A 54,638-nucleotide genomic window follows, 5' to 3' on the forward strand; every position below is an offset into this window, starting at 1 on the left:
GTTGCGGAGGCCTGACCTTATACAAGTCTTTCGTATTTCGATAATACCTGATTATCAAGCTAATACATTTTCTTAATTACCTGTTTTATTGGCTTATTTGTCCGAATTATGTCCGAGGACAAACAAATGTAACATGCTGATTTACTGAATCTGATCTATCGCTTTCTCGATATTTTCCAATTTATTCTTTAATACCGATTCCAGATTCGCGATGGCGGTAGTCTGCATAAAAGCTCCCAGTAATTCGGGATGGTTTTCCGCATAAGACTCCCCTAATTTTTTGTTAATGATATCGATTGCAGATGTCATGTAAAAAGTCGTTTCTTCTACTGATTGCTGCATCAGTTCTGAATACGTTTTCTTTTCTTCCATAAAGCTTTGATGTTATTTGTTCATTAATATTTGAATGGTTCTTTCTTTTTCATTTATCACCCTCTCCTTTTCTTCGATCAGAGCATTGAGATGTGCTATCTCCTTACGACACTCGCTTATCGTTACATCTCCTGACACCTTGTTTCCATTGCCTTTAACTTGATGCCCTATACTTATATTTGGCCAATCAACACTCCTATCAAAAAAATAGTCCATAGGAACATTAAAATAATCCGCTATTATTTCCAAGTTGTCAGCACCGGGAATTGAAGTATTATTTAACCAGACATACAAATTTGATTTTGAAATATTAGTGTCTTTAATAAACTGCGCTTGGCTTATCTTTCTATCCTCAAATAGACGTCTTATTTTATCTGGATTAAACATGTTATATTATTTATAATTAATCAAAATAGCAATCTTTACATTAAAATAATAAGGTTATTATTTTGATAATAGGTTATTATTATATTACTTTGCAGTATAAATATAACACTAATAATTGGAATAAATATGAGAAAAGAGCAAAAACTAAAAGAAATGGTATTTAAAGACCATTATAGTTCGTTGTCAAATGCCCATAAAGAAGAGCTAAGAAGACGTGTAATTGAAGAAAGCGGTATGTCTTATCCTGCTTTCTATCACAAACTTAGAACTAATTCTTTTAAGCCGCTTGAAATGAAGCTAATCACTGAAATTATTAACTCACTAAACAACTGATATGATTATGAAAGAGAAACTTATCACAGCAGCCGAAGCCTTGAAAATCTCTAAAGAAAGCAGTGTAATAAACGAGATAATGGCGGAGATTAAGAAAGCTGCTTCAACAGGAGGAAAGAGTATTGAATTTCAGATCCTGAACGAGAAGGACATTGCTCTATTGCAAGATTTAGGGTACGTAGTCAAGGAGGAGTTTCATAAGATTTACAATTATTACTATTCAGTTTCTTGGAGTGTATCAGGTAACTAACATCGAATTTTATAACACCCCTGAAGGAGATGTTATGATAAAAGAACTTGGTCAACCGGCCATTGTGCTGAAAGAGACCAATAGACCGATAATCGAATACATGCTTAGCGTTATTAGAGATCGATATCCTAAGGCGCACATTAGACTGATGAAAATCTATTCGAGCAGCACGATGAATAGATGGTACTATGAGTTCCGCGTTGTTAATAGATTTATCCGTTGCAACTTCGGTGAGTATGACCAATATAATCTCGATATAAACCGGGATGGGCAGTTTGTCTTCGAGGAAGTAAAATGTCCCCTTCGCGGGGAGTGCGAACATGAGAATGTGATATGCCGTCCGGAACTTGACACGGCATTGACTGAACGTGAGCATGAAGTGTTCCGTCTCATCTCTTCTAATCTTCAAACAGACGATATTGCAGAAGAATTGCACATCTCTCCCTGTACAGTCAACCGGCATAGGGAGAATATAAAAGCAAAAATTGGTGCTAAAAACGTGGGTGAAATGATAGCCTTCTGGCTCAAAAACCAACTAAAATAAAAATTAATCATGAACAAAGAAGTTAGAAACTATACATCAATAGCCTCTCCTGATGGAAAGGAAAAGATATGGATTTCACGTCCAACGCGTGTCGGACAGCTACAATGTACTTGCAGTTTCTCATTAAAAGGAAATCTCACCTTTGTAGATGCTATCGATGCGCTGGAGTACCTCAGCGTGGAAAAGGTCGGACAGATAGATGAAGAGTTCAGTTTCTTCATCGTCCGCCCGAACATTGACCCACGCAAGTGTGCGCTGAGATTAATTGATGACCTTCCGGAACTGATGAATGAACACTTTAACCAATAACGTCATGACACTTAAAGAACAGAATCGTAGATACAAGTTGCATTATAATCTACGGAAAAAGGGCAACAAGGTTGACGCAAGGCACAGAACTGTCATCCGCCGAGCAAACGTTCTACCTGAGAAAGAGGAAAAATGGTGTAAAGAGCTGATCTGTATAGGGTATGCCGTAGGGAATCAACTTTTCGCCCCCCCCTTACATAAAATATAATCGGATTAATCTAATGCCATGAATTACTTTATAGATTACATTACGACGTATGCCAACGTCAATAAAAAAGGAAAAGAATTGCAGATGTATGTGCAGCAATTCAACCACCATCTAATAGCGCATGAGGTTTCGCTTGATGCGCTTAAATGTGACATCGAGCATCAAATTGATGTCTTAAACGAAAAGTATCCGCGTAGCCGGTATATCCACCTTGTGCCATTTAGTGATGCCAAAGGTGGACAATGGACTATCTGCGTAAAAGATAACCCGGACGACGTTGTCTGCATCATTTCCTACCAGAAGGTATTAGGGTATTATGCATTGGCGGATAGAGTGGATGATCTTGTAAAAATAAAATAAATGACATGGTAACTAAAGCAATGTTTAAAAAGAAGTTCCCGGACGTCAAAGTCCAGAAGGCCGAGACCACTGTTGTGCTTAGCAGAGCGGAGGTAGAAGAGATTGTTTTAAAAATGTGCGACTTCCTTAATACCGGATTGCTCTATTACAGCTATTCCAACAGACGGATTACTTGTTATACAAGCGACATGTTCAAAGAGGCGCTGGATGCGATGACTAAGGGATCGGAAGTTTTACATGCCCATTATGGTGTCATTGGAAAGGTAGTAAGTGATAGGCCTTTTATCATCTCCGGCGAATTGTGCGTCAGGGTCGACTTTGGAGACCTAAACAAGTCAGGCACATATAGTTGCATGACTCTAATGTAGAATTAAAAAAGAATATCATGAAGATCTATGTAGCAAGTAGTTGGAGAAATGAATATCAACAGGACGTTGTAGATGTTCTCCGCGGTTTAGGGCATGAAGTCTATGATTTTAAGAATCCCCCACATGGTGATGGTGGTTTCCAGTGGTCTGATATAGATCCTAACTGGCAAAACTGGACAACAGAGCAATATCGTGAAGCTCTTAATCATCCGATCGCACAAAAGGGATTTGATTCAGATTTTAACGGCATGAAATGGGCGGATGTCTGCGTTATGGTTCTTCCTTGTGGTCGGTCAGCTAATACAGAAGCCGGCTGGATGAAAGGTGCAGGTAAAAAGGTAATGGTTTATTCTCCGAAAAAGGAAGAACCGGAACTTATGTATAAGATGTACGATTTTATAAGTGATAACATATATTGTATCAATGATGAGATAATTAGAGTATAACAATATAATAATGAACAAAATAATTGCGTGGTTTAGTTGTGGTATAACATCGGCTGTTGCTTGTAAAATAGCTTTACAGACATACAAAGATGTGGTTCTATACTATACGGACACTGGCTCACAGGACGAAGATAGTCTACGCTTCCTTCATGATTGTGAGCAATGGTTTGGGCAAAAAATAAACATTGTCCGGAGCAAGGAATATACTAACCATTTCGATGTGATTGAAAAGAAAGGGCTAATCAGTAAGCACAATTACTATCCGTGTACCTTCGAACTTAAAAAACGGCTTCGATACCAAATCGAAGATGAATTGAAATATTGGGATGGTCAAGTATGGGGATTTGATATATCGGAAACCAATCGGGCACAACGAATGATTGAGCAATACCCGAACATGAAGCCATTGTTCCCATTAATCGACAATCAACTATCAAAGGCTAATTGTGCCTGCTTACTTGCAAAAGAAGGAATAGAACTACCTCGAATGTATAAGATGGGATATCACAATAACAACTGCATCGGTTGCATCCGTGGCGGAATGGGTTACTGGAATAAGATTCGTATTGATTTCCCGGAAGATTTTGAACGTATGGCTAAATTGGAACGTGTTGTCGGGCATTCTTGCCTGAAAGAAAGAATCGGTAATGAAACAAAGGCTTTATTTCTTGACGAGCTTTCTCCTGACCGTGGCGATTTCCCTACTGAGATAATGCCCGAATGTGGGTTGTTTTGTGAATTAGAATTTATGAATTAGAGTAAAACAATATAGAAATGAACGACGTGCTATTCAAAAAAATAAAAAGAGTAAATTGTAAATACGCTGAATATTTATCAGCTTGCGATGAAGTAGCTAAGGATGCTCAAAAACATATAAATTGGAACGATAACGTAGGTTGTGTCTATATGCCGAGCGACGGTCTTTGTATAGAAATAGAAGCCTATGTTTGTCCGGCTACAAGATTCTTTGAGCTACCTGAGCTTATCGGTGAAGATATGATTGATGAATACACATATAGAACCAATTGTATTTAATTCAGAACAAGAAAGAAATGAAGGGAACAAAATGTATCACGTTCGACAAAAAAGCGCAAAACGCGCTTCCTGAAAAGATCAAAGAGAAAATGAAAGCTGACAGAACTGTTGCTAAAGCGCTACGATTTTGTCAGCGTATCGCCCGGATGGAGAAAGGATGTGCCCCTTCTGCCGGATATATGCAAGAGATAATAGAAGAGGCGGAAAAAGTGTTTAAGTAAATAGTATTTAATAACTAACGAATAAGATATGGAAGAAACAAAGAGCGCCATTGAATTGGCAATGGAACAATTTAAAGCAGAGTTTGGTCAAGACGCCAAGCTGGAGGATGGGGACGAGTTTGCCACGGTATTTAATGATGCAGTTGTGATTATCAGCTTGAATAATAGCAATTTAAGTGTAAGAATATTAGCTGGTAAGCCCTATTTCGTGAATCAGAGTTTGAATTTAACGGAGTGAAATATAATAAAGACATGAATCAAGCAGAAGAGTTATATAATAAGATCCTCTACAATGAGGATTGGGAAATGGAGGACTTGGATCGTCTTCTGGATTTAGCAAAGAAAGAAGGAGCTGCCTCATGTAAGGCCAGTTCCGTGCAGGTAACAACCGTGCAAGATTTGGAACTTAATACGCGGATCACTGCTAAAAAAGCAGTACGAGCCTTATCGGATGTGCTTACATTCCACTCCCCGCCATCGTCCTTAAGCCCCTTGTTGCTAAGAGATTTCCGAAAACGGTTGAGTGAGGTTCTCTCCATTCCGGAAGAGATTCTCGAATGATCAGAATTTAGTCCTTTGTTAGACATATAACATACGCTTCTTTTGCGTTCAAAATATTAGATATGATTAAAGCTACCGATATCTACGATGCAACCCATGACGGGTTAGACATCATCCTGTATTACTATCCACAGGCGGAAAGCTGTGTGGATAACAAGAAAAAATTCAAGCGCCGCCCGGAAGAAGACGATGCTTCGGCTTGCCTTAAAAAATATGAAGAATGTTACAAAGTTACCGACTTCGGAGATTCCGGAACGGCCATGTCTCCCATCGACATCTGTATGTATGAGGAAAACGTACGCTTTCCGGAAGCAATAGCCCTACTCGCTTCCCGGTATAACGTAACAGACGAGCTTCGCCGTTCGGTGAATAAACCGGAAATTCGCAAGCGCCCGGCCTCCGCCGACGAAAAAGAGGGTGAGAAATTCTTCGAACTGGAAGAAAAGTTCACCGATGAGCAGCTAAGGGTACTCGGCCCCCGCGTTAAGCAAGAGCATGTTGATGCGCTACATTGGTATGTGGCGAAGTCCATCTCTTATGTTCGGAACCGGGAAGTCACGACGAAGTTCTCTACTCCTACTTATCCCATCTTTATGCGCGAGTGCTCCGTACCAAAGAAGGATGGCAGTATTGAAAAATTTTACAAGATATACGAGCCATTAAATCCGGATAAGCAATGGCGCTTCAGCTACACTCCCGAAGGAGTGAAGCCGAAACAATATATCAACGGACTGGCAGAGTTGAAAACGGCTTATCGTGACTTCAATGCGGTGGAAGAAAAACTGTTTTTCAATGTTCCGGCCAACAAAGATGTACCGTATAAAGAGCAAAAGTTGAAGGAGGCTTTTATCTGCTCCGGAGAGCGTGACGCTCTTTGCCTCCGTGCCCTTGGGTATAATCCTTTATGGTTCAACAGCGAAACTTACAAGGTCACTCCGGAAGAGATCAAAGAAATCTATAAGTATGTGGAGCGCATATATAACATTCCGGACATCGACGACACCGGTGTTATTAAAGGTACGGAACTTGCACTTCGTTTCCTCGATATATACACCATCTGGTTGCCCGACTGGTTGAGAGGCTATAGGGATCAACGCGGAAAATCCCGCAAAGATTTTCGTGACTTTGTGGAAATGCGACCGAAACAGGAGGACTTCAACAATCTGCTAACGCTGGCTATGCCCGCCCGTTTTTGGGAGGGGGCGTGGAGTGAGCGGAGTAGGAAGATGACCTATGAGATAAATACGGCCTATCTTCATTATTTCCTCACACTGAACGGCTTCTACACCTTGAAAGATGACAATTCCAAAGAGGTGAGGTATATCCATCGCGAAGGCTGTATAGTTAGTGAGATAAATGCCAAAGAAATTGTAGCCTTTCTGAAGAGGTTCGCCATTGAGAGATACCTACCTGTTGATATCCGGAATCTTATCCTCAACTCTCCTCGTACAGGGGAATCCTCTCTGGGGCAACTCGATGAAGTGAGCTTGGATTTTCGGAATTATACACCCACCAGCCAATATATCTTTTTTGAGAAAGAAACTTGGGAGGTGACGAAAGACGGGATTAACTGCTTACATGGTCGAATACCCGGCAACCGAAGCGCATGGAAATCCAATGTAATCACTCATAAGGTGAGCATTCTCCCTCCTATGTTTACATGGACTTACAAGCAGGATGCCGAGGGAAATGATATATTCGACATTGACATCCAAGCACATCAGAGTTGCTTTTTCAACTACCTCATCAATACCAGCCGCTTACACTGGCGCAAAGAACTTGAATATGCGTGGAAAGACAAAGGCGTTGACGAAGCAGACAATTACCGGCTTGCTCATAAATTCGACATTGCCGGACCGCTCCTCACCGAGAATGAAATTCGGGAGCAGAAGCAGAACCTATTGAATAAGATCTATGCAATTGGGTATAACATGCACAGATACAAATCTCCATCGCGTGCATGGGCATTATACGCGATGGATAACAAGATCGGAGAGGACGATGAATGCAACGGACGAAGTGGCAAGAGTTTTCTTTTCAAGGCTTTCCGTTTTTTTATGCGGACGGTTAATTTGTCCGGACGGAATCCCCGCCTGTTGGACAACCCTCACGTCTTCGACCAAGTAGACGTACACACAGACTTCGTTTTGGTGGATGACTGCGACCGCTATCTGCCAATGAGCCAATTCTACGACAATATCACTTCGGGCATGACGGTAAATCCAAAGAATAACAAGTCTTTTTTCATCGAGTTTGAGGAATCGCCGAAATTCGGCTTTACAACAAACTACGTTCCTCGCGAATTCGACCCGTCCACCTCTGCGCGCATGCTTTATATGGTGTTTTCGGATTATTACCACCAGAAGACGGAGGAAAACGATTACTTGGAGAGCAGAAGCATACGTGACGACTTCGACAGGAATCTGATGACGAACACCGATTATAGCGAGAACGACTGGAACTGGGATTTGAATTTCTTTGCCCAATGCCTGCATTTCTATTTATCCATGGCCGACCGCAGCATCAAGATACAGCCGCCTATGGATAACATCATTAAGAGGAAGCAGAAAGCCGATATGGGTTCAGGATTCGAGGACTGGGCATATTGTTATTTCGCCGAGGATGGAGAAAATGTCAATGTGCCCGTGCAACGCGATGCGGCTTACGAGGATTTCATTTCCTACTCTAAGGCGAAAAGGGATTATTGGACCATGCAGCGATTTACCAAGGCCCTGAAGAGCTTCTCACAATTATGTAGTTATATCTCCGAGATGAATCCCGTGGAACTGCTTAACAGTTCCGGCCGTTTCTTGCAGAAACGCGAAGGAAAGACTAAAGAGATGATATACATGCGGACTTGTACGACAGCAGGAGAACCGTCCGATTTTAAACCAATAATCGATTGCAGTGATGGAGACACTCCGTTTTGAGCACATCAAGCATTACGAACGCTATCTTCCGGGGATGATGAGGGAAGAACAAGCCGCAACCTACATCCATCAGGTGTATGACTATCTGGAGCTGATGAAGCCGGATACCATTCTCAATATTCAAGCCGATGAAGTCAAGCTGCCATGGTTTCTGGTGGCCGTCGGTGCTTTTCTTGCGGCGCAGAACCATTGGATGGAGTTTGAATTGAACGATGATTACACGAGGCTCCGAAGGGTTAGAGTTCCCCCTAATTTCCTGAAGGCCATGCGCCGGTTATCGGCTATCGGGTAACAATTGCAAAGCTGTGGGCACATTTGTCCGCAGCTTTTACTTTTTAAAAGAAGAAGCACCCCACCCTGCCATGTCGATTTTCCACACCTTTTCCTATTTTTGCTATAATTTTTCGTAACTCTGTAACCTCTGTTTGAAAAAGAAGATAAATGCGTAATAAATAAGTAGTTACATAGTTACAACTTTGAGTAACAAATAAGGTTACAAATAAAATATAGTTTGTTACCTGTTCTTAAGGCATGCAGATTTATACCTTCGGTAACAATTTAATTTTTAGGTTACAATTACCTTTCAACACCTTTGTTACTTACACACTAACTGATTATCAGTGTTTTATGTTAAAAAAGTAACAGGTTACAGAGTTACGTATTTTTCTAAGCAAAATACTCAGAGCAGTGTATAATGTACGGAAGAATAGATTATCGGCAGATGGTTTTATCGTAATCATGTAAATATGTTTTTAAATGTAGAATAATCTCATAATAATATATTGCCGAATGCGCCTTTTTCATTATATTTGTCTGAATATTAAACGATTAATATATGAAGCCTAAAGTTACAATAGAACTACAACCTTATCTTCACGATTATTTGTACCATGAGTTTGGCCTGAAGCCCGGTTCCGATGACGGTGTACAGGTAACTTCCGCCAATGATATTGGCAAGTTTATCCAAGCTATGGTGACAGTAACGGATCGACCGCCGAGGCAGCCGCTAAAAGAGCATCCTATCACCTTGTATCTTCCCATACAGGAATGGAACCACTTTATTCTTCAGGAAAACTTTATATATGTTCCTGAATGGAAGCAGAGAATGTTGCAGGAGTACATCGAGGCCTCTTTTCGCATACGCATTCGAGAATATTTTGTTGCCGGCTATGAGAAAGGATACAAGCAGGATAAGATTATCCGTGCCTTTCTGACAGCATATAACATCAAGATTAATTCGATTAGTTATGATGCGGTTAAAAAGTACGACTACCGCAACAGGAAAAGAATCATCAAAGAGGTGAATGAAGATATTCAGCTCTCTTTGTTTAGTTAGCGTTTTTAACATGTTAATTGTTAAGTAAAAATCAGATTTTCAACGTTTTAATACTTAAACTTTAATTAAACATGACACAACAGGACAAAAGGTCGCAAGTATGCGGCATGTATTTTATGCCTCTTTCAAAAGCGGAGGTGAAAAACTATCCCGGAAAAGATATAATATCTGTTCGTGGTAGGTGGTTGGATTTGAAAGTTGCTTCCGGGGAATATAAAGAAAAACAAGAAGCCCCCGGTGGGGTCGTCGAGCAGGAACTGAAAGCCGTTGTTACTGACACGGGAGCCGATTACGTGAGGTTTCTCCGGAATATTTCCGGTCAGGAAGGGCTTGTTCTTATTCGCACGACGAATGGGGGTGAATACGTTGTCGGAACGGAACAGTTCCCCGTTACATTTTCTTGGGAATATGGCGGTTCGCCGCTAAAGCAAATAATATCTTTTAAGCGGAATAGTTCTGAGGGAGCAAAAAAAATGAAGTCCTTTTAGACCGCTTTTGTCATCGTACTTTTGTACCGGTAATCAATAGGTATTTATACGATGATATTTTCTAACTTATATAGCGCAATATGTCGGGGCAAATGGTTTATCTCATTCCGTGAGGTCGATTCCAATATAATGCTTGTTCAGAGATTACTTGAACATGGAATTGAAAATAAGGAAGCGGGAACATTGTCTGATAGAAGTCCGATTCCGTTGGTGGCGGTTGATGCTGCCGGCAGTATGGTTAAATCCGGCAACAAGTTTGCCGATGTGCCTAAGGACAGTACGGCAATCATTCCTATTCACGGCACATTGCTTAAGTATGGTAATTATTGCAGCTATGGAACCGTCGAATATGCTGCGCTTATTCGTGAAGCTGTTGACTCCCCTAATATATCATCCGTTTTATTGGATATGGATTCCGGAGGTGGTGCGGTAGACGCCATTGCACCTCTCGTCGATGCAATTAATTATGCGAAGGGTAAGGGAAAAGCGGTGGTAGCTTATTGCGACCTCTGCGCATCTGCCATGTATTACGCAGCTTCTTATTGTGATGAGATTATTGCTTCTAATGACATTTCTTCCGAGTTCGGGAGTATCGGCGTGATGATGAGCTTCCCCGATTACGCCAAGTATTACGAGGCTTCCGGGATCAAAGTGCATACCATTTATTCCAACCTTTCCGATTATAAAAATGCCCCGTTTGAAGCTGCAAAGAAAGGAGATTACGCATCCATACGGGATGAGGAACTCGACCCGTTGGCGCGTGAATTTCAAGCAGCAGTCAAAAACAACAGGGGGAATAAACTGCTGACGGACACGGAAGGTTTGCTTCGCGGCCGTATGTTCTACCACAAAGACGCTATCCGCGTGGGATTGGCAGACTCTGCCGGGACAATGGATTATGCAGTAAATCGATGCAGGGCCATCAATGCGGAATTGACTATTAATCAGTATATAAATTCTAAATCCTGAAGTTATGTTTACAAAAGTAATGAGTGTAGTGCTTGGTTTTTTGGGCATCTCCGCTTTTGCCAAAGATGAGAAGGGTAAGTCTATTCTCCTTGCCGCACAAGAAGAGCAACTGAAAAACAAGTATGGCGATGTCTTTGTCGAAGCCTTCAAAAAAGATCTCGCCGAGTATGAGAAAGAGGGAAAACCTGCTGAATCGGCTATTACCGATGAGGTAAAGGCGCAGTTGGAGGATGAAAACAAAAAGAACGCCCAAGAATTGGCTGATGCGAAAAAACGATTGGCCGACCTTAATGCGAAAATTAAGGAACAAGAGGGGATCATTGCTGCCAAAGAAGCGGCAATAGATAAAATGTCCAAAGAACCGGCCGGTGACGGCGGAACAAAAATCGAAGGAGGAACAGGGATGGAAAACAAGTTCAAACCGGACATGACGCTGAACATGAACAAGTATCTGGAAGCAGCCCACTTCGGACGTCCGGACGCAACTTCTTATACTGGTAATGACACAATAGACACGGAAGACCTGCATAAGGAGTTTGGTCGGTATGTACGTTCGGAAAAAATGGAAATTTTCCGCTCGCTCATGGGAACCACCTCTTCCATCCAATACATGACTACCATGATCACGGATAAATTTGAGGTGCGTGCCACGCATTCGCATATTACATCCGTACTTCAATCGTTCACTCCGCAATGGACGCCTAAAGGCAAGGCTAAGTTTACTCCGTTGAGCATCAAGCAGTATCCGATGAAGATTAATGTCGAGATTATTCCTTCGGATGTGATCGATGAAGTACTGGGCTATCTTTATGACGAAAAACTTGATCCGAAAGATATGCCGATCGTCCGTTATATCATCGAGCAGCTTGTCAAGCCTAAGCTTGACGAAGAGCGTGAGATAGCTCTTGCGCAAGGTAAGTATAAAGAACCTGAAGCGGGTGTTGATGGAAAATTCACGGCAAACGAAGCTAATCAGGTGTGCGATGGGTATCTTACTCAATTGTGCAAGATAAAGAAAGGTGGCAACAAAGAAGGCATCAACCTGATTTTTGACGGGAAAAACTTCGGAGAAGGTGACCAGTTGATTGCGGATGTGGAAAAAGCGGTAGATGAAGTTTCCCCGCTTTACAAGAACCGGAAACTTACCATCCACGCAGACCCGGACTTCATCCTTAAGTATTCTCGTGCTTACAGAGACAAGTATAAGAGTACCAAGAATGAAGATGGTGAGAAAGTGAAAGTGGATTATACTAAATTTACTTTCGCAGGTCTGGAAGGCATGCGTGGTACGGGAGCTTTCTTCATTACACCCAAAGAAAACTTCCGCCATCTGATGTCGCGTAACCCGAACGACCAGAAGCTGCGTATGGCTACTCAGGATTATGCTGCTAAGATTTACGGAGAATGGCGTGAGGGTGTGGGTTTCTGGTTGGCAGAAGCAATCTTTGCATACCTTCCGACTGATCTTGTGAATAAACTCGCCTCGGATGCCGGCGGCGGTGTAGGAGGTATTTAATTTAAATGAAAGGAGATAACTATGTCTGAAGCTTATTCTATGGTTTCGGTGCCTAAGAAGACATCGAATGCCGGACGCCCGAAAGGGAAAAAGTCCTATATTGTTCTTTTTCGATGGGAAGATGTGAAAACATACACCCGCGATGAAAAAGGAGTGAAGGTAACCGCCTTTGCCATGCAGCCGGACAAGAAGCCGGTAGCGGTATATGCTACTGATTCGACAATCAATATTTATCACACCAGCGAAGGTGAGGATGATGCGCGAGGCTTTATACATCATGTCGATTACGAGCATCCGGGTACCGCCATCGAGCATGATGAATTTGTAAACAACAACATTAATGAAAATCTTGGCGCAATCGTATTCGGATGTTCCGGAGACGAAGCCAAGATTGCGGGTACTCCGTGTACACCTTTAAAGATGACAAAGGCCGATTCGCAAGACAACAAGGAAGGTGATAAGAATACTATTAATCTTGCCAGCTCTTTGCGCGGTGGAACCATCGGACACATTGCCAAGAACCTGATTCCTGTAACTGATAATGCGGAGATTAACGCAGTACTGGGGCTTCAGGCATCCGGTGCCGGCGTTGGCGGAGTGTAACTCTATTTTGTTTATTAAGTGGTTCGAAGAGGCGTGTGAGTTATCATACGCCTCTTTTGTGTCCTTTTGGTTTCTTATTGCCTTATTTACATTTGTGATGTATTAATTAAAAATTTACAGTAATGAAAAAAACAGAAGAAGAAATGTTAGATGCCTACGCAGGTGTTGGCGCGGCTATTTACCAATCTTCCGGACAGCATCAATCGGAAGAGCTATCTGATGAAAACAAAGAACAGGAGAAAGGTTCTGCCGACCATGTAACGGTCGTATATCCCTATTCAAAGTATTCCGTTCAGGGAAAAGAACTGATGTACGCATTGCGCTCTTTGAAGAAAAATGTACGCTTTGGAATCAATGTCGTGGTAATCGGCGACCATGAAGATTGGTTCAGTGAAGAAATAACCTTCATACCGCATGAACGTACTTCGGAAAATACACAGGTAGACTTGGTGGAAAAATTGAAACTTGCGATAAAATCGCCGGATGTGACTGATACCTTCATCTTGTCGGCTGCCGATATCTACTTCATGCAACCGGTGTCTATGGCTCATATCGAATTGCCGAAAGTATCGGGCTTAATCGATATAAGCATGTATAAGGGAATTGATGCGGATAACGCATCGCACACCCTTTCCTTATTGGAGAAAGAAAGTCTCCCTTGTTTGAACTACGACACCAATACACCGGTAGTCTTCAACAAGGAGCTGCTGAACGACTTGATTTCCGCTATTCCGGATAAACTGGACGAAGGGTGTTTGCTTGCATCTTTGTATTACAACTCGCAACCCTATCCTACGTTGCCTGTCTTGCTTGATTGGCCTACCGACCAAGTATTGCTGCCGGTTGTATCGCAGCGTCCGGAAGAAAAGAAAGTAGTTGAACTTTTGACGCATAAGCCTTTCCTGCATAATGCGGCGTCCGGTTACTCGGAATGGCTTGTGGACTTTCTGGAACGTTCGTTTCCGGACACGTCCGACTTCGAGGCTTGAAGAGACATAAGGATATTTCCTTCACGGAAAGAACCGGAATCTTTCCGTGAAGAATTTCCTTTCCTGAATGAACCGAATTGCCCGATGGAATTGGAGGCGCTTGCCTCTCGTAAGTTTGGAAAGTATCACTCCTATGTGCGGTTGCACAATCGGTTGAGAGACTGTTCTTCTTTAGAAGAATGCGCGGATATAAGCCATCAGCTGATCGATAACTATCTGGACAACCGCATGATATGGGATGAACTGAATTATTACAAGGAACACCGCACCCTACTTGGCAAGCATCCGGCCTTTGCCGAGTTCCGCCGGAGAAGCGAACTGCTCCGCTTGCCCGTCAAAGAACTTGTTCGCCGTCAGCAGCAGGTGCGTAACAACATCTGGCGGGTGAGGTCGGAAATGGCTAAAGGGGATAAGCCGCATCTGGACGTTATCAGGCAAGAACGATTAGCGGGCTATGAAAAAGAATTGGCGGATATAGACCGCTTATTGGAATGAGCTATTATTTCAGTTTGGATGAGTTGAAGAAGGAGATGGCTGATTCGCGCATGTTTTCTCGACGGTTTGAAACCATGCTGACTTTCAAACTGAATAGTTTGAAAGAACTCTGTGGTCGGTTGCCACGGGAAAATGAGGCATTCTTCATTGAGACTAAGAAAAGTTTTACCGCTTTTACATTTATCGTCTACCTGATGAAGAATGCCGGGCGGGTTAACCATCTTTATATCGCCACCTATTCGACCAATGAACGCATTATCAACGCCTTGTTGCGCTGGCAAGAAAAAGGCCTGATAGGTGGCATACATCTTCACATTTCGGAAACAATAAAATTCCGGATGCCGAAGATTTTTGAACGTTTAAGCAAACTCCATCAGGATGGAGTGTTGGAATTATCTTTTGCTTGGAGCCATAAGAAGATAACTTGCCTTGATACAACGCGGGATTCTTTGTCGTGGAAGGCTCCGGGAATTATGGTGAGAATGCGATGGAAGAGCAATATGTTTTCCTGAAAAATAAAGAAGTATATGAGTTTCGTAGCGGACGAATTGGTAAAATGGCGTGAGAATCCCCCTTGGTATGACCGTATAGACATGGAGGAGCTGGAAAGACTGGCGGGTATAGGATATGAACCGCGCCAGATAGCAATGTATTATCATGTTCCGGAAAATGATTTTCTTTGGTTCTTCAACCTTGTAGGATCGCCGTTGAAGTACCATTACGAGCGTGGGCAACTCATCCAGAGGGCTAAAGAGGGATTGGCGATGGCGGCAGGCGCGGAAACCGGCGATAACGTGACACAAGCCCAACGGTTTGACCGGTTCCGGCAATCTGTCGGCTACCGTAATTCTATTAATAAGATATTTTACGATGACATAGGATGATGTTCGATAAGTCTTACTTTGATACTCTTCAGGATTACATCGCCTCCGGTTGTACAATAGAGTTGACAGCCGAAGAGCTTGATTATTACAACGTATTGTACGCCTTGATAGGCATATATCGAAAATACGGCAAAGATAATGCAATCGCTTTCCTGATGCACGAACCGTTCAATATCGAACGGATGCGTGCGCGACAGATGTTCAGCGAAGCCATCAACCTTTTTTATCTGTGCGACACAATTGAGAATGATGCCTACCGCAATATGATGTATGACAACTTGATGAAAGCGGCGCAAGTGGTGCTGCAAAATGCGGTGACATCGAAAGACATGGAGATATACGGTAATCTCCATGTACAGGCTTTGAAGATAAAGCAGCTGGATAGGCCCGATCCGGTGAAACCGAAAGGCATTGATGAGAAGCCCATAAAGATCTACGACCTTGACCCGGCATCGGTTGGATTGCCGTCGGCAAACCGGAACTTGCTCGCCGCACAGATCGATGGGATGACCGACATATCCAACAGGGAGAAGGTAAGGTTGAAAAGAGATGCGAACATTATAGATATAGATATAGAAGATATGCTCGATGACCAAGAAGAAAAAACTAAAGATATCGGATGATGAAGTCGAGTTGCGCTATTCCAATTGGATGGCCCAGCTTATTGCCGTCATGATGCCGTGGTCGCTCTATTGGATTGCCGGTAGAGCGTCTGCCAAAACCGTGCAGGTACTTGCCGAACGTGTGCAGGAGGTGGCGCAGGATTGCAAGGGTGCTCCATTCGCATGGGTTGCCGATACTTACTCTGATCTTCATAAAAATGTCATCCCTTCGCTCATAGACGGGCTTTCCTTGCTTGGGTGGGAGCCGGGAATACACTATATGATAAATCAAGAACCGCCTCAGGAATGGAAAGACAGGATGTATAACATCTGTACTGACTGGCGAAATACCATGGTATTCTACACCGGATTCAACTTTACATTCATATCTTTGGACCGTCCTGCCATCGGTGCCGGTCGATCCTATGTAGGCGTATTCGGAGATGAAGTTAAATATTTCCCCGAAGAGAAATTCACCAACCTGTTGAAAGCTGTACGCGGCTTTCGTGTTAAGTATGGGAATAGCGTATGGTATCGCAGCCGGACGCTCACCACGGATATGCCAAACCCCAACCACCTCGGCGAATATGATTGGATATTGAAGCTGGCCAAGCAGAATGATAAGCAAAAGATTTTGCTCATGCTGCAAGCCGGCTTTGTATATAATCAGACTAAAAAAGAATATGTGGCTGCCATGCAGCGGTGTAAAGAATTGAAAGAAGCTTCACGTGCAGACCGTTCTTTGCTTCCGAAATTCGAAGCGGCCGAACGATCCATGACGCTTGCCGGCAAGAACATGAAGAGGTGGGAGGAGAGGTGGATTAAAACACGCAGGGGCACTTCATTCTTTTTCATTTCTTCCTCTTACGTCAATGTGGATATATTGGGCGAAGACTGGTTTTCCGATGAATTTTCCGAAGGGCTTGAAGGTGTGCTGTGCAATATACTCTCTGTCATCCCCAAGTTAGAGGCGAGCCAGATGTTTTATTGCAATTTATCCATGGGTAACTTCTATTCCGATGGATATATCAATGAAGTTATAGACCAGCATCCGTTCGGCTGGGAGCAGGATTGTACCGTACTTAGATACCTTGACACGAACCGACCGCTTGAGGCAGGAATGGATTCAGGCAATATGCTCTCCATGGTGTTCGGCCAGAAGGATGGAAAGTATATGAGGATATTGAAGGAGTTGTACACTTTGCCTCCTAACTCCGTGCGTGTGTTGGCGGATAGGTTCTTGTACTACTTTGCCCCGCATAAGAAAAAACTGCTGAAGCTCTATTATGACCGCTCCATGAATAATTATAAAAGTGTCGGTGCGGACATGGCTACGCAGATCAAGAAGAATATAGAGACTGATGCGGAAGGGCGCCGCACCGGTTGGAAAGTACAGTTAATGAGCCTTGGCCAAGGTAATATCGGCAGCAACATGGAATACCGTTTCTTTATGGACTTGCTTAGCGGAAACCTCGAACGGCAGTTATTTATACTGCTGATAGACCAGTATAATTGCCCTAACCTTAAATCGGAGATGGAAGTTACCGAGACAAAGATTGCCAACGGGCCTAACAATTCCAGCCTGATTGTTAAACAAAAAACGGGCGATAAGCTTCCGGTTCATCGTCTGCCTAAAGAATCTACTAATTTGACCGATGCGTTGAAGTACTTCACTATGCGGAAAGAATTCCTCCGGATATGGAAGATAGGCAACAACGTATCGGGTGCTGCTTCGGTGTGACATTTCTTTTTTCAATAGGTTCAGCTCTGTTGTCCGTGAGGATAGCAGGGCTTTTTTCTTGTCCGCCGCCCGAAGCAGGTGGGATTTGGCGCATCAGGCACAGCTTGTTAACATTTTGTCATATTTCCGAACCCAAACGACCGCTTGCAATCGCAATAAGAGGACGGCGCGACTCGGCCTACTTCGTGTCTTCTCTCTGTGATACTCATCACAGAGAGGGGTTTGTCTTTTGATTATCAGATAAATGTATTTATGTTCTTCCATCGGGGAAAAGAAAATATGCCCCGAATGGGACGAAAGTTGCCCCGACAGGGGGCGGCGCGCGAAAAATCCGCACGGCAAGCTTGTGCCCGTGAACTGTACAGGCGTACAGGCTTACCCAAACTTTGCCGTGCGGATTTTTCGCGTTTTCAAGGTAGAAAGCGGAGCTTTCTGTCTGTTATTTTCGCATCCATGCAGGGGTCACCGGATTGTTGCAACCCCGTGACCGTACTTGACGCCCCGCTATCTGTTTCTTTGCGCGACGCAAGTGCGTCGCTTGTTAAACAATAGCCGGGCAGAGCGGTATAGTCTTCGACTATTTCCGTTGCGCTGTTTTCTGTTCCGGTCGTCGCCTTTCGTTTCTGTCTCCTGTCATCACGCAGTTTCGCTTTTTTTGTGCTGCAAAGGTAAATGTTGACGTCGCCGGCTCAAGTTCGGGCGGCTGTTTCCGGAAAAATCTCCACCCTTCGGGTAGTATTCCCGCCTTCCGGTTTCCGGAAAAACTTGCGCTTGCTCCTTACAACACCTTTTGATGCAGCGTAAAAAAGGCGAAACATACCGCGTAGCGACAGGCGACGCAGAAAAAAAAAGCTCCAACCGGGAAAACAGCAAATAAAAAGGCTAACACCCACGAGCTCAAGGTTCATCATAAAAATTACAGCATCATGAAAACATTTACTTACACACAGGCCATCGAGGTTCTTAACAGGCACTTCACCAATTACAGGATATTACGGAAGTTTGACGGTATCAAGGAATTGAGTATTCTTTTTAAGGACGCTAACGGCAAGAAGTGGGAGTTGATTTCTACAGCCGACATATACTTTCAAACAGTAGAGGACTATATAATTTTTGAAGCATAAATTTTAAAATAATTGAATTATGGAAACAAAAGAAAATTTGAACAAAAACGAAATCCGCAGGCAGAAACGTGAAGCGTTGAAATCATTGTCTAAATCATTGGTGGCACGCAGGGACAAGGGCGAATATATGGGTAATGAGGACGATACCGTTAACGGCTTGTTGCGCTTCTACTACGCTTGCAAGGGCTACACCAACTTAAAGACTTTCCACGAGTGGAAGAAAGAGGGATGCAGCGTGCGCAAAGGGGAAAAGGCCTTGTTGATATGGGGCACTCCCGTGGCATCCAAGGCGGAGAAACAACGCATCGAGGAATTGAAGAAGCAAGGTAAAGAGGAAGAAGAAAAAGAAGACTATTTTCCTGTGTGCTACCTCTTTGCGGAATGTCAGGTGCACAAATCGGAGAAAGCAGATTAATAGCTATCATATATTTTATTTATTAACTTTTTAAAAATTACAATTATGGAAAAACAAACAGTGAAAATCGGTACGGAATTGGTCAAGGCAGTAGAGAAAATGAAAGAAGCCGTAAAGGAAACATCCGTGCAGAAAAGCGAAGCAAAAGAAAACAAGGAAACAAAAGAGCCTAAGCCGGGCAAACCGCAAAAGAAGCAGGACAAGGCCGCCGAATTGCAAGCGGACATTGAACGAAAAACAAAGGAGCTGCAAAAGTGCCTTGCCGAACTTGAACGAAAAAAAGAACTGTCTCGCAATCGTACGGCTTTTATTGATGCATTGGAGAAATTGGAAGATGCGTCCGCAAAGATTAAAGAGGAACAGGCTTTTGATTCAAGGGTGTACAAACTTCGTTTTGTTGACGGTGGAGCTTATAATAGCAACGAGATATTTTCTATCTCAAACCGATACATCATTGAGGAATTTGTAGCGTTCATTCAAAACAGGATAGCGAAAAAAATTGAAGAGATTGAATTGCGCCTGATTAGCGAGTAAGCAGTGTGTTTCCGAGTAGTCCGCTTTTAGTGGACTACTCTTGTTTTTCCTCACTGTGAGGTGGGAAACCCCATCCGCTTTGCTCACAAGTTCGCAAAGCGGATGGGGCCCGAAAAAAGGATTTGTTTGTATTTCCGTTCCTTCAACCACGGAGGGGCTTTGGAAAGCCTTTTTTTGTGTTTATTTTGGAAATATTGGATATTATGCTGATATTTGACACGCCAAAGATAAACCAAAAGATTCGTCTCCTCATATCGTGTAACCCGTAGGCAATCGGGTTCCGGGTGGTTCCGGTTGGCGCACGATATGAGGAGATGATGTTTTTAATGATATGGAACTGAAAGATTTCGTCAAAGGAACGATTAAGGACATTTCGGTGGCTATCACTGAATTGAATGAGGAAATGGCTGATTCAGGGTTGATGGTCAACCCTATAGCGGACAACCCGGTAGACAACATTAGATACGCAGCGGATGGGAGAATAGTGCAGGATATAGATTTCAACCTGCAAGTGTCTGCTTCTGAAAAGATGGATACGGGAGGCGGAATTCACATAAATGTACTAAAAGCAGGAGTAAACAATGTGACAGACAACGCAACTGTAAGTACCATCCATTTTCATATTTCGGTGGCTTTACCCACGTGTGTGGGGTAACTCGAAGTACTCGGTTTGTCCGGTGGTAAGATAACGGTAGAGAATTTCTGAGACAACAAGAGGGTGAAGGTTCTTCTTTGGAAAGAAGTTCTTATACCAACCGAGAATTTCAATGGCTTTGTCTAAACAATATTTTCTCAATTCTACTTCGTTCATGACTATTTGTTTTGGTGCAAAAATAGCACATAAATATCTGAAAAGGAAATTATTAACTAAATATCTAAATGTATGGGAACAATTATTGGTATTGTAGTAGCTGTGATAATCATAGCTATGATCGCGTCAAGCAAAAAAGAGAAAAACACTTCTGAATCAGGGAATCAGGTACAGCCTTCATCTTCCCGACAACAAGAACTTCAGGTGAAGATGCAGGAACAACTTCAGGAATTTGTTCGTATTGGAAACGAAACATTGGTTTCATTGGAGATGACTAAAGCAGAAAAAGAGGATTTAATAGGAAATATAATAGATTCCATCCGGGAATATACTCAAGGACCGGAAGAAGAGAAAGAACTGGTATTTCAAATAATGCGTAAATCTTATGCGGCTTTATTGGATAAGTTCAGTTTTGATAAAAAATTCTGTGCTGAATTATTGCAGCGATCCGAAACTTTTGAGAAAGAGATAAAGGATGGTACTATTGAAACTTATGGCTGGGATATACTGATAGAAATGGTGGAAGAGGAAAAGAAGAAGATCCGCAACATGGATGCTTCTGAAGATTTACTCTTTATAAGTTTCGCGGTAAAAGGGTTGCAGTACAGAGATGAAGAAGCCCAAGAAGCGGCTGAAGACTTGGAAGAAGGTGATACTCTTTTGCTTGAAAGGGAGCCGGAGAATGAACATGATTCTTATGCGGTTAAAGTCTTGACGACTGATAATCACCACATTGGTTATGTGGAAGCGACAAAAGCAAAGCGAATATCAAACAATATGGATAAATTGATTGAATGTAAGATAAAGAAGATATCGTCTTACGATGAATTGTATATTTACGGATTAGCAGTCTTTGAAAAATAACGAATACTTTAAAAGCGGAGCAAAAAACTCCGCTTTTGTTTTGCATTGCAAATATTATCCTTATATTTGCAGTGCTATAACACATGATTGATGTATAATTCAATCCCGTTCGGACAAACGGTTTATTGTCCAGATACGAATTTGGGCATTTTTATGCCCATCGATTACAAAGGTAATCATATACGAACCACATACAGAGTAGAAGTGTGCTTATTATAAAACGCATGCGGCTGCCATCCCGAACATTTATTCCAACGCTCCGGCGGGGTTGAATCATGTGTTGTAGCAACGGGTTTGGCAGCCGTTTTTTTTCTGCCATTGCTACAACACATGTTTGTATATGAAAACTCAAACCACCTGCACTCTCAACGTGCCTGCCTCCGGCATTCAATCCGTAGGCGAATCTGTCAGCGCTCTCACCGAGCGAGTGAACGACCTTCAGCATCGCTACTACCGCAGCCTTGCCCCCGATTGCGAGCTTCGCACGTCTTCCGACCGATGGTACTTCGGTGCCATCCTCTCCATCTGCTTAGGCTTCGTTTTCCCACCCCTGTTCGCAGCCACCGCATTGTGCGTTTACAAGGCAAAGAAGTGCCGGAAAGGAGGAGAAGCATGAACACTACCGTAGTGAATGGAATTGTGCTTAATGATGCTATCTGTAAACGATTATCGGACCTGCAGAACGGTCAGGCCGAATCCCTTGCGAATATGCTGGATGACAGCATAGGCTTCCTCCTTGAACACAACGGCTGTTTTTCGGAAAAGACGAAAGGCTTTGTCGATGTATTGGCAATCCTGCATCTTGCACGTACAGAGTTTAGGGGGCTTATTCCTGAAGGAAAGGAGGTGGGGGGATGACCGTAGATAAAACATTTTACTCCGCTTCTTTTTCCATTACAGCTCCTTCGGAAGCCGGAGAATTGACTTCCTTGCTGAAAGTACTGGTAGAATTGAGGTCGGAGTTCGGCATTACCGCCGACACAATATCAGCAGTGAAAGGCTCAATGATTATCGATAAGTACAAGGTGTCTTATCCTGAGGCGAAAGAAGTTATCAAAGGAAACATGTCTGAATCCGCATTCCTTGAGCGGAACAGGCTATAAGAAACATTTTTTTATACATTTTTGAAGCCGGTGGTTCGTGATGGATAGCCGGTTTTTTTATTTTTAATAGAAATTTTTCTGTTATTTCTTTGTCATTAATAGAAATATTTCTATCTTTGTAATGTCAAACAAATAACAACAGATATGAAGTACAGAGAATTTCACAAACAAATCACTAAGGCCGGATGGAAACGCCACCATGTAGAAGGCAGCCATTACTTCTACATAAAAAATGGAAAGTTATCGGAGCCGGTTCCTTATCACGGGGCAAAAGAGATCCCGGAACCATTAAGAAAGAAAATAGCAAAGGCGATGGGGGTTTAATCCCCCACCCTTTCAAAACAGCAATATTAATCCAATAGAATCGTTGAATCATGGAAAGAATTATTATGAATATTTGTGCAAGTTCGGATAGCTTTGCTGCTTATTCTGAAAGTTGCGAAGGCATCTATGCTGCCGGCGATACGGTGGAAGAATGCAAGAAAGACGTGGAAACCGCTATTGACTTGATAAAGAAAAACCTGCCCGAAGAACAATGGCCTGAACAAATAAAGAAAGATTATGTACTGGTATGGCGTTATGACGTACAGAGCTTGTTGTATTATTACGGCAACATGCTGTCTCTCTCAGGTTTGGAACGCTTGACGGGAATTCATCAAAAACAATTGTGGGCCTATATGCACGGACGTTCCAAGCCGCGCGTGCAACAAAAAGAAAGAATCGAAAAGGCGTTGCACGGTTTTGCCGCCGAACTTTCCGAATTATCACTGGTATAGCTTCATTATCGAATTATTTGTTTGACGACATCTTTTGATGTGAGGTAGGGCTTTCCTGAAAAGGGAAGCCCTTTTTTGTGTCCTTTTTCAAGGATGCGCGGACGCATATCTTTGTGTCATAAAAAAGGATGCAGCCATGAGTTCAGGAACTGAAAGTATCGGATGGAGGGAAAACATGTCGTATTTCCGTTCTCGCCACCAATTGGGGCGGAACCGAAACAGCATGAGAAGCAAGAACAACAGCTTCGCCGGTGGCAGGTTTCCTCTTGATGTCATCATCGAGGGGGACACCGGCATAACACAGCAGCATCAACGGGAACAGGATAAAGAGGCGGTAGCCTTGTTCAACGCCAAGATACGGGATTGGGGAGGAAAGGTGAATGCGGTGTTGCGCCTGTCAGTAAAGGAATTGATTGATGCGGATAAGAAGCTGTCCAAGTCGATAAAGCAGAATTACCGGCATTATGGGAAACAGCCTGCGGAGGGGCAGGAAATCACGAGTATAGGTTTCAGTTTCAAGGAGGAGGGCGTCTTCGTCCATCTGGGCGTAGGGCGTGGCTACAACATGGAGGGCGGCACACGCATAATAACGAAAAAAGATAACGATGAGTGGAAGCGTGAGCCAAAACCGTGGTTTAACCCGGTTATAGAGCAGTTGATACCCGAACTTGTAGAGATTGTAAGTGAATATTGCTCCAAACTGACGGTGAACGCAACAAGATTATATATTAACACATAGATATGGGAGACGTTAAGAGAATAGGGAACTTCGGCTTTGTGGAAACGCAAGCCGGGCAATATGCCATCAACATGAATTGGAACCAGAGCATGAGCCGTTTCTTTGATGGTGTGAACGATTGGGATGGAGACCCTGTCAATGTATCGGGCGTCAGAGTGGTTCCGTGGGGGATTGACAACAACATGCCGAATGCCATCCGGGATTTGCTGGAAAAAAACAATCTGGGCCCCGGCATTCTGGAACGCAAGACGGGGTTGTTGTACGGTCAAGGCCCTCAACTGTACAGGGTGAGGATCGAGAACAACGAACGTATGCAGGAGTGGCTTGTGGACGATGAAATACAGGAATGGCTGGATAGTTGGGACTATCGGGAGTATATCCGCAACAACTTGGTGGAATACACTCACATGAACGGGCATTTTACCAAGTATTATATGGGCAAAGGCGTGCGCATCGGTCGTCCATGGGTGCACAGGCTGGAGAGCCTGCATAGCAGGGATTGCCGCCTGTGCTGGCCGGGAAACGACAGCCGCCGCCTTGAGGATGTGAGCGAATACCTTACGGGCGACTTCGATTCATACCGTACATTCCGCAAGTATCCGGCGTTCGACAAATGGAATCCCGCGCGGCACGAGGTTGCCGTAAAATACCACTGCATGCGCAGCTTCGGCCGCAGCATGTATGCCATCTCATGCTTTTACGGCTCCGTGCCGTGGCTGGAAAATGCGAATAACCTGCCGGAGATTATCCGCCACTTGAATGAGAATATGATTGCTGCCGCGTATGTGGTGCATTCGCCTCAGGAATATTGGAACCAGAAGCGCGAACTTATACAGGTGATGCACGAGGACTGGGATGAATCGCAGGTACAGAAAGAGATGGAGCGGTTGAAGGACGAACTTACGGCGACCATTGCCAACGTGATGGCAGGCAAGAAGAATGCCGGAAAGTTCTTCTCTTGCGTGGACTTCGTGGATGACCGGGGAGCAACGCAGAGCTGGAAGATAGAGCCTATCGAGATGAACATCGATAAGTATATTGAGGCGCAAGCCAAGATTTCGCGGATAGCCGACAGTTCGACCACCAGCGGGTTCGGCCTGTCTCCCGCACTCTCAAACATCATCATCGACGGCAAGAGCGATAGTGGCAGCCAGATGCTGTATGCCCTGAAAATATTCTATGGCGCAGACACGCAGATTCCGGAGGAGATTGCACTGGAAGCCATCAATGATGCCATACGCATTAATTTCCCCCACAAAAAGGGGATATTCATGGGGATATACCGGAAGGTAATCAATAAGGAGGAGAATGTTTCTGCGCCGAACAGGACGGCTGCACAAGTGTGACATGAAAGAGAAAGATATACAGATCCCGGAATGCTGGGAAGAGGTGAAACCATTAGAGTGGATGCACCTCTTGAAAATAAGAGAAAGGTTGATGAACCGGAAAGGCATTAGCCTGATGGACGTCAAGCGCGAGTGGTGCGCTTATGTGCTGAAGAATCGTGGGTATCGCTTCCGTTCTAAGGTGGACGACCTGCTGTTGGTCGATGAGTTTGCCAAGACATTAGGCTGGATGTGGCAAGTTTCTGAAGAAGAAGGGGGAAGCGTTGTTGAGCTTACGTATGACAGTACGGTCAACCTTATTCCGCGGTGGCGGTACCTGTATGGTCCGGCAAGCCACGGTGCGGATATGACTTTCGGCGAATTCCGCCATGCGGCGGCCGTGATGAACCGGTATAACGGAAGCCGTGACGATAGGGAGCTGCTGGCTCTTTGCGCTATCCTATACAGAAAAAAAGAGCAGCGAAAAGGAGGCTTCTCGACTAAAGAGCCGTTTAACCCTGAGAATATGGATATGTACATGGGTCGCACGCAATCCATGCCTGTATGGATGCAATGGGGCATTTATGCATGGTTTGCCAATTTCTGCCAATACCTGTACACCGGCACGTTCGTCATCGATGGACTGGAAATCTGCTTCGCTCCGGTGTTCGAGCGGCACAAGAGAGATGATGGAAAAGAAACGGGGGCGGCGCAGAACCTCGGAATGAACGGAGTGCTTTATTCGGTGGCCGAAAGCGGTATCTTCGGCAATGCGGACGCAACGGATAACACCCTGTTGCTGCGTGTCATGCTGAAATTGCTGGACGATAGGCAGAGGGCGGATGAGATAATGAGACGATATAAATAGTTTTGCTATGTTATTCAATAAAAACAGTAAAGGATCGGCGGAACTCAGGGAACTGACAGGCAACTATTACGCCAACAATGAGTTCTCTAAAGTTTCGGGGGAGATAGAATCGGCCACGGAAGAGTTGGCAGCCTGTGTAGGCAGGGCGGTGATTGAGCTGGCGGAAGAGGAATACGGGAAAGCCGATGGAGATATGGCGTTTGTAAGGAAAGTACAACGCCCTGTCGCCATTCTTGCCACCCTGAACATGTACCGGAAGAATGACCTTAGCCATGAGGATGACGGACGGAAGTTTAAAATAGCTTCTGACGGGTCGGAAAAACTCCCGTGGCAATGGCAACTGGATCGAGACGATGCGCTGCACATGGAAGAGTACTACCGTGCCGTGGATAGCCTTATCCGCTATCTCAACGAGAAACGTATCGGGGCGTGGATAGAGAGTGAGCAATACAAGGTGGCCCAATCTCTTATCATCAGTAACGGCGCCTCCTTTGATTCGTACTTTCCCATAGAGAAAAGCGAAAGGATGTATCTGATTCTTGTGCCGTTTATCCGTGAGGCGCAGATGTTGACAGTTAAGCGGGCGTATGGTGCCGGATGGGACGACTTGATTGCGGAAAAGACGCATCCCGAAAGCGACGTGCATTTTGCCGCATGCAAGGCCGTTGCATTGCTTGCCATGGGAATGGCGTTGCGCCGGCTCCCCTTGGGCATTATTCCCGGTGGGGTCGTGAGGCGGTTCTTGGCGGAATCGGGCATGACGAAAAGCGAACCGGCATCGCTGGATGATGTTGAACGTGTTTCCGAATGGTTGATGGCGGACGCTGCCGTATGGGTGGAAGAGATGAAAAGGGCACGGGATGGCGGCGAAGTGCCGGAGTACGACTTGTTGCCGAAGAATAGTTCGAGGAATAAATATTGTAGGTTATGAATGTAATACAGAGACCGAGACCGAGAGAGTTCTGCGGAAGCATGCAGGACTATGTTATAGATACGGATGTGACGATATCCTTTGCCGTCAGATACGGCAACCGCACCATCTTGGATGAGGAATATGTGCCTGACGGGAATAATCAAGTCCGGGTACGCCGTCTCGGGCAATTCTGCGAATTGGCCTTGTGGGGCGTGTGGTGTGCCGGAGAGAATACGCCGCAATCGGATGCGGCGGGCGTGTTTACGTTCCTTATCAACGGGGTGGAGGATGCAAGCAGCTTGGTTATGTTCAGCCGGCTGCGCACGAAAAAAGACGCGATGGCTCCCGGTTGCTTGAGCGAGGTATCTGTCAAAGTGACTCGTCCGGGAGCGAAAGAGTATGTCAGTGGATATCCGTTGCAGAACACTGCCGGCGATAAATTCGGTTTCAAACTGATTGCTTACCGGGAAGACGATTCTTCGGAAGAATCTTTTATTGCCGTGGCGGGTACGGAAGACGATGCGGCAACCGCGTTTACCGTCGATGTCAGTCCGGAAACCGTTGTTTCCGCTTTCCCGGATGTCGATATCGCCCGTTATCAGGTGGCGGTAAACGGCGGCTCCATGATGTTTTACATCGACCGTACCCTCGTGGCGGAACAATGGTGCTTCCGGTTCAAGAATGTATATGACATGCCGGAGACGCTTACCGCGTCCGGAGGAATGAAGATGGCAGGCTCAAATGAGAGCGAAACGTCCGTGATGTACGGGGTGGAGCGTAAATTCGGGCTGAAGGTGACCGATGAATATACCGTGAATAGCGGCACTGTCATGTTGCAGAGCGACTATAAGCTGTGGCATAATCTGCTGAATGCTCAGGAAGCGGAAATCTTTGTCGATGGAGAATGGCTTCCAGTTGTTATAACGAAACAAAAGTTTGAAAGGGAATTCCGGAGGAGCTTGCTGAAAACCGTAGAGTTCAGTTTCCGAATGGCCGATCCGGAAAATAACAACTTAGTTGGTTTATGATTGATATATTGAGATTCCGCGAAATGCTGATAGAACTCACCGAGCGAGTAAACAGCAAAAAGGCCGACGCCATAACAGGCGTATTGATGGCTGTGCGCGAGGCGCACATGGTGAAGAAGCTGAAAGACAAAGAAGGCGTATGGATGTGTGCCAATTATCCGGACGCAAACATGAATGGCGCCACTGATTACCACGAAGATAAGAATCAGATGATTATCTTCCTACTGGAGAAAGTCTCTGCGGGGCAGCATGATGACGAAGAAGAGCTGGTGCATTATGCGAAGATGCAGAATGTCATGCTCTTATTGAGGGATGAACTGCTTGACATGCAGGACTATTGCGGTGATGTGGTAATGGAGGACGGAATGTCTATCGAGTGGGAATATGACGTTTTCGGAGGATGGAATGGCATGAGTATAGGAGTTAAACTAAAAGATTATGACTGAGTTGTTGATTGACGGTCAAGCCGTTGTCTTGCCAAAAGGATTTAATATTACCGTGAAACGTGAGAATCCATTTATTACGAAAAACGGTGAATATACGTATGATGTCACGCTGGACTTGGATAACCCGACGAATGCGCAACTGTACAAGCATCTCAACCGCTTGAACTCCGTTCTGGATATCAAGGAAAAGCGGGCTGCCGTACTGATAGCGGATAACCGTGTCTATTGTAATGGAACGGAAGTCATTACCGGATGGACGCAAGACACGGTTACCATCCAGATCGCGAGCGGCAATTCAGAGCTCAACTATGTTATAGGAAAAGACTTGCAGATATCCTCTTTAAAAATGAGGATAACCGACCAAATTGAGCCGGGTAATGTCAATTATATAAAGAAGACTTACCCGGAAGTGGATTACTGCCTGCCGCCTTTGGTTGATACGACTAATAATCGTATTATCAACAAATGGTCGTTGTCTACTCGGAAGTATCCTGAAGAAGAATTAATTTTAAATCAGGATGGAACGTATTGGTATGCGCAGCCGTATTTATGCGCATACCTCAAAGAGCTTCTTCGCTCTTTGAATTACGAATTGACGTTAAATGAAATAGAAAGTACTCCATTTAAAGATCTGTATATCTGTAACGCAGAGGGTACTAATGACTGGAGTAAGATGCTTCCCGGATGGTCTGTGCTTGATTTCCTTGAACAGATAGAGGCTTTGTTTAATGTGGTGGTGGTAGTTGATAACCGTCAACGCTCTGTTCGTGTTCTTTTTGAAAACAGCTATTATCAAGGAGTGGCATGCTCTCATGTCCGGCAAGTAACAGATGTATATGAGGTGGAACTGGAAAATGAACCGGAAAAAGATATGCATATAATGTCTAACGTTCATTATAAGTTTCCGGATAGTGCTTATTGGCGCTGGCGCTGTTTGCCTGATAATCTTTTGAAAGAAGCAAAGAGAGGCACTATTCCGGCAGATTACGTTCCTCAATCGTATGGACGTATACAGGAATGGTTTATGGATGAAGCCCATAAACTGAATGATACAATCTTTACGGATGAAGGAGATGGAAGAGAATATCTTTATTTAAAGAATTTGGATGGCTGGCAGAATCAACCCGTGTATGTGATGCTCAATGAGTTTGCCCCTTTGAAACGTAAGGAAGAGGCGCATTCAATTGAACTTGAAATAATGCCGGCAGAGATGGGAGTGGCCGGCATGTCCTCCTATTCAAATGGTACACCTTTTGAAGACTTGAACATATTTGTGCCTACACTTGGAAGCAAGACATCTTCAAAAGAAGGGGAAGAAACAGATAGTCTGCCTGACTGGATAGAAAAGAACATTAAAAAGGATAATTCAGAAAGCAAAGAGAATATATATCTGGCTTTTTTCTCCGGCTTGGCAGAAATGAAGACATTGGGAGGCCTTAAACGCTATTTCCCAATTCCTTATACAGATGAATATCGCGCAGATGGATATGGTTCTATTCCTGAATATTATAGAACGAACAATAGTGGCGCATCTCTTCGTTTGATCACGCTTGATAAGTTCTTTTATCAGGGAATTTACGATATAGACTTTTCAAAGGGTGTCAAGATTAACAGTTATGACCCGAACCTCTTTGACCCTCGAAGAATTTTTGAAATCCGCAATAAACGATACATCTGTAAAGAGATGGAATATACACTGGATGCTTCCGGTCGTAAGGGGGCTTGGCAAGGTACATTTTATCCAATCAAGATAAGTGATACAGAAGCGGATGCCCGCTGGATATTGAGCGATGGAAAGTGGCGTGACGGCGGTGTATGGATGGATAACGGCCGTTGGTTGGATTAGATATATCTGTTTTTCATAATCATTCTTGGCCCGGTTGTCCGTGATGGATCGCCGGGCTTTTTGTGTCCTTTTTCGCCGCCGCCCGTCTGAATATCTTTGCTTAAAATAATATTATACACTATGTCTGTCAGTATAAGGGATTTCAGGATGGCTATCCGGATCGATAATTCGGATGCCAAGGCCAAGTTTACCGAAACAAAAGAACAAGCCTCTGCTCTTCGCGAGGAGATGTTGAGATTGGAAAAGGAAGGGAAAAAGAACACGGATGAGTACAAGCATCTCCAAGAGCAATATGATAAACTGAACAAAAGCATTGCCGAACAGCGTAAGGTGGTGGGTTTGTGCGGACTGTCCTATGCGGAACTTAGAAAGGGGGCAAAGGCTCTTAAGCGAGAAATGGATAATGCCACTCCCGGCACGGAGAAGTGGGAAAGGGCCAGAGCGGATTACCTGCTCACCAAGAAGCGGATGAAGGAACTGGAAGTGCAAGCCAGAGAAACACGTTTTTCCCTGTCTAAAATGGCGGATGGATTTAACCGCTATGCCGCCCTTGGAGCCGGTGCAATAGCGTCTCTTACAGGTATAGCCTTGACTGCACGCAAATGTGTGGACGAATTTGCGGAGATGGAAGAAGCGGAAGCGCAGGTCATCAAGTACACCGGCATGACGAAAGAGGAAGTCCGGGAACTGAACGAGGAGTTTAAAAAGATGGACACGCGCACTCCTCGCGAAAAACTGAATGCGCTGGCAGGTGATGCCGGAAGACTGGGTATTACCGGAAAGAAAGAGGTGAAAGAATTCGTCGAGGCAGCAAACATGATTAATGTTGCACTGGGCGAAGATCTCGGCGAGGATGCCGTGAAGAATATTGGCAAGCTGGCGCAGGTGTTCGGCGAAGATGACAAGCTGGGTCTGCGCGGGGCTATGCTGGCAACCGGTTCGGCTATCAACGAGGTTGCCCAGAACTCTTCGGCAGCCGAAGCCTATTTAGTTGCATTCACGGCCCGTGTGGCCGGGGCAGCAAATCAAGCTAATGTGGCGCAGGGTGACATCATCGGTTATGCTTCCGTTCTGGACCAGAACATGCAGCAACAGGAGATGGCGGCTACCGCTTTCCAAAACCTGATGATGAAGATGTATCAGGAACCGGCCAAGTTTGCAAAGATAGCCGGGAAGAATGTAGAGGAGTTCTCCGCATTAATTAAAAAGGATGCGAACGAAGCCATCCTCCAGCTTCTTGATACACTCAACAAGAAAGGCGGATTGGATAAGTTGGCGCCTATGTTCAAGGAGATGGGCTTGGATGGAGTGCGTGCCTCCGGTGTCATCAGCACGATGGCAGGCAAGATAGATGACATCCGCAAGGCGCAGAAATTGGCTAATGATGCTTATCGTGATGGAACCAGCGTCGTTAAAGAATATAACGTGCAGAACAACACGGTCCAAGCTCAATTGGACAAGGCAAAGAAGAGATTTAAAGACGTCCGTATTGAGCTTGGGGAGAAGCTGCAACCGGTTATGAAGTATATGCTTACTACCGGTAGCCTGACGGTAAAGGCACTGAATTCGATAGTGTCCATCTTGTTTGAATATAAAGGAGCAGTAGCGGGAGCGATGGTAGTTACTACGGCTTGGATAGCGATAAAGAAAGTGCATGTGGCGTGGACAAAGCTGGAAGTCTTATGGACAAACCGGGCAATACTGTCCATGAAAAACCTGAAGAAAGTAATGGCTTCCAACATCTACGGTATTATTCTTGTCGGGTTGGGAGCTTTCGTCGGAAAAATGATTGAAGCGCATAACAAGCAGGATGATCTTAGGAAGTCTCTCACTGGAATGAAGAAGATTAACCATGAAGTAGCACAGTCATTCTCCGAACAGGAAGGTAAAATTCGCGCTTTAACGTCTATCATCAAAGACAATGGCGTGTCCATTGATGAACGTAGAAAGGCGTTGGATGAATTAAAGAGTATTATACCGGGATATAATGGCCTGATTTCCGATGAAGGGACTTTGACCGATGACAACACGGAGGCCATCAAGAGATATCTTGTCCAGCTGGAAAAAGAAATCAAGTTAAAGGCTGCCAAACAAGAATTGGAAGAGCTTTATGCAAAGAAAAGAGGTTTGGAAAGTGATGAGCGCAACCAAAGCGACAAGTATTGGGATATCAGGAGCCAAAATACGTTGTCCGGCTATAATCGGAATGGATTTGCGGCAAAGGTTTCCCGCTTTTTTGGTACAGAAGATGAAAACAATGCTCTAAAAGATTTGAGCGAAACACGTGATGCGCTGAAGGATGTTGTTGCCAAGATAGAGGAAATTAATAAGGAAATCGCTCAAACTTCTGTCGAATTAAAAGAAATAAATAACGAAGCCAATGGGGATAATAATGGGAATGGCAACGGTAATGGGAATGGCAACGGTAATGGGAATGGCGGTGGTGGCAACGGTGGCGTTCAAGATGTGAAGGATATCGTTAAAGCCCGTGAAGAACTGTTGAAGCGAGCCATGCAGGAAGAACGGAATCTGTGGAAAGAGGAATATCTGAACAAGCAACATACGGAAGAAGAATATAATCAGGCTTTATATGATAGCGAGATAACATACCTCCTGAAAAAGAAAGCCTTGCTTGAAAAATACAAGCAGGACACGACCGAAATTCAGGGGCAAATATATGACAGGATGATTGCAGAAGCCAATCGACTGGAGTCTGCAAGAAAAAAAGAGGAAAAAGCAGATGACAAGTCATCCGCCAAAGAAAAGAAAGAGGCTTACTCCTTGCTCGATATGGCATATCGAGCCGATCAACAAAGCATCAAGAAAGCTTATCTGGATGGGGATATCCGGACAGAAGAAGAGTATCGGGCTAAGCTATTGGAGGCGGAAAGAGATTATCTGGAGAAGAAACGCGCCATGCAGATGCAATATGGCGATGACACTACCGATGTCGATGGGAAACTGCTTGATGCCCGAATGTCTGAGAAAAAAGAAAGCCGGGAAAAAGCCAAGAAGGAGGGTTTTGACGCAATGGATCGAAGTAAGTATGTGTCAGACAAACTTAATATCTTGGATGCGATGTATAATGCTGACCTCATCAGTTACGAGGAATATCAGAAGAAAAAAACAGAACTGACAGAGGCGCAAGAAAAGGAGCGCGAGCAAAAGACTTTGGCAACCTTTGACGCGATTGGTCAGGCTGCACAAGCTGCCAGTCAGCTTATTTCCGCTTTGCAGGATAGCGAGATTAGCAAGATTACACGCAAATATGACAAAGAGATAGCCGCCGCGAAAAAAGCAGGCAAGGACACAACCAAACTCGAAGAGGAGAAAGAAGAAGCCATTAACGAGGTGAAAAAGAAGTATGCGGACAAACATTTCGCTGCCGCCGTCCTTCAGGTAACGGCCGCAACATCTGTTGCGGCAATGGAAGCGTACAAGGCTATGGCCGGAATACCTGTTGTAGGTCCGGCTTTGGGCGCTGTCGCAGCAGCCGCAGCCATCGCAAGCGGTGCGGCTCAAATAGCGGTGGCTAAACAGCAGAGGGATGAAGCCAAAGGTTTGAAAACCGGAGGATATTCAGCGGAGTATGTAGAAGGATATACCAGAACCGGTAACCCTGATGACGTGGCAGGCGTGATACCTGTACATAAGAATGAATTTGTAACTAACCATGAAGGCGTTGCCAATCCCCATGTGCGCCAGTTTCTCGATGTGTTCGATGTGGCGCAGAAGAATGGCACCATCCGGATGCTTAACACCACTCAAATACTTGAGCAGGTGAAAACTCGTAGCGGCAAGTATTCCGGAGGTTATGCCGATGACTTTGACTCTTCGACGGTCAATCTATCACGGCAGATGGATTCACAGGCCCTGTCTCCGGAAGTACGGAAACAAGTCATCTCATTGCTTCAGGAAAACAACCGTCTTTTAGGCGTTTTGTGCGAAAAAGAACTGATTGTTGACGCTCGAAAAGTGCGCGATGCCATTAAGCGTGTCGAACAACTGGAGAAGAACGTTAGTCGTTGACTTGTCCTTTTTCCCCAACAAACCTAACGATATCTTTGCATCATGGATTTGTATAAAGCAATAGAGGAGATGAGACGTTTATCGTCCGAAGGAAAATCTTTTTCCTTCTCTTTTATGAGTTACTCTTATGAACGACGTAAGAGTGACGGAGTGGTTACTATAAACAAGGCTCGCTTGCGTAAACAAAGCCGAAAAGACACCAATCGTTTTGCCGACTACATGCTGAATTTTATCGACCTCCATACAATGGAGTATGGCATGTGCTGGCAACCATTGTTGCTCTCGTTTAATGGCGAAGAAATAGAGTTGAAGTAATGGATACCCAATTTGAAAATATAATCCCGTGGAACGGCGCCAATGATACTGGGCGTGATGTCCGATTGAAATGGGAGCGGAATTTCCGGAAGATAAAGGCAGCGCTGGAAGAGCTGTCTGCCTCAGATATGCTAATACTCGAAAAGGTACTAAAAGATGCGGAGGGGAAATTTCTTCGCAAAGATCAGCCTGATCGCACCGACTACCTTTTGCAGATTGGCGAATTCATCGACAGTTTGACTGCCGGCAAAGGCATAGGTTTGTTCCCTAACGGCCGTGCCCAGCTAAGCCGGGTAGAGATACGAGACTCTCTAACAGTCTTGCGCCTTATCATCAACGAGATTCAGGCGATGGCCGGAGATTACTCTTTCTCCGACTGCGGCTACATCGAGCGCGTGGATAAGATAGACGACACCACGTATAAGCTGTGGATGGAAAAACGCACGGACACCGACTGGACTAACTTGGATGAACACGATGTGCTGTTGTCCATCGTCAACAGCCTGCTTACAGGCGGCACTGACTACTATTCCTCTTGGTTTCGTTGCGTTGCCAAGAACCGCAACGAGAACTCGCTTACCGTCGTGCTCTACCCTGACAGTGAAGTGCCGGGCGGCAAAAACTATCCTCCGGTTGAGGGTTACAACGTGACACGCAAGGGCAACGCCGTAATGCCCGAAGCCGGGGAGACGAACGAGCGTGCGCAGAGCTGGCTCATCTCATCGAGGGAGGGGCGGATAATGTTTTTGCAAAACGTATTCAAGCCAGTACTGGAGGATTACAACTACGCAATAAGCATCGGCCGCTTCCCGTCCGTGAAGATGATACGCAAGCTGCCAATCTCCACTACTGACGTAGGCATCATGGCGAAAACCATCGTTGCCGAGAACTTCTATCAGGCGGACTGGAACGGTGACATCATCCCCAAGAAGGTTGACCGTGGCGAATGGTCGCTTGCCGCCGCGCAAGGGGAATCACCCTACCGCAACGTGTCGCATGAGGTGACGCTGGAGAACCAATCTGTTGTGACGCAATTGGAGCAACATACCGTCTACCATTACGGCTGCAAGTGGGGCTGTGTTATCGACAAGACAACGGATGAGCCGAAGTGGAACGCCCCCGGATGGATATTGCTGGAGGGGGATAAGAATTACCATCTTGATTTCACTTCCACCAACGGATGGCAGTTCTTCCACCGCTCGGTCGATACCGTCGTTTCGGCGGTAGTCAGCTACGGTAACCGTGACATCACCGAGGTGCTGATGGCTTCCGACGGCGTACAGGTGGAGTGGCTGCGTGATACGGGCAACGTGTCTGCCGACAATGCTTGGCAACCTACCTATGTGGACGGGAAGAAGCACGCCATCCACCTTACAAGGGCTGACATGGGCAGTGAATGGGGCTTATCGGTGCGCAAGGTGCGCTTCGTGTGCCGGGTGTTCATCCCGATAGGCGGCGGAAAATTTGAGACAACAGAAAATTATATAGGATTTAAATTGTAACATTATGAAAACAACAGGTGAATTAGCTTACCCGAAAGTCGTAGAATACCGGTATAAATTATTGGGATTCATCCCGTGTAAAAGAATGACGATTGTCTGGATGCCCGACGGAAAGAGCCTTGAAGAGCTGGTAACCGAGAAGACAGGGCACAAGAATGTAACTATAATAGATTTTTTATAAGCTTGTTGATATGGCTATACAATCCCAACCTAAAGACATTCCCGTATATATCGACCCCTATTCGTTCATGGCCGATATACAGGTTCTCTCCGGCAACCCGGTGCAGAACTACAACAAGGATACCAACACCTACGAGCCGGACAGGGCGTTGATACCCTGTGTATTTATGCCCTACGTGTCGGTATCAGACCCGGAGGGCGTGATGAACGGCATACGTGACATAACGGGTGCGGAGTGGTACGAGGGTGCGCCAAAGGCGGACGGTAGCAACCGTATCGTAAGCGGTACGGACTATCAGGTATCCGCCGCCGGCAAGCCGCAATATTCCTTGACCGTAAAAAAGAATATCGACTACAATTCACCGGTCGAGATACACTGCATCCTCTCGTTTACCGACACGAGGCGGAACAAGCAGGTGAATGTGGAGAGAAGTATCGTCCTTCGCACCACCATCTTTGACGGCAAGAACTATTCTTTGAAGCTGGATAAGCCCGCAAGCTACACCATCAACCCGCTTGCCGTAACCCCCGCTGCGGAGGGCAAGTGGATAGAAGAGATTACGGCGCAGCTCTATTCGGGTTCTACGCCCGTACCGGATGCCAATGCCGCCTATTGGTGGGAGGTACTCGATAAAGGTGTTTGGCGCGAGTTCTACGAGACGGAGCTTGCGTTCTGCGTTGATGGCAAGAACGGAGGAATATGGGGCAAGAAGCTCACCATAGACGCCCGTTTCATGCGGTATGAGTCGTTCCGTTGCCGTGCGGCCTACTACAACGGAGTACGTCCCCCTTCGCCGAGTGACGACTCCTTGCAGTGCGTCACCTCCATCAAGGTGGAGATGCCCAAGACACTGGGCGTTGCCATCGTGCAGTCCAAGGGCTTCAAGGTGTCGGCCACGCTTGCCACCCCGGTAAGCTTTACTTGCTACATACCCTACAACAAGGGCTATGTCGGGGTTGAAAAAGATCACCTGTTTGCCATTACATGGTTTGTCCGCTCCCTTAAGCCGGGTAACCAGCCTATCCAAGCCGGCAGTGGACGCAACTGTGATTTCGTTCCATCATCATTCGGCTTCGACCCCAACTATCCCATGCAGGTATATGCGGAGGTGAAGCTGTATGCGGAGACGGCGGCGGTGATGAGCGGCGACAGCTATGTATATAGCGGAGATAATTTGATAGTGCAACCTTTATACGAATGATTATGGATTTGAACAGAATATATAACGAGGACTGTATGGAGGGGATGAAACGGATTCCTGACGCGAGTGTGGATTGCATCTTAACAGACCCGCCGTATCTGTATCTGAATCATAAGTTAGATCGCCCTTTTGATGAGCGCCGTTTGTTCGGCGAATTTAAAAGGCTTTTAAAGCCTAATGGATTTATTGTTTTGTTTGGTAGAGGGACCTCGTTTTATCGCTGGAATACAATTCTTGCGAATTTAGGTTTTACTTTTAAAGAGGAAATCGTCTGGGATAAAGTCTTTAATTCAAGCCCTGTTACTCCATTGCAGAGAAAACACGAACTAATTTCTATACACACTATCGGCACAGGATCTATAAATAAGGTGAAAATACCGTATTTGGAAATGAATAAATACGACTATGATAAAGTCTTAAGAGACATGAAAAGATTATGCTGCGCAACCCATTCTGAAAAAGGACTTAATGACATAATATCGTATATTGAAACGGGAGACGTGTATACGCGCGCCATAAGACAGAATGGAAGTGTTACAGTTGCTGGTAATTCTACTCGGAAAAGTAACATAAACAAAGCTATGATGAAAATGGTCATAGATGGCAATTCTGAGCAAAGTATAATCAGGCAAGTACGCGATAGATTCAATAGGGTACATCCCACTCAGAAGCCCGTCCGGCTAATAGAACGCCTATTAGCGTTGACTACGATTCCGGGTAATGTCGTGTTAGACCCATTTTCTGGAAGCTGCTCAACTGCTATCGCTTGTGTTAATACTAACCGGAAGTACATTGGTTTTGAAATTGATAAAGAGTACTACGATGCAGGGGTGAGTCGCTTGAATGCTCTTTCTCCTGACTAGAATTGTCAATTTAATGTAATATATTATGAATTACTTATTAGTCAAAGAAGAACAGTTGGCCGGGAAAGATTACGACTACCGCTATGCGGAGCGAATCCCCGACGGGCGGATAATCCTGCCATTGAGTGCCTTGAAAGTGCTTTCCGGCTTCGCCCCGGAAGTCCTGTCGGACGAAGAGTTGAAAGCCTTGATAAAGGAGCAGCAAGAGAGTGGCATCTACGATGCGCAAGCAGACGGCAATCCCGAAGGACAGCCTGCATCGGATGGTGAAGAACATCCAGATTCCGGCACGGAGGAAGTGGATAACGAAGCAGAGGAAGGAGGTACGGTATGAACGTTGACGGTGGATTTGAATTGATAGGGCTGCTTGACGGTACGACCGTCAACGGCATATTACGGGTGGAGGGTACTCCGCTCGTTCAACGGTACAACAAAGGCACGAATGTCTTTATACCGGACTTCGAGGCGATGGCGGAGAATGTCCGCCCTACGGTAGTATTGATATTGGTCGATACGGCATCGGGAGCGGTTCTCGTTCCCCAATCGATAGAGTTCCGGTACAATGGGATGCAGCTCACGTTCGGAGCTAACGGGTTAAGCACGAATTCTGGGCTTGCAGGCTTTTTTAAAAAGATAGACGCCTACAGCGCCAACATCGGCGGCCAGACCTACAACCTGCCTGCCTTGCGTGTGATGAAGAACCTTGTGCCCATTTCCGGGTATGACAATGACCGGATAACGGTGTCAGGCACAATAGAGATTGGCGGTGCTTCCATCGCCTTTCAGGAGCTGTCAAAGGAGGTAGTCATACAGGAGAGTACCGGCAACCAATATGACGTACTTATAAGCAACAACAAGGGTTCTCGGTTGGTAACTGCCGGGGAATCGCTTACGGAGAATGTGAGGGTATTCAAGGACGGTGTGGAGATGACCGATTACTCCGGCCTTACGTTTGAATGGTATAAAATGCTTGGTTCAGGCGATGAAGCGTGGGGTACTGGGAGAACCAAGAATGTAAGCACCGCTGATGTCAACAACGTGCTGAAGCTCCGTTGCGACGTGAAGAGGAGCGGTACATTATTGGCTTCCGGCTACGATGAGGTAACCGACTTCTCCGACCCCTACCTTATGCGGGTGAAGATAAGCGGCATCCTCGGCAACACGGTACGCCGTGGAGAAACGGCCGTACTTACACCTGTTGCCATCAAGCGAAGCACGGGTGAGGAAATGCCATCTCTCATTACCAATTGGAATTTTTCAATCAAAGACAATGCCGGCGCGCCTTTTATCCTGACGGGAAAGAGCGCGGCGAACTTTACGGCAAACAAGGCATCAGTGACTTATGAGGACATGGTACGGGCAAAAATGGGGCTTTCGGGCGTTATTACGGGCGTTTATTAATAGACTGCGTATGTTACTTAGTGAAACCATATATTTGAAAGCGGAAGCGGAAAGGATGTGGATTGAGGCCAATCCGGGCGCCGTGTCGGTGGATGCCAATAACATCCAGTCGACACCCCTTGTCATCCGCCTGTGGATGGGTGAGGGCAGTACCAAAATATCGGTACAAGCCTACCTCACCCTTAAAGTGGAGAGTGTTGTTGGTACGAGCGTAACCACGCTGTACACTTATAACTCGCCAACTAAGGTGAGCGAGTTCAGCTACACCATCCCTGCGGACAAGTATGCCACGGCCAACCGTATCAGTGTGTATGCCTATGAGGACAGCGCACGGACAAAGGAGATAGACGTAAAACTGGTAAATGTCATTGCGGATAATCCGATACCGTTCCCGCGTCCGGAGGCGTGGAGTGTGGAAGCGGTCTACAAGAATGGGGAGATACTGATGCTCGACGGGCAGGTGTACATGTGGATGAGCCGTATTCCCGGCAATACATCCGTTAACCCGAAGACAGACGTGTCGAGCGCAAATCCATCGGGCAAGTGGAAAGCTTACCAGCATTGGCCGTTGCTCTCCACAAGCATCCTGATGGCGCAGTTTGCACTGTTGGGCAAGGTGGTATTCAAGGATGAGTATATGTTCTCTCAATTTGGTGTTGACGCTAATGGCGGGCATACGGAGAACTACCGCGACTTCGGTACGCCCGCCTTTACCCCCAACCTGATGCTTGACTTTTTAAACGGCGCAGGGCATTACGCCAAGGGGAATATCTATTGGGATGAGTACGGGCGTCTTTATCGCCGGTCGAGGGAAATAATTGTATGGCGGCGTTTGTGTGACGAAATCGGGGAAGCAACGACTTACCAACTCAATCTGCACAAAGGGACCTTTATTGATACGAGGTATAGCAACGCAACAGTCTATCTGCCTGATCCGAACGACCATCCGGACTTGGTGATAGATGTTCTCTCTACATTTCCAAGAACAAGAGTACCTATTCCTTTTTGCCGGTTAACCTGCTCCCATAGCCCTATTCTTGTTTGGGACAAAGACACTCAGAAATACGTGGAAGCTGTTATTGGAGATCCGACATCCATATACAACGATGCTTCGATATCATCAAAGATGTATAATGGTGTATATAGATGGTTCGCCGATAGCAATTTTCTTAAATATTGATTGAATAATATTTTACAAAACGAAACTAAAAACAAAATGTTAAACCCGTCCCGATTTTATAGCAAAAAAATGGGACGTATATACTGTCATGCTTGTATATACTGTCATACCGGATGCTGTCACGTGTACGATATTCTACCTTCACGTTCTCCACAGGTACATACTTGATAGGGGCACATCCATGCAGCAGTATCGTCAACAGCATAAGGATAAGAGCAATACAACCTATGCTCATCAGGCGTTTTGCTTCTTGGTATTCTTTTCCCGTCATAACCCTTCCTCCTTTACGATTCGTCTGACCATCTTAAACATTTTATCCATTACCTCGGCATAATCCGGTGCGGTGGCGTACTTACCGCCCACGTTGTCTACCAGCTTGCGAACGTAAAGTTCTGGGTTCTTCCTATACGGCCAAGCGTCCGCAAACTGTGGGCGCTGCAAGAGGGCAAAATGGTCGGCCAAGCAGTCCGCCACGCTGTCATAGTCACGGAAATAACGCTTTACGATGTACTTGTAGCGATGCTCGCTAATCTTAGCCACCTGCAACACTTTCTCCGGCGCTTCGAACGTTACATCTGGGCGCGAGAAGTACTCGGTCGTAGTAACAAGTTGCACCGCCCCCTTCCAACTGCTTCCCTTGGTTATGCCGAACAGGTTGTTACCAATGGCGGACTTTCCCCAGCCTGATTCAAGAGCCGCCTGTGCGGTGACAAACACAGGGTCAATCTCGCCCATCTTCTTTGCTTTCGGGTATATGCACTTGACAAATTCACTTGGTTTCATTGCGTACCTCCTTATTCTCTTGCCTTTCTTTCAATCCCTCTACGAGGTGATTGAATTTACTTGAGACATAGATGCCAATCCCGAAAATACCACCCGCATACATCAAACATTGCGCAAAAAACCACAAAACAGAATCGTGAATCTGCCCAGTTGGCTCCACTATGAAACCCGCAACTGACAACCCAACGCCAGCAATGAGCATTCCAACAGCTGTACATATCTGTACGTCTTCTTTCGTATTCTTTTTCATAACAATAAAATTATATATGCGAAGGTAGGAGATGGTGTTTTTTATAAAAAGGACACTACAAATTCATTCTTCTCAGGCGATCTTTGAGAGTTTTAGGATTACATTTAAGTTTTCGGCATATAGCGGATTTTGAATAACCATATTCAAACATTGTTCGGATAAGAGCTTCTTTGCCTGTCAGCTTGTAGTGGCTGTTCTTACTTCCAACCTCCCTTCCTAACCTCTTCCCGGCAGCCTTGCGCATGGCAAGCGCCTCCTTGGTTCGTTGCGATATAAGGTCACGCTCGATTTGAGCCGACAGCCCAAAGGCAAAAGCAAGTATCTGCGAGTTAATATTATTGCCAAGTTCATACCGCTCCTTGACGGTCAAGACTTTGGTCTCCTTACTCATGCAGAGATTGAGTATTGACATTATCTGCATTAAATTTCTGCCAAGACGGCTTATCTCCGTGAGGATAAGAGTATCCCCTTTCTTCATTCTTTTGAGCAGGCCACCAAGCTTGCGATCGGATGCCGCCTTTGTTCCTGATGCGGTTTCTGAGACCCATCTATCTATTACTATCCCCTTTTCCGTGGCAAACTTCTGCACTTCAAACCGCTGGTTCTCGACGGTTTGTTTATCCGTCGACACCCTGATATATGCGTAAACCATTTTTGCCGCCGAAATTAGTAATATTAGATGGATGCCGAAAACGTAGATGTGATGGATGATAAAAGTAACAGGTATGATTAAGACAAAAGAACTTGGAAGTGCATTGGCAGGATTGCCGACAGGTACACCGGCAAAGGCGGTAGGGATAGGCAATGGCAGTGGAGTATTGGCAGAGCCGTCAGACATGCTTAAGGTTGGCAGAGTCGTAAACAAAGAGGGTATTACTATTGATTGTAATACGATTGTCGAGAGTGTTGATGTATCCTCCTATCAATGGAACAATGCGCCATTTCCATATAAATCAGCCATTTTGGAGACACGCATGTATTCCACCTCGCGGGGCATGCAGCGATATTACTCAATCGAGGGGGCTAACCCGGTCGTTGAGATGTATATAAGAGGCTACGTAAGTGGAGCTTGGGGGGCGTGGAAGAAGATTGGATAAAGGATAGTAGGCGGGAAACCGCCTACTACTATAATTCTTTCCACGCAGACCAACCGGCAGGCACTTTGTAACGGATGTACATCCTATTATACTTCAGGTCTATCGTTGTGGATGGGGCTGGGAATGCCACCTGCTTAATAATAAGTTGATTGATATTGCTCGCATTGAACACTATCACGCAATATGATGTATAATCGGCAGGGATATTGCTTGTCACCCCATAATACATCCCGCTATCTTCTGCCAAATTTGCATCTGTTATACCTGCTCGCAACCTAAAGCCTTTAGACGGCATCAGCCCTTTCGTCGTGTCAGATACCTCACTCATTTGCGCCCTAATCAGTTCCACCACGTCTGCGCTATTTACTTGTATAGTCTTAATCATATCCTTGTAATTTAATCGTCCTTGATAAAGGAGACACCGTATATAAGTATATTAAGCTGATGGAGTATCGATACCTCTTTATCAATAAGACGGACACCGTCCTACAAACAGATAGTGTGCAAGTGCCTTATCCCGTTGAAAAGAAACTAACCAAATGGGAAAGTATTAAGCTTGATATGGGCGGATGGATGTTCGGGGCGTTGATTGTACTTTTACTGTACATTTTGTATAGGCGACATATTAAGTAGATGATACTTTTAGTTCATATTAAAGGCGGTTGCCCGTGATGGGCAGTCGCCTTGTTTGTTAAATAGAGTTAATGGCGTTGTTTTTCTTGTTGGTTTATTTGCCAACACGGAAATAATGCTTATCTTTGCAATACAGAAAAGAATTATTAACGTTTAAACTTAAGATTATGCAAACAACTTACGACATTCATTTCAATGACGCAGAGAACAGCAACAGTAAAGGCTGGACAGAGAATTATGAGTATTGCCTTGACTACATCAAGACTTATAACGGCACTGACGAGAGCTATTTTGCCGATTATAAAGGCGGTACAGTATCAATAGTATGTAACCAAACCGGAGAAGTAATTTACGAAGAAAAAATCAGATAAATCATTAACGCTGCGCTATCGGCATGACGGGCAAACATTATGAAAAACTTTGATTCAAAAGATTTCATCGGCGCAATTGCCATTTTCAACGCCGACCCCTATTTGGTAGAGACAGAAGAACAGGCAGAAGAGCTGTCAGGCTTCGTAAACAGTGCTGACGCCGTAACCGCAATTACCTCTGATGATACCAGCTTTGAAGAGGCTTGTGAAAAGTTAGGGCTCTCGAAAGCGAATAACGTTGCCAAGGTGTATGCTGCTGGTGTGCACAATCAGAGCGGATGCTATTTCTGCCTTGCAGCAGATTGGGATTTCTCTGATTAATATAGAGTTAAGATGACTGATAGAGAAAGAATAGGGGCTGCAATAGCAGCCCTTAGAGCGAAAAAACAAATGACAGTGAGGGATCTTGCCGACAAGACAGGCATCAACCACTCCAATCTTTGTAAGATAGAGGGTGGAAAGATGTCACCAACCATTGATACCCTCTCCAAAATTGCGAATGCTCTTGATGCAAGGATAGTTTTAATAGAGGTAAGTCAAGTAGCTGGCAAGCACTAATATGAGATGGCTTGCCAGTTTTTATATAAACTTTGTACTGTTTTATAGCAATCCGCTAAAATGTTTTGTCGCTTCATGAACAGTCAAAGAGTCTCCTTTGAGATACTTATTTGTAACAGAGATATCAGAGTGGCGCGCTTGATCTCGTGCCACAACAATTCCTTCTGTGTTGGCAAGGTCTCTGATGCCAGAGTCTTTTAGTGAATAAAACTGGTAATTCTTTGGCATCCTAAGGACGGTTCTGAGTTTATTAAAGTAATCTCTGAATATCCTCGAATCAGCCTTTGTCTTTGAAGGTTTAAAGTCCTTACCAAACAAATAATAGTCGGAATTGTAACTAAAAATATTTAGATCAATCATTAATCTTATTATTGTATCGTTAAGTCCTACCATACCATCTTTCCGGTTTTTGGAAATAGCAGATGAAACATATACTTTCTGCTCTTTAATGTGGATATCCCGTAATCGAATACAGGATAATTCGTCAGGTCGGATGAAAGTGTAATACTCCATCTGACACGCCAGCAGATAGTGTAGGTTTGTTTTTTGTAGGTAATCTTTCAACCGAGTCAAATCGCCATGTGAAAATGCAGATCGGAACTTTCCTCCTTCGGTCAAGCTCTTTACATGTTCTACCGGGTTATTATTCATATATTTTTTCTCTTGCAACCATGTGCAGAAAGCCGAAAACCATGTCTTGTAATTATTGCGCGTGCGTGCCGTCACATCGCGGTCTAACAATAGATAGTCCAGAAAGTCGCTGATATACGCTTGGTCTAACTGGTACATATATATAATAGGATTGCTTCTGCTTTGATTGTATTCCATTAACATATTCATGCGTGATTGGTAATCATAGCATGTTTTCCTTTTTAAAGTGTTATTGGCTGTCAACTTCTCAATGTATCTAAGATATAGAGTGGCCACATCATCAAAACGTGCATACATACGCTCTGATGTAGCTTCTGCCCAAGGATTCCATCCTTGCCTTAAGCGTAATGTGGTATTAGCGATAATTTCGGCTGCCCGCTTTTTCTTATCAGAAACCTTGTTTATGGAATCAAGCATATACTTTTTCCTTTTCATTCTGCCATCAACAGGGTCGAGGCATTGAAAATCGACATACCAATTTTTTCCGGTGTGTAGTTTGGGAAGAGTGTAGGTTACAACATTATATATAGATGCACCTTTCCTTGATTTTAATGAAGACATTTTTTTTATACGTTTTTCGAGTGCGAAAACGTATGATTAATAATCTGGTACTTTTTTTGTCCGACTTTTGTCCGACCTTTTTTAAAGAGCAAAGGATAAACCCTTGAAATAAAAAGGTTTATCCTCACTTTAGTTGCGGAGGCCTGACTCGAACAGACGACCTTTGGGTTATGAGCCCAACGAGCTACCACTGCTCCACTCCGCGATGTTGTTGTTTTGTGGGTGCAAAGGTACGGCATTATTTTTAATCTGCAAATAAAACACATATTATTTTTCTATTGCTTGTGAGATATGCGGAAATGTTTTACTTTTGCTCAAATATTAAAGCAATGTGCAATTAATTTATGACCGTATCGAAGACAAAAGCTAAATTGGTGGATGTTGCCCGTCAGTTATTTGCAAAGATGGGTGTCGAGAATACCACGATGAACGATATTGCCCTCGCCTCTAAAAAGGGAAGAAGAACACTTTACACCTATTTTAAAAGTAAGGAAGATATTTACATGGCTGTTGTCGAGACGGAATTGGATATCCTTTCGGATATGATGAAACGTGTGGCAGAGAAAGACATCTCGCCCGATGAAAAGATGATGGAAATGATATACACCCGTCTGGATGCAGTGAAAGAGGTAGTGTTTCGCAACGGAACACTCCGTGCCAACTTCTTCAGAGATATATGGAGGGTGGAAAAGGTGCGAAAGCGATTTGATGCAAAAGAGATACAACTCTTCGAAGACGTGCTCCGCGAAGGAGTGGAAAAGGGAGTGTTTCAGATCGATGACATCGAAATGACTGCCGCCATCGTACATTATAGCGTGAAAGGGATAGAAGTACCTTATATTCGCGGTCAGATAGCTCCCGATATGGACGACGAGGTTCGTGGGACTTACGTAAGCCGTATGGTGCTCAGTGCATTGGGAAAGAAAGAAATACATTCATAAACAGTTTAAAGAATATGAGATTATTAGAAGGAAAAACAGCCATTGTGACCGGTGCCGCCCGTGGCATTGGCAAGGCCATCGCTTTGAAGTTTGCTCAAGAAGGAGCTAATGTTGCGTTCACCGACTTGGTGATTGACGAAAATGCCGAAGCTACGGCAAAGGAACTGGAAACCTTGGGTGTAAAAGCCAAAGCTTACGCTTCGAATGCTGCAAGCTTTGAAGACACGGCCAATGTTGTGGCGGATATTCAGAAAGACTTCGGGCGCATCGATATTTTGGTAAATAATGCCGGCATCACGCGCGACGGCCTGATGATGCGCATGAGCGAACAACAATGGGACATGGTCATCAACGTAAACCTCAAATCGGCATTCAACTTCATCCATGCCTGCACGCCGGTCATGATGCGCCAGAAAGCCGGCAGCATCATCAACATGGCCTCTGTGGTAGGTGTTCACGGCAACGCAGGCCAGGCCAACTATGCCGCGTCCAAAGCCGGTATGATTGCCTTGGCCAAGTCAGTGGCACAAGAATTAGGGTCGCGCGGTATCCGCGCCAATGCCATTGCTCCGGGATTCATCATGACAGCCATGACCGATGCCTTGTCCGATGAGGTAAAGGCCGAATGGGCCAAGAAGATTCCCTTGCGTCGTGGCGGTACGCCCGAAGACGTGGCCAACGTGGCTACTTTCCTTGCCTCCGATATGTCATCCTACGTATCAGGCCAGGTCATTCAGATAGATGGTGGAATGAATATGTAAAGAGCGTTGCTATGACTGTCGTATACGAAGACAATCATATCATTATAGTCAACAAAACCGCTTCCGAGATAGTTCAGGGAGACAAAACGGGCGATACGCCGCTTTCAGAGACCGTGAAACAGTATTTGAAGGAGAAATATCAGAAACCCGGCAATGTCTTTATCGGTGTCACTCACCGACTGGACCGCCCCGTGAGCGGTCTTGTTGTTTTTGCCAAGACCGGTAAAGCGCTTTCCCGTCTGAATGAAATGTTCAAGAACAGCGAAGTGAAGAAGACCTACTGGGCCGTGGTGAAAAACCGCCCTCCACAGGAAGAAGGGGAATTGGTGCACTATATGATACGCAACGAGAAACAGAACAAGAGTTATGCGTACGACCGTGAGAAGCCGGGCAGCAAGAAAGCCATCCTGCACTACCGACTTATCGGGCACTCACAGAACTATTATCTGTTGGAAATAGACCTGAAGACGGGACGGCATCATCAAATCCGTTGCCAGCTGGCAAAGATGGGATGCCCCATCAAGGGCGACTTGAAATACGGCTCCCCTCGTTCCAATCCGGACGGAAGCATTTGCCTGCACGCACGGAATATCCGCTTTGTGCATCCGGTATCCAAGGAGCTGATAGAGGTAGAAGCGCCCACCCCCGCCTCCGACGGCTTGTGGCAGAGTTTTGAAACGAATCTTATAACCGAATAATGATGAAAAGACTTATGATTTTATCGGGGCTGCTCCTGATGGCGGGATTGGCAGTCCGGGCACAAGAAAGAGTTGCCGAATACAAGGTGCGTCCTGCCGTTGCAGTACGGACTCCTCTTCAGGGAGACAGCATCAACTTCAAGGGAGAAAGGTTTGCGCCTGCCGACCTGCTGAAGACGAAAATCAGTCTCGATTTCGACGCACATCCTTCCGAGCGCATCTCTGCCGACACCGCAGGCTACGTCACCGTGAAGAAAGCTGAGAAAGACCATCTGGTCTATCTGTTTTCCACCCATCTGCGAGCGGAACGTTTTCTGAAAGGCAAGCTGAACGTCTACTCGCCCGTCCGCTTCGAGGTATTTGTCAACGGCGAATCGCGGCAGTCGAAAGACACGGCGGAAGACAGCCTGTCGCAGGTGCGTCCCTCCGTCGTGAGCCTGCGCATGGAGCCGGAAGCAGACTGCGTGGTGGTCGTCAAGTTGCTCTCTTCGGCCGATGACAAGATGCCGCCGATGCTGAAGTGCGAGTTTGAAAAAGAGAAAGAGTTTGCGGATGTGGGTTGCCTGATGGCGCCCGACTTAAAAAGGCGCCTTTCGTTGTTCAATACCAACTTCGGTTCCCGTGTGAGTTGGGTTTCCCTTTCGCCGAACGGCAAATACCTGCTGACCTGTTATTCGGATAATTATGGCGTGAAGCGTTCCAAAACCCGTTGCGAGCTGACCGAGGTGAAGACCGGGCGGGTGATATTGCCCAGCGCCAACGAGCGTATGCGTTGGATGCCACGAAGCAATAAGCTTTATTATACGGTTGTGGGTAAAGAGCAGAATGACTTGGTGGTGTTCGACCCCGCCACCATGCGCGAGGAAGTCTTGTTGAAGAACGTTCCCGAAGAGCACTTCACTTGGTCGCCTACGGAAGACTGCCTCATTTATACGCTGACGGATGAAGGCGAAAAGGTCGCCGGGCCGTTGAAGCGACTGTTGCATCCGGACGACCGCATACCCGATTCGCGCAACCGCTATTATCTCATGAAGTATGATTTGTCGACGGGACTTTCCGAACGTCTCACTTATGGCAGCCACAGCGTCTATCTGAACGATATTTCTCCTGACGGGAAGAAGCTGCTGTGCAGTACATCCAAATCGAACATCACCGAGTGTCCGTTCTCGCTTTCTTCTTTGTTCGAGATAGAATTGTCCACTTTGAAGACCGATACTTTGGTGGGCTGGGACGCTTATATAGGGGGGGCTTCTTATTCTCCCGACGGCAAGAAGCTGCTGCTGACCGGCGGGCCGGATGCCCTCGGAGGCATCGGACGCAATTGTGACCCTCATCCCATTGCCAACAGCTTCGACACACAAGCATTCATCTTGGACTTGACAACGCAGAAGTTAGACCCTATCACACGAGACTTCAACCCGACAGTAACTCCCTTGCAGTGGAACCGTGTGGACGGTTGCATTTATTTCAATACCACCGACGGAGACTGCCGGAACATCTATCGCTATTCTTTGAAGACCCGCCGGTTCGAAAAACTGCCACTTGAGGAAGATGTGATTTACAATTTCTCACTGGCCGAAGACAATCCTTCGGTTGCCGCCTATGTGGGAGGAGGAAACACCGGCACAGGAGCGGCTTACATGTATGATGCCAAAAAGCAGACCTCCGCTTTGCTTGCCAATCCCATGAACCCCATCTTGGAGAAGATAGAATTGGGCAAGATGGAAGAGTGGGACTTTACGGCGGCAGACGGCACGACAATCAGGGGCATGATGTGCCTGCCTCCTTCTTTCGACCCGGCAAAGAAATACCCGCTTATCGTTTACTATTACGGCGGAACGCTGCCCTCCACGCGCGGCATCACCTCGCCCTACTCCCCCCAACTCTTTGCCTCGCGCAACTATGTGGTCTACGTCCTCCAGCCCAGCGGCACCATCGGCTACGGGCAGGAATTCTCGGCCCGCCACGTCAACGCTTGGGGCGACCGCACGGCCGACGAGATTATCGAGGGTACCAAGAAGTTCTGCGCCGCCCACCCCTTTGTCGACGCCAAGCGCATCGGCTGTCTGGGAGCCTCCTACGGCGGATTCATGACGATGTATCTGCAGACCAAGACCGACCTCTTTGCCGCCGCCTCGCATGCCGGCATCAGCAACGTGGCCAGCTATTGGGGCGAAGGCTATTGGGGATATTCATACAACTCCGTGGCCGCCGCCGAGAGTTATCCGTGGAACAACCCCGACCTCTTCACCAAGCACGGCGCCTTGTTCAATGCCGACAAAATCAAGACTCCGCTCTTGCTGTTGCACGGCACGGCGGACACCAATGTGCCCATCGGCGAGAGCATCCAGATGTACAACGCCCTGAAGATTCTGGGCAAACCGGTAGAGCTCATCACTGTAGACGGCGAGAACCACTTCATCCTCGACTACGACAAGCGCGTGTTGTGGCACAACTCCATCATGGCATGGTTTGCCCGCTGGCTGCAGAACAGCCCGGCGTGGTGGAACGACCTGTATCCCGAAAGGCATTGGTGAGTTAGTGATTCCTAACCCCCATTTATCAGCCTCGCCGTCGCATCCACTAACCGGTATCTGCGGCACACCTCGAGGATGATTTTCTGTGGGATGTCCGTCACCATCGGATGCTTCTGTCCATCTCCGCAAACCACATGTCGGAGGGGCAGTTGCGGATATATGGCGTGCAATATCAAGGCCGAGCGGTCGTAGGCCGTGAATGCCTCGCCCGTCATGTCGATGTTTATCAGGCAACTCTTGCGGAATTTCGCCGCACGTATTCTTTTGATAGTTCGATAGGGGGCCATGGTAGTAGTGTTTAACGGTTAGTCGATGAGCGGTTAACGATGGGTGATGAGTGATGAACGGTTAACGATGAGTGGTGAACGGTGAGCGGTGAGTGATAAGTGGTGAGCGGTAAGTGATGAGTGCTTTCTGTTTTTCACTCACCACTCACTAATCGCTCACCACTGACAACTAACCACTAACCGCTAACAACCGCTAACCAAGCGGATTCTCTCCTTGGCCGCCCGTGCCGCTACCGCCTGTGCCGCCGGGCGTAGGTTCGGGAATCCCTTTCGCTTTGCGGTAGTCCGCCAGCGAGGCGTAGTTGATTTTGTTTTCCAGTACGCCGCCGTTCTCGTAGCTGATGCCTTGCAGAGTTCTCTCACGCAGTTCTTTGGCGGGGGTGAAGACGATGCGGGGCGATTTTATCATCTGCCCGGCATTGAACTTGTCGATGTCTTCCACGCCCTCGCTCTTGAAGGTGAGGCGGAACGTACCCATTCCGGGCACGTTCACCGTGTGCCCCTGCTGAAGCTGTTGCGGGATAAAGGCCGCCAGCAGCTCCATGGCCGATTCCAGTTCGATGGGGGCCGTGGTGGTGTTTGCCGTTGCGGCACGGGTCAGGGCTTTCTGTGCCAACGGCTTGTCACTGTTGGGGATGGCATACCACTTGGCAGGATCGTTCTTCTTCATCGGGTTCTTTTTCTGTAACAATTTATACTTCACACTCATAATTTAATTTGTTTATTTGGTTGATAATAAAAGGATTGTCTCTTTCCTCGGTCTCATCATCGGGGACTTGCCGGGGAGTTGTCAAGGCTCGCATATACGAGGCTGCTTGTCTCGTATATATGACGTTGCTCGCCTCGTATATGCGACGCAACCTGTCTCGCATATGCGACGTTGGCTGCCTCGTATATGCGAGGTTGTCGGCTTCGCATATGCGGCATTTCCCGCTTCGCATACTCCTTCCTTTAACATCTGCATGCGCACCTCTTTTCGGTGGAGGCAGGTAGGTTTCAGGCAGGATGCTTGCCTGCAAGAAGCCGGCGCTCGGATTTGTTCTCTTTTCATGAATGTTCGTTTTGTTTGGTTAATACTATATTAAATTATAGAGGAAGCTGATACGATCGCTTCGCTCCCTTTTATTCTTGGCACGGTCTCACCCCGAAGCCGAAGCTCCGATGGTGGCTGTACAGCGGGTTCACGAAGCCCGAGGCGAAGCCCAGGTTCCACCCGTAGTACGTGCTGCTCGGCCCCGCCGTCCAACAGTAGGCGTCGCGCCCCATGTGGTAGGGCACTGCGGAACTGAAGTACCGACAGCCCGACGCAGGGAAAAACACGGTCTCGGTCTTGCTTGAGTTGCAATAGAAGTTCCAACCTTTATTCCAAGGTCCTTGCACATTGAACTCAGATGAGTTGCTCGTATTGCCTCCCGTTGTAGTGAAGCCGGTGTAGACATTGCTCGGAGGCATTTTGTAGCCTGCGGGGCAAGGGTCGTAGATGGTCTTTACAACAGAGTTGTCGTTGGCTGTGTAGACGGTGTTGTTCGCACTCCAGAGGTTGGCGTATTTATTGTCCATGGAAGTATTAGTACAGAATGTGTTAGGCCGGGTGATACCGGAGGTGATGCAGGCATTATTGTATGGGAAACTGCCTGTTGCAGGACGCTCGTCGGTATGGGTTGCCCCCGATACGTCATACCAAGTCTTATTGATGCTGTTCGAGCTTCCGTCTGGATTCTCCAATGCCCCCACGAACGGGTCTTTACGTCCCCATTGGTAGTAGGTACTGTTGCCAAGCTCTGTAAAGGTATGCGCTTTCTGCTTCACGGTAATGGTCTGTTGGGCTGTTGTTCCGGTCTGCTTGAAGCGCACCTGCACGGTGCGTTCGGCGTAGGTCTTCTCATCTCCATCGCACCAGCCGAGGTTGACGGTCATAAGCTTATATCGTACGCCCTGGTGGTTGGTGATTTCCTTGTCGGGTGTGGTTGTTCCCGGCTTGTAGTCCGTCACCCAGATGTGCCAGCTCCAAAGTATGGTGTTCGAGGCGTCGCGCACCGCCACCACGGCGTTGCCCTGCCGGATGGTGGCCTGATTCACCGTAAATTCAAGGTAATGATTGTCGGAAGAGAGGTTTACATTCGTTACAAGGTTCGGCTCGTCCTGCCAGACGAGCGTGCAACTATTGGGCGTGCAGTTTGCATTGTTGTAAATGTATGGATTGGTAATCCCATTTCCGAGGTGGTTAATGAATGTCTTCAGTATATCAGTTCCGCTTACCGTGGAGGTATAGGCCGAAGGGTTAGGATTGCCATTCTTGATCGCATTGCCATATACCAATGGTAGCCGGTATCTCCCTGCGGCATTCACTATGTAGCAGTTGGCGGTATTCATGTTTACCGTTCCTCCTTTGGTGGAGAGGTCGTAGATGTTGGCGTTTGTACCGTCGTTCACGGGAGTGGCTGCCAGCAGGGCGGCGTTTTGCGGATGGTGGATTACGGCTGTTTGCGCCCCCACGGTTGCGTAGTAAGATATTGCCGCAGTACCCCCCGCCCCGCTTTCGGTGAACGCCGTCAGCCATGCGGGCTTGGTATTGCTCCAGTTCAGCCCGTTGTCCGTGGAGTATTCCACCGTCCACGCCATGGGCAGCGTCTTCGTTGCGTCTCCCGGGCGTGTCACCTCCAGGTAGCTGGATACGGTGTAGTTCTGCGTGCCTCCCGTATGCTCGAAGTCACCCGGGGCGATGACGTTCAGCATCGGCACTACCGAGATGCTGTTCGTGGAGATTCGGTAGGTCACCGTCTTGCCCATGCCCCATGTCTTCCCCGCTATGCTTGCCGTGAGCGTGCGCTGCGTGTTCGTCAGCTTGTCGGTGTAGACAACTTCCAGTTGCGCACCTGCGGGCAGCGTCTGCGGCAGCATCATGAAGGTGGCCGCCGGTTGCGTGATCGGAGCACCGAGCACGTTGGGGTCGGGCGTGGCCACGTTCAGCGTCTGCCCGAAGTCGCGCACCCCGGAGTATGCACTCCACGCCGTCTCCCCTATGCGGTGCGTCGCCGTGCCGTACACCCCCTTCAGCGTTATCTTCGTCACCGTCCCCGGCAGGAGCGGGTTGCCCGT

General features: G+C 46.1%; 69 protein-coding genes and 1 tRNA gene. 59 read left to right on the forward strand and 11 right to left on the reverse strand.

The window, feature by feature from the left end; all coding sequences use genetic code 11:
- Window positions 1–141: 141 nt before the first annotated feature.
- Window positions 142–372, reverse strand: a complete 231-nt coding sequence (locus tag EV202_RS12240) for a hypothetical protein (protein ID WP_131927251.1) — start codon at window positions 370–372, stop codon at window positions 142–144.
- 12 nt (window positions 373–384) lie between these two features.
- Entirely contained in the window at window positions 385–759 is a 375-nt protein-coding gene (locus EV202_RS12245; protein WP_131927252.1) for a helix-turn-helix domain-containing protein, read from the reverse strand.
- Window positions 760–885: 126 nt separating this feature from the next.
- Between EV202_RS12245 and EV202_RS12250 the strand changes: the two genes are divergently transcribed.
- The 51 genes from EV202_RS12250 to EV202_RS12495 all read left to right on the forward strand — a co-directional run bounded on the left by EV202_RS12250 (window position 886) and on the right by EV202_RS12495 (window position 41,411).
- Window positions 886–1,092, forward strand: coding sequence for a hypothetical protein (locus EV202_RS12250; RefSeq protein ID WP_131927253.1), 207 nt, complete (start codon window positions 886–888; stop codon window positions 1,090–1,092).
- Between the two features lie 7 nt (window positions 1,093–1,099).
- Window positions 1,100–1,342, forward strand: a complete 243-nt coding sequence (locus EV202_RS12255; RefSeq protein WP_131927254.1) for a hypothetical protein — start codon at window positions 1,100–1,102, stop codon at window positions 1,340–1,342.
- Window positions 1,343–1,376: 34 nt separating this feature from the next.
- Window positions 1,377–1,886 (forward strand): response regulator transcription factor, encoded by a 510-nt coding sequence (locus tag EV202_RS12260; protein WP_131927255.1) that lies wholly within the window; start codon window positions 1,377–1,379, stop codon window positions 1,884–1,886.
- 9 nt (window positions 1,887–1,895) lie between these two features.
- Window positions 1,896–2,195: a hypothetical protein gene (locus EV202_RS12265; RefSeq protein ID WP_131927256.1), complete on the forward strand. Its 300-nt coding sequence runs from the start codon at window positions 1,896–1,898 to the stop codon at window positions 2,193–2,195.
- Between the two features lie 226 nt (window positions 2,196–2,421).
- Window positions 2,422–2,763, forward strand: coding sequence for a hypothetical protein (locus EV202_RS12270; protein WP_131927257.1), 342 nt, complete (start codon window positions 2,422–2,424; stop codon window positions 2,761–2,763).
- A 5-nt stretch (window positions 2,764–2,768) separates the two neighbouring features.
- Window positions 2,769–3,131 carry a hypothetical protein gene (locus tag EV202_RS12275; protein WP_131927258.1) on the forward strand — a complete coding sequence of 121 codons (363 nt, stop codon included), beginning with the start codon at window positions 2,769–2,771 and terminating at the stop codon, window positions 3,129–3,131.
- Between the two features lie 14 nt (window positions 3,132–3,145).
- Window positions 3,146–3,577 carry a hypothetical protein gene (locus tag EV202_RS12280; protein ID WP_131927310.1) on the forward strand — a complete coding sequence of 144 codons (432 nt, stop codon included), beginning with the start codon at window positions 3,146–3,148 and terminating at the stop codon, window positions 3,575–3,577.
- 10 nt (window positions 3,578–3,587) lie between these two features.
- Window positions 3,588–4,334 (forward strand): hypothetical protein, encoded by a 747-nt coding sequence (locus tag EV202_RS12285; RefSeq protein ID WP_131927259.1) that lies wholly within the window; start codon window positions 3,588–3,590, stop codon window positions 4,332–4,334.
- Between the two features lie 17 nt (window positions 4,335–4,351).
- Window positions 4,352–4,612 carry a hypothetical protein gene (locus EV202_RS12290; protein ID WP_131927260.1) on the forward strand — a complete coding sequence of 87 codons (261 nt, stop codon included), beginning with the start codon at window positions 4,352–4,354 and terminating at the stop codon, window positions 4,610–4,612.
- A gap of 17 nt (window positions 4,613–4,629) precedes the next feature.
- Window positions 4,630–4,833 carry a hypothetical protein gene (locus EV202_RS12295; protein ID WP_131927261.1) on the forward strand — a complete coding sequence of 68 codons (204 nt, stop codon included), beginning with the start codon at window positions 4,630–4,632 and terminating at the stop codon, window positions 4,831–4,833.
- A gap of 28 nt (window positions 4,834–4,861) precedes the next feature.
- Window positions 4,862–5,071, forward strand: a complete 210-nt coding sequence (locus EV202_RS12300; RefSeq protein WP_131927262.1) for a hypothetical protein — start codon at window positions 4,862–4,864, stop codon at window positions 5,069–5,071.
- Between the two features lie 14 nt (window positions 5,072–5,085).
- Complete coding sequence (locus EV202_RS12305; protein ID WP_131927263.1) at window positions 5,086–5,394, forward strand: hypothetical protein; 309 nt, start codon at window positions 5,086–5,088, stop codon at window positions 5,392–5,394.
- Between the two features lie 62 nt (window positions 5,395–5,456).
- A complete protein-coding gene (locus EV202_RS12310) occupies window positions 5,457–8,324 on the forward strand; it encodes a hypothetical protein (RefSeq protein WP_131927264.1) in 2,868 nt (955 codons plus the stop codon).
- Window positions 8,302–8,616 (forward strand): hypothetical protein, encoded by a 315-nt coding sequence (locus EV202_RS12315; RefSeq protein WP_165899429.1) that lies wholly within the window; start codon window positions 8,302–8,304, stop codon window positions 8,614–8,616. The genes EV202_RS12310 and EV202_RS12315 overlap by 23 nt, the downstream gene beginning before the upstream one ends.
- 543 nt (window positions 8,617–9,159) lie before the next feature.
- Window positions 9,160–9,660: a transcriptional regulator gene (locus EV202_RS12320; protein ID WP_131927266.1), complete on the forward strand. Its 501-nt coding sequence runs from the start codon at window positions 9,160–9,162 to the stop codon at window positions 9,658–9,660.
- Window positions 9,661–9,797: 137 nt separating this feature from the next.
- Complete coding sequence (locus EV202_RS12325) at window positions 9,798–10,148, forward strand: hypothetical protein (protein ID WP_131927267.1); 351 nt, start codon at window positions 9,798–9,800, stop codon at window positions 10,146–10,148.
- Between the two features lie 183 nt (window positions 10,149–10,331).
- The gene (locus EV202_RS12330) at window positions 10,332–11,117 is read left to right on the forward strand and encodes a S49 family peptidase (RefSeq protein WP_234878295.1); all 786 of its coding nucleotides are present in this window, start codon (window positions 10,332–10,334) and stop codon (window positions 11,115–11,117) included.
- Between the two features lie 4 nt (window positions 11,118–11,121).
- Window positions 11,122–12,633: a coiled-coil domain-containing protein gene (locus tag EV202_RS12335; RefSeq protein WP_131927269.1), complete on the forward strand. Its 1,512-nt coding sequence runs from the start codon at window positions 11,122–11,124 to the stop codon at window positions 12,631–12,633.
- Between the two features lie 21 nt (window positions 12,634–12,654).
- Window positions 12,655–13,236, forward strand: coding sequence for a hypothetical protein (locus EV202_RS12340; protein ID WP_131927270.1), 582 nt, complete (start codon window positions 12,655–12,657; stop codon window positions 13,234–13,236).
- 122 nt (window positions 13,237–13,358) lie between these two features.
- Window positions 13,359–14,225, forward strand: coding sequence for a hypothetical protein (locus EV202_RS12345; protein WP_131927271.1), 867 nt, complete (start codon window positions 13,359–13,361; stop codon window positions 14,223–14,225).
- 84 nt (window positions 14,226–14,309) lie between these two features.
- Entirely contained in the window at window positions 14,310–14,720 is a 411-nt protein-coding gene (locus tag EV202_RS12350; RefSeq protein ID WP_131927272.1) for a hypothetical protein, read from the forward strand.
- On the forward strand, window positions 14,717–15,232 hold the full coding sequence (locus tag EV202_RS12355) for a hypothetical protein (RefSeq protein ID WP_234878296.1): 516 nt from the start codon (window positions 14,717–14,719) through the stop codon (window positions 15,230–15,232). Before EV202_RS12350 ends, EV202_RS12355 begins: the two co-directional genes overlap by 4 nt.
- Window positions 15,233–15,247: 15 nt before the next feature.
- Window positions 15,248–15,604 carry a hypothetical protein gene (locus EV202_RS12360; RefSeq protein ID WP_131927273.1) on the forward strand — a complete coding sequence of 119 codons (357 nt, stop codon included), beginning with the start codon at window positions 15,248–15,250 and terminating at the stop codon, window positions 15,602–15,604.
- A complete protein-coding gene (locus EV202_RS12365; RefSeq protein WP_234878297.1) occupies window positions 15,601–16,227 on the forward strand; it encodes a hypothetical protein in 627 nt (208 codons plus the stop codon). The genes EV202_RS12360 and EV202_RS12365 overlap by 4 nt, the downstream gene beginning before the upstream one ends.
- Window positions 16,193–17,947, forward strand: a complete 1,755-nt coding sequence (locus tag EV202_RS12370; protein ID WP_131927274.1) for a hypothetical protein — start codon at window positions 16,193–16,195, stop codon at window positions 17,945–17,947. Before EV202_RS12365 ends, EV202_RS12370 begins: the two co-directional genes overlap by 35 nt.
- Before the next feature lie 926 nt (window positions 17,948–18,873).
- On the forward strand, window positions 18,874–19,071 hold the full coding sequence (locus tag EV202_RS12375; protein ID WP_131927275.1) for a hypothetical protein: 198 nt from the start codon (window positions 18,874–18,876) through the stop codon (window positions 19,069–19,071).
- A 19-nt stretch (window positions 19,072–19,090) separates the two neighbouring features.
- Window positions 19,091–19,486, forward strand: a complete 396-nt coding sequence (locus EV202_RS12380) for an ArdC-like ssDNA-binding domain-containing protein (protein WP_131927276.1) — start codon at window positions 19,091–19,093, stop codon at window positions 19,484–19,486.
- Window positions 19,487–19,531: 45 nt separating this feature from the next.
- A complete protein-coding gene (locus EV202_RS12385) occupies window positions 19,532–20,020 on the forward strand; it encodes a hypothetical protein (protein WP_131927277.1) in 489 nt (162 codons plus the stop codon).
- A gap of 331 nt (window positions 20,021–20,351) precedes the next feature.
- Window positions 20,352–20,675: a trypco2 family protein gene (locus EV202_RS12390; protein ID WP_131927278.1), complete on the forward strand. Its 324-nt coding sequence runs from the start codon at window positions 20,352–20,354 to the stop codon at window positions 20,673–20,675.
- Between the two features lie 228 nt (window positions 20,676–20,903).
- Complete coding sequence (locus EV202_RS12395; RefSeq protein WP_131927279.1) at window positions 20,904–21,695, forward strand: HIRAN domain-containing protein; 792 nt, start codon at window positions 20,904–20,906, stop codon at window positions 21,693–21,695.
- 340 nt (window positions 21,696–22,035) lie between these two features.
- Window positions 22,036–22,311, forward strand: a complete 276-nt coding sequence (locus tag EV202_RS12400) for a hypothetical protein (protein WP_131927280.1) — start codon at window positions 22,036–22,038, stop codon at window positions 22,309–22,311.
- The gene (locus EV202_RS12405) at window positions 22,308–22,553 is read left to right on the forward strand and encodes a hypothetical protein (protein ID WP_131927281.1); all 246 of its coding nucleotides are present in this window, start codon (window positions 22,308–22,310) and stop codon (window positions 22,551–22,553) included. Before EV202_RS12400 ends, EV202_RS12405 begins: the two co-directional genes overlap by 4 nt.
- Complete coding sequence (locus EV202_RS12410; protein ID WP_131927282.1) at window positions 22,550–22,798, forward strand: hypothetical protein; 249 nt, start codon at window positions 22,550–22,552, stop codon at window positions 22,796–22,798. The genes EV202_RS12405 and EV202_RS12410 overlap by 4 nt, the downstream gene beginning before the upstream one ends.
- A gap of 144 nt (window positions 22,799–22,942) precedes the next feature.
- On the forward strand, window positions 22,943–23,122 hold the full coding sequence (locus EV202_RS12415) for a type II toxin-antitoxin system HicA family toxin (RefSeq protein WP_131927283.1): 180 nt from the start codon (window positions 22,943–22,945) through the stop codon (window positions 23,120–23,122).
- Between the two features lie 50 nt (window positions 23,123–23,172).
- Window positions 23,173–23,574 (forward strand): helix-turn-helix transcriptional regulator, encoded by a 402-nt coding sequence (locus tag EV202_RS12420; protein ID WP_131927284.1) that lies wholly within the window; start codon window positions 23,173–23,175, stop codon window positions 23,572–23,574.
- A gap of 136 nt (window positions 23,575–23,710) precedes the next feature.
- Window positions 23,711–24,313 (forward strand): hypothetical protein, encoded by a 603-nt coding sequence (locus EV202_RS12425; RefSeq protein WP_131927285.1) that lies wholly within the window; start codon window positions 23,711–23,713, stop codon window positions 24,311–24,313.
- Between the two features lie 2 nt (window positions 24,314–24,315).
- A complete protein-coding gene (locus tag EV202_RS12430; RefSeq protein ID WP_131927286.1) occupies window positions 24,316–25,659 on the forward strand; it encodes a hypothetical protein in 1,344 nt (447 codons plus the stop codon).
- 1 nt (window position 25,660) lies between these two features.
- The gene (locus EV202_RS12435; protein ID WP_131927287.1) at window positions 25,661–26,506 is read left to right on the forward strand and encodes a hypothetical protein; all 846 of its coding nucleotides are present in this window, start codon (window positions 25,661–25,663) and stop codon (window positions 26,504–26,506) included.
- A gap of 7 nt (window positions 26,507–26,513) precedes the next feature.
- On the forward strand, window positions 26,514–27,437 hold the full coding sequence (locus EV202_RS12440) for a DUF6712 family protein (RefSeq protein ID WP_131927288.1): 924 nt from the start codon (window positions 26,514–26,516) through the stop codon (window positions 27,435–27,437).
- Window positions 27,434–28,447: a hypothetical protein gene (locus EV202_RS12445; RefSeq protein ID WP_131927289.1), complete on the forward strand. Its 1,014-nt coding sequence runs from the start codon at window positions 27,434–27,436 to the stop codon at window positions 28,445–28,447. Before EV202_RS12440 ends, EV202_RS12445 begins: the two co-directional genes overlap by 4 nt.
- On the forward strand, window positions 28,444–28,893 hold the full coding sequence (locus tag EV202_RS12450; RefSeq protein ID WP_131927290.1) for a hypothetical protein: 450 nt from the start codon (window positions 28,444–28,446) through the stop codon (window positions 28,891–28,893). Before EV202_RS12445 ends, EV202_RS12450 begins: the two co-directional genes overlap by 4 nt.
- The gene (locus tag EV202_RS12455) at window positions 28,886–30,739 is read left to right on the forward strand and encodes a hypothetical protein (protein ID WP_131927291.1); all 1,854 of its coding nucleotides are present in this window, start codon (window positions 28,886–28,888) and stop codon (window positions 30,737–30,739) included. Before EV202_RS12450 ends, EV202_RS12455 begins: the two co-directional genes overlap by 8 nt.
- A gap of 147 nt (window positions 30,740–30,886) precedes the next feature.
- The gene (locus tag EV202_RS12460) at window positions 30,887–34,768 is read left to right on the forward strand and encodes a phage tail tape measure protein (protein ID WP_165899430.1); all 3,882 of its coding nucleotides are present in this window, start codon (window positions 30,887–30,889) and stop codon (window positions 34,766–34,768) included.
- A gap of 69 nt (window positions 34,769–34,837) precedes the next feature.
- On the forward strand, window positions 34,838–35,083 hold the full coding sequence (locus tag EV202_RS12465) for a hypothetical protein (RefSeq protein ID WP_234878298.1): 246 nt from the start codon (window positions 34,838–34,840) through the stop codon (window positions 35,081–35,083).
- Window positions 35,083–36,585, forward strand: a complete 1,503-nt coding sequence (locus EV202_RS12470; RefSeq protein WP_131927294.1) for a hypothetical protein — start codon at window positions 35,083–35,085, stop codon at window positions 36,583–36,585. Before EV202_RS12465 ends, EV202_RS12470 begins: the two co-directional genes overlap by 1 nt.
- 4 nt (window positions 36,586–36,589) lie before the next feature.
- Complete coding sequence (locus tag EV202_RS15105) at window positions 36,590–36,766, forward strand: hypothetical protein (RefSeq protein WP_165899431.1); 177 nt, start codon at window positions 36,590–36,592, stop codon at window positions 36,764–36,766.
- A gap of 10 nt (window positions 36,767–36,776) precedes the next feature.
- A complete protein-coding gene (locus EV202_RS12475) occupies window positions 36,777–37,967 on the forward strand; it encodes a hypothetical protein (RefSeq protein ID WP_131927295.1) in 1,191 nt (396 codons plus the stop codon).
- A gap of 35 nt (window positions 37,968–38,002) precedes the next feature.
- Window positions 38,003–38,830 (forward strand): DNA-methyltransferase, encoded by an 828-nt coding sequence (locus tag EV202_RS12480; RefSeq protein ID WP_207903447.1) that lies wholly within the window; start codon window positions 38,003–38,005, stop codon window positions 38,828–38,830.
- 25 nt (window positions 38,831–38,855) lie between these two features.
- Entirely contained in the window at window positions 38,856–39,164 is a 309-nt protein-coding gene (locus EV202_RS12485; protein ID WP_131927296.1) for a hypothetical protein, read from the forward strand.
- Window positions 39,161–40,231: a hypothetical protein gene (locus EV202_RS12490; RefSeq protein WP_131927297.1), complete on the forward strand. Its 1,071-nt coding sequence runs from the start codon at window positions 39,161–39,163 to the stop codon at window positions 40,229–40,231. Before EV202_RS12485 ends, EV202_RS12490 begins: the two co-directional genes overlap by 4 nt.
- 10 nt (window positions 40,232–40,241) lie before the next feature.
- The gene (locus tag EV202_RS12495) at window positions 40,242–41,411 is read left to right on the forward strand and encodes a hypothetical protein (RefSeq protein ID WP_131927298.1); all 1,170 of its coding nucleotides are present in this window, start codon (window positions 40,242–40,244) and stop codon (window positions 41,409–41,411) included.
- 267 nt (window positions 41,412–41,678) lie between these two features.
- Here EV202_RS12495 and EV202_RS12500 read toward each other — a convergent pair whose 3' ends face one another.
- The 3 genes from EV202_RS12500 to EV202_RS12510 are packed head-to-tail and all read right to left on the reverse strand — an operon-like array spanning window position 41,679 to window position 43,096.
- Entirely contained in the window at window positions 41,679–42,194 is a 516-nt protein-coding gene (locus tag EV202_RS12500; protein ID WP_131927299.1) for a glycoside hydrolase family 73 protein, read from the reverse strand.
- Complete coding sequence (locus EV202_RS12505; RefSeq protein WP_131927300.1) at window positions 42,181–42,444, reverse strand: hypothetical protein; 264 nt, start codon at window positions 42,442–42,444, stop codon at window positions 42,181–42,183. Before EV202_RS12505 ends, EV202_RS12500 begins: the two co-directional genes overlap by 14 nt.
- Window positions 42,445–42,499: 55 nt before the next feature.
- A complete protein-coding gene (locus tag EV202_RS12510) occupies window positions 42,500–43,096 on the reverse strand; it encodes a master DNA invertase Mpi family serine-type recombinase (protein WP_131927301.1) in 597 nt (198 codons plus the stop codon).
- A gap of 73 nt (window positions 43,097–43,169) precedes the next feature.
- On the opposite strand from EV202_RS12510, the gene EV202_RS12515 reads away from it, so the two are divergent.
- Entirely contained in the window at window positions 43,170–43,541 is a 372-nt protein-coding gene (locus EV202_RS12515) for a pyocin knob domain-containing protein (protein WP_131927302.1), read from the forward strand.
- Between the two features lie 28 nt (window positions 43,542–43,569).
- Here EV202_RS12515 and EV202_RS12520 read toward each other — a convergent pair whose 3' ends face one another.
- On the reverse strand, window positions 43,570–43,926 hold the full coding sequence (locus tag EV202_RS12520; RefSeq protein ID WP_131927303.1) for a pyocin knob domain-containing protein: 357 nt from the start codon (window positions 43,924–43,926) through the stop codon (window positions 43,570–43,572).
- Between the two features lie 415 nt (window positions 43,927–44,341).
- Between EV202_RS12520 and EV202_RS12525 the strand changes: the two genes are divergently transcribed.
- Genes EV202_RS12525 through EV202_RS12535 form a run of 3 tightly spaced genes read left to right on the forward strand, consistent with a single transcriptional unit; the run spans window position 44,342 to window position 45,103 of the window.
- Window positions 44,342–44,545, forward strand: a complete 204-nt coding sequence (locus tag EV202_RS12525; RefSeq protein ID WP_131927304.1) for a hypothetical protein — start codon at window positions 44,342–44,344, stop codon at window positions 44,543–44,545.
- 39 nt (window positions 44,546–44,584) lie between these two features.
- On the forward strand, window positions 44,585–44,866 hold the full coding sequence (locus tag EV202_RS12530; protein ID WP_131927305.1) for a hypothetical protein: 282 nt from the start codon (window positions 44,585–44,587) through the stop codon (window positions 44,864–44,866).
- 12 nt (window positions 44,867–44,878) lie between these two features.
- Window positions 44,879–45,103: a helix-turn-helix domain-containing protein gene (locus EV202_RS12535; protein ID WP_131927306.1), complete on the forward strand. Its 225-nt coding sequence runs from the start codon at window positions 44,879–44,881 to the stop codon at window positions 45,101–45,103.
- A 42-nt stretch (window positions 45,104–45,145) separates the two neighbouring features.
- Here the strand turns inward: EV202_RS12535 and EV202_RS12540 are convergent, their stop codons facing one another.
- Both EV202_RS12540 and EV202_RS12545 read right to left on the reverse strand, forming a co-directional pair.
- The gene (locus EV202_RS12540) at window positions 45,146–46,315 is read right to left on the reverse strand and encodes a tyrosine-type recombinase/integrase (protein ID WP_131927307.1); all 1,170 of its coding nucleotides are present in this window, start codon (window positions 46,313–46,315) and stop codon (window positions 45,146–45,148) included.
- A 133-nt stretch (window positions 46,316–46,448) separates the two neighbouring features.
- Window positions 46,449–46,520 (reverse strand) — tRNA-Met (locus EV202_RS12545).
- A gap of 139 nt (window positions 46,521–46,659) precedes the next feature.
- On the opposite strand from EV202_RS12545, the gene EV202_RS12550 reads away from it, so the two are divergent.
- The 4 genes from EV202_RS12550 to EV202_RS12565 are packed head-to-tail and all read left to right on the forward strand — an operon-like array spanning window position 46,660 to window position 51,252.
- Window positions 46,660–47,256: a TetR/AcrR family transcriptional regulator gene (locus EV202_RS12550; RefSeq protein WP_106069301.1), complete on the forward strand. Its 597-nt coding sequence runs from the start codon at window positions 46,660–46,662 to the stop codon at window positions 47,254–47,256.
- A gap of 14 nt (window positions 47,257–47,270) precedes the next feature.
- On the forward strand, window positions 47,271–48,017 hold the full coding sequence (fabG, locus tag EV202_RS12555; RefSeq protein ID WP_106069302.1) for a 3-oxoacyl-[acyl-carrier-protein] reductase: 747 nt from the start codon (window positions 47,271–47,273) through the stop codon (window positions 48,015–48,017).
- A gap of 11 nt (window positions 48,018–48,028) precedes the next feature.
- Entirely contained in the window at window positions 48,029–48,715 is a 687-nt protein-coding gene (locus tag EV202_RS12560; protein WP_131927308.1) for an RluA family pseudouridine synthase, read from the forward strand.
- A 2-nt stretch (window positions 48,716–48,717) separates the two neighbouring features.
- The gene (locus EV202_RS12565; protein WP_131927313.1) at window positions 48,718–51,252 is read left to right on the forward strand and encodes a S9 family peptidase; all 2,535 of its coding nucleotides are present in this window, start codon (window positions 48,718–48,720) and stop codon (window positions 51,250–51,252) included.
- Window positions 51,253–51,263: 11 nt separating this feature from the next.
- On the opposite strand, the gene EV202_RS12570 is transcribed toward EV202_RS12565, so the two are convergent.
- The 3 genes from EV202_RS12570 to EV202_RS15110 form a co-directional block, all read right to left on the reverse strand.
- A complete protein-coding gene (locus EV202_RS12570) occupies window positions 51,264–51,539 on the reverse strand; it encodes a hypothetical protein (RefSeq protein WP_106041407.1) in 276 nt (91 codons plus the stop codon).
- Between the two features lie 193 nt (window positions 51,540–51,732).
- A complete protein-coding gene (locus EV202_RS12575) occupies window positions 51,733–52,248 on the reverse strand; it encodes an HU family DNA-binding protein (RefSeq protein ID WP_131927309.1) in 516 nt (171 codons plus the stop codon).
- A 413-nt stretch (window positions 52,249–52,661) separates the two neighbouring features.
- Window positions 52,662–54,638 (reverse strand): fimbrillin family protein (locus EV202_RS15110; RefSeq protein WP_165899432.1); only part of this gene is annotated, 1,977 nt, incomplete at its 5' end.

The organism is Prevotella heparinolytica (assembly GCF_004342845.1).
Classification (GTDB): domain Bacteria; phylum Bacteroidota; class Bacteroidia; order Bacteroidales; family Bacteroidaceae; genus Bacteroides; species Bacteroides heparinolyticus.

Coding starts and splice junctions, on each gene's coding strand:
- EV202_RS12500 (WP_131927299.1), bottom strand. CDS start 42,194: ATGAAACCAAGTGAATTTGTCAAGTGCATATACCCGAAAGCAAAGAAG.
- EV202_RS12395 (WP_131927279.1), top strand. CDS start 20,904: ATGGGAACAATTATTGGTATTGTAGTAGCTGTGATAATCATAGCTATG.
- EV202_RS12295 (WP_131927261.1), top strand. CDS start 4,630: ATGAAGGGAACAAAATGTATCACGTTCGACAAAAAAGCGCAAAACGCG.
- EV202_RS15105 (WP_165899431.1), top strand. CDS start 36,590: ATGAAAACAACAGGTGAATTAGCTTACCCGAAAGTCGTAGAATACCGG.
- EV202_RS12435 (WP_131927287.1), top strand. CDS start 25,661: ATGAAAGAGAAAGATATACAGATCCCGGAATGCTGGGAAGAGGTGAAA.
- EV202_RS12515 (WP_131927302.1), top strand. CDS start 43,170: ATGATTAAGACAAAAGAACTTGGAAGTGCATTGGCAGGATTGCCGACA.
- fabG (WP_106069302.1), top strand. CDS start 47,271: ATGAGATTATTAGAAGGAAAAACAGCCATTGTGACCGGTGCCGCCCGT.
- EV202_RS12340 (WP_131927270.1), top strand. CDS start 12,655: ATGTCTGAAGCTTATTCTATGGTTTCGGTGCCTAAGAAGACATCGAAT.
- EV202_RS12350 (WP_131927272.1), top strand. CDS start 14,310: ATGGAATTGGAGGCGCTTGCCTCTCGTAAGTTTGGAAAGTATCACTCC.
- EV202_RS12565 (WP_131927313.1), top strand. CDS start 48,718: ATGAAAAGACTTATGATTTTATCGGGGCTGCTCCTGATGGCGGGATTG.
- EV202_RS12355 (WP_234878296.1), top strand. CDS start 14,717: ATGAGCTATTATTTCAGTTTGGATGAGTTGAAGAAGGAGATGGCTGAT.
- EV202_RS12245 (WP_131927252.1), bottom strand. CDS start 759: ATGTTTAATCCAGATAAAATAAGACGTCTATTTGAGGATAGAAAGATA.
- EV202_RS12345 (WP_131927271.1), top strand. CDS start 13,359: ATGAAAAAAACAGAAGAAGAAATGTTAGATGCCTACGCAGGTGTTGGC.
- EV202_RS12275 (WP_131927258.1), top strand. CDS start 2,769: ATGGTAACTAAAGCAATGTTTAAAAAGAAGTTCCCGGACGTCAAAGTC.
- EV202_RS12425 (WP_131927285.1), top strand. CDS start 23,711: ATGAGTTCAGGAACTGAAAGTATCGGATGGAGGGAAAACATGTCGTAT.
- EV202_RS12380 (WP_131927276.1), top strand. CDS start 19,091: ATGGAAACAAAAGAAAATTTGAACAAAAACGAAATCCGCAGGCAGAAA.
- EV202_RS12265 (WP_131927256.1), top strand. CDS start 1,896: ATGAACAAAGAAGTTAGAAACTATACATCAATAGCCTCTCCTGATGGA.
- EV202_RS12450 (WP_131927290.1), top strand. CDS start 28,444: ATGATTGATATATTGAGATTCCGCGAAATGCTGATAGAACTCACCGAG.
- EV202_RS12535 (WP_131927306.1), top strand. CDS start 44,879: ATGACTGATAGAGAAAGAATAGGGGCTGCAATAGCAGCCCTTAGAGCG.
- EV202_RS12240 (WP_131927251.1), bottom strand. CDS start 372: ATGGAAGAAAAGAAAACGTATTCAGAACTGATGCAGCAATCAGTAGAA.
- EV202_RS12290 (WP_131927260.1), top strand. CDS start 4,352: ATGAACGACGTGCTATTCAAAAAAATAAAAAGAGTAAATTGTAAATAC.
- EV202_RS12530 (WP_131927305.1), top strand. CDS start 44,585: ATGAAAAACTTTGATTCAAAAGATTTCATCGGCGCAATTGCCATTTTC.
- EV202_RS12270 (WP_131927257.1), top strand. CDS start 2,422: ATGAATTACTTTATAGATTACATTACGACGTATGCCAACGTCAATAAA.
- EV202_RS12440 (WP_131927288.1), top strand. CDS start 26,514: ATGTTATTCAATAAAAACAGTAAAGGATCGGCGGAACTCAGGGAACTG.
- EV202_RS12415 (WP_131927283.1), top strand. CDS start 22,943: ATGAAGTACAGAGAATTTCACAAACAAATCACTAAGGCCGGATGGAAA.
- EV202_RS12410 (WP_131927282.1), top strand. CDS start 22,550: ATGACCGTAGATAAAACATTTTACTCCGCTTCTTTTTCCATTACAGCT.
- EV202_RS12475 (WP_131927295.1), top strand. CDS start 36,777: ATGGCTATACAATCCCAACCTAAAGACATTCCCGTATATATCGACCCC.
- EV202_RS12480 (WP_207903447.1), top strand. CDS start 38,003: ATGGAGGGGATGAAACGGATTCCTGACGCGAGTGTGGATTGCATCTTA.
- EV202_RS12375 (WP_131927275.1), top strand. CDS start 18,874: ATGAAAACATTTACTTACACACAGGCCATCGAGGTTCTTAACAGGCAC.
- EV202_RS12540 (WP_131927307.1), bottom strand. CDS start 46,315: ATGTCTTCATTAAAATCAAGGAAAGGTGCATCTATATATAATGTTGTA.
- EV202_RS12360 (WP_131927273.1), top strand. CDS start 15,248: ATGAGTTTCGTAGCGGACGAATTGGTAAAATGGCGTGAGAATCCCCCT.
- EV202_RS12420 (WP_131927284.1), top strand. CDS start 23,173: ATGGAAAGAATTATTATGAATATTTGTGCAAGTTCGGATAGCTTTGCT.
- EV202_RS12285 (WP_131927259.1), top strand. CDS start 3,588: ATGAACAAAATAATTGCGTGGTTTAGTTGTGGTATAACATCGGCTGTT.
- EV202_RS12405 (WP_131927281.1), top strand. CDS start 22,308: ATGAACACTACCGTAGTGAATGGAATTGTGCTTAATGATGCTATCTGT.
- EV202_RS12430 (WP_131927286.1), top strand. CDS start 24,316: ATGGGAGACGTTAAGAGAATAGGGAACTTCGGCTTTGTGGAAACGCAA.
- EV202_RS12365 (WP_234878297.1), top strand. CDS start 15,601: ATGATGTTCGATAAGTCTTACTTTGATACTCTTCAGGATTACATCGCC.
- EV202_RS12520 (WP_131927303.1), bottom strand. CDS start 43,926: ATGATTAAGACTATACAAGTAAATAGCGCAGACGTGGTGGAACTGATT.
- EV202_RS12505 (WP_131927300.1), bottom strand. CDS start 42,444: ATGAAAAAGAATACGAAAGAAGACGTACAGATATGTACAGCTGTTGGA.
- EV202_RS12250 (WP_131927253.1), top strand. CDS start 886: ATGAGAAAAGAGCAAAAACTAAAAGAAATGGTATTTAAAGACCATTAT.
- EV202_RS12370 (WP_131927274.1), top strand. CDS start 16,193: ATGACCAAGAAGAAAAAACTAAAGATATCGGATGATGAAGTCGAGTTG.
- EV202_RS12570 (WP_106041407.1), bottom strand. CDS start 51,539: ATGGCCCCCTATCGAACTATCAAAAGAATACGTGCGGCGAAATTCCGC.
- EV202_RS12455 (WP_131927291.1), top strand. CDS start 28,886: ATGACTGAGTTGTTGATTGACGGTCAAGCCGTTGTCTTGCCAAAAGGA.
- EV202_RS12300 (WP_131927262.1), top strand. CDS start 4,862: ATGGAAGAAACAAAGAGCGCCATTGAATTGGCAATGGAACAATTTAAA.
- EV202_RS12390 (WP_131927278.1), top strand. CDS start 20,352: ATGGAACTGAAAGATTTCGTCAAAGGAACGATTAAGGACATTTCGGTG.
- EV202_RS12445 (WP_131927289.1), top strand. CDS start 27,434: ATGAATGTAATACAGAGACCGAGACCGAGAGAGTTCTGCGGAAGCATG.
- EV202_RS12485 (WP_131927296.1), top strand. CDS start 38,856: ATGAATTACTTATTAGTCAAAGAAGAACAGTTGGCCGGGAAAGATTAC.
- EV202_RS12465 (WP_234878298.1), top strand. CDS start 34,838: ATGAGACGTTTATCGTCCGAAGGAAAATCTTTTTCCTTCTCTTTTATG.
- EV202_RS12320 (WP_131927266.1), top strand. CDS start 9,160: ATGAAGCCTAAAGTTACAATAGAACTACAACCTTATCTTCACGATTAT.
- EV202_RS12510 (WP_131927301.1), bottom strand. CDS start 43,096: ATGGTTTACGCATATATCAGGGTGTCGACGGATAAACAAACCGTCGAG.
- EV202_RS12255 (WP_131927254.1), top strand. CDS start 1,100: ATGAAAGAGAAACTTATCACAGCAGCCGAAGCCTTGAAAATCTCTAAA.
- EV202_RS12525 (WP_131927304.1), top strand. CDS start 44,342: ATGCAAACAACTTACGACATTCATTTCAATGACGCAGAGAACAGCAAC.
- EV202_RS12400 (WP_131927280.1), top strand. CDS start 22,036: ATGAAAACTCAAACCACCTGCACTCTCAACGTGCCTGCCTCCGGCATT.
- EV202_RS12385 (WP_131927277.1), top strand. CDS start 19,532: ATGGAAAAACAAACAGTGAAAATCGGTACGGAATTGGTCAAGGCAGTA.
- EV202_RS12560 (WP_131927308.1), top strand. CDS start 48,029: ATGACTGTCGTATACGAAGACAATCATATCATTATAGTCAACAAAACC.
- EV202_RS12305 (WP_131927263.1), top strand. CDS start 5,086: ATGAATCAAGCAGAAGAGTTATATAATAAGATCCTCTACAATGAGGAT.
- EV202_RS12460 (WP_165899430.1), top strand. CDS start 30,887: ATGGCTATCCGGATCGATAATTCGGATGCCAAGGCCAAGTTTACCGAA.
- EV202_RS12310 (WP_131927264.1), top strand. CDS start 5,457: ATGATTAAAGCTACCGATATCTACGATGCAACCCATGACGGGTTAGAC.
- EV202_RS12495 (WP_131927298.1), top strand. CDS start 40,242: ATGTTACTTAGTGAAACCATATATTTGAAAGCGGAAGCGGAAAGGATG.
- EV202_RS12575 (WP_131927309.1), bottom strand. CDS start 52,248: ATGAGTGTGAAGTATAAATTGTTACAGAAAAAGAACCCGATGAAGAAG.
- EV202_RS12490 (WP_131927297.1), top strand. CDS start 39,161: ATGAACGTTGACGGTGGATTTGAATTGATAGGGCTGCTTGACGGTACG.
- EV202_RS12260 (WP_131927255.1), top strand. CDS start 1,377: ATGATAAAAGAACTTGGTCAACCGGCCATTGTGCTGAAAGAGACCAAT.
- EV202_RS12470 (WP_131927294.1), top strand. CDS start 35,083: ATGGATACCCAATTTGAAAATATAATCCCGTGGAACGGCGCCAATGAT.
- EV202_RS12335 (WP_131927269.1), top strand. CDS start 11,122: ATGTTTACAAAAGTAATGAGTGTAGTGCTTGGTTTTTTGGGCATCTCC.
- EV202_RS12550 (WP_106069301.1), top strand. CDS start 46,660: ATGACCGTATCGAAGACAAAAGCTAAATTGGTGGATGTTGCCCGTCAG.